Origin of the sequence: Ochrobactrum teleogrylli (assembly GCF_037482325.1) — a bacterium.
Taxonomy (GTDB): domain Bacteria; phylum Pseudomonadota; class Alphaproteobacteria; order Rhizobiales; family Rhizobiaceae; genus Brucella; species Brucella teleogrylli.
Map to the genome: position 1 here is coordinate 1 of NZ_JBBHKQ010000003.1, position 57,089 is coordinate 57,089.

Genomic DNA, 57,089 nt, shown 5'->3' on the forward strand with positions numbered 1-57,089 from the left:
GGTGTAGGGCCCAAAGTTCTTTTGAACGCCTGGGCGAACGCGCTATGTGAATGGTATCCGACAGCTTCGGCCACCGCCGCCACTCTCTCGCCCGTCCCGAGCATGCGCTGTGCGAGGATCATACGCCATGTGGTCAGGTGGTCGAGCGGAGGTTGGCCCACGCGGCCGCCGCCGACAATCGACACCTCGTCTCCCTGGCCGAGTTGTACCAGATCCCCGCCCGGCGGCGCGTAGAGCGCTATGCCATCTGCGGGCTCGACAGCGGGATCGCTCGCCACCGTGTAGCGCGTGTCGCTCACTAGGGCGACGTCGCCCTGGGGCAGCGCTAATGGTGTCATGGCCGGAACAATCAGCCAGCCTTGTCCAAGGATGACCGCGACGACTTTCAACCGCGCCCGACCGTCGAACGAGAGCGCCCAGTTACCGGAGGCATCAAGGCCGTGGCGCGGATGTCCCGCGCGCTTAGCGCGCTCAAGACGCTGGAGAAGGGATCGGACATTGTTTCGGCGGATCGCGATATAAACATGGCTTTCCTAGCATAGATCATCCGCTGATCCGCACATAGCAACAAGCTCGGAACATCATGGAGAATGCACATGCCTCTGGAGAACCAGGTCGTCGCAGTGACGGGTGCCTGACGCGGCATAGGTGGTGCGACTGCCATCCATCTTGCTGCTCGCGGGGCAAAGCTCGTGCTTGGCGCTCGCAGCGCGGAGGAAATTGCGGCGGTCGTGGGCGAAATCGCTGCCACCGGGGATAAGGCCATTTACCGACCCACGGACGTGACCCGGCGGGCGGACATGGAGGGGCTGGGTCACTTGCCTGCGAGCGTTTCGGAAGGCTCGACGTCATCGTTCACAATGCGGGTATAGTCCCCATCTCCCGTTTCGATGCGTTGCGCGTCGACGACTGGGACACGATAATCGACATTAATCTGAGGGGTGCCCTTTTCGGCATCGCCGCCGCGCTACCCGTCTTCCAGCGGCAGGGCGCTGGACATATCGTCAACATCATCTCGACCGCCGGGCTCAAGATCGTGCCGACCAAGCAGTTCCTCCGCTTTCGGCTGGGGCTTCGGAGCATCTTCATAGATCAGCACTTCGGGTCCGCCGAATGCGTGCAGGCGTATGGCTTGCATCATGTCGTTCATGGGGCTGTTTCCTCGGTCTATCTCGTTCCTTTCACATCTATTACGAAGATATGCAGTTGATTATAGGGGAAGCTGTCGGTTCAATAGTGCCATGAAGGAACAAATGGCATTGGAGCGGTTGACCGGGCTCATCGCGTTCGCTGACGCTGACGCGAGAGGGACGCAGCCTGCATGAGCGCGCGCTTCGGCTGCTGCGCGATGCTGAAGAAATCGAGCAGATAGCGGCGAGCGCACGTTCAGAGCCCTCCGGCACGCTCCGAGTTACCGCGTCCTTGCCGATAGGCATTCACGTGATCGTGCCGGCACTGGCGGCATTCCGCAGGCGGACCTGCGCCTCAGCGACCGGATTGTCGATCTGGTGGAGGGGGGAATCGATGTCGCCATTCGCATCGGCGATCTTGCGGACTCGAAGCTGCTGTCGCGCCGGCTTGCTCCATACCAGCTATGCTGTTTTGCATCGCCCGACTATCTGGCGCTATGCGGGACGCCGGATAAGCCTGATCAACTCACCGACCATGATACGGTCACGCTTCGCTATCAGAGTTCCGGGCAGATCATGCGCTGGCCCTTTCTGATCGGAGGCCGCCTTCTGGAGATCACGCCAGCTTCGGGCATGACGGTCGATGCAAGCGATGCACTGATTGCCGCTCTGGCCGCGGGCGCGGGCATAGGAATGTGCCCAACATTCGTCACGGCACCTTATGTGACCCGCGGCGAACTGGTGCCGGTGCTCTCGGACTTTGCTGTCGAGCGCCATAATATTACGGCGCTGTGGCCAGAAAGCCGACGCGCAAATCCTGCTGTCCGCGCGTTTCACTCAATGCTTCAAGAGGCATTTGAGAAAAATGATTGAAGCGGGAAAAGGCAGTCATTGGCGGCGGCAGATCTCGGACACGGATTGGCCCGACCAAGATGGCTGGGAAAAAACGGATAGCCATGAGAACTATATCTACTCCATATCCCTCCATGGCACTTCAAATTAGTGCAATTGTCGCATTGCAAATTGGGATGGTTGTTTTGCCTGTCTGCTTTTGGCCGACGAAGCCATGAAGGCGGCCATGTCCAAGCGCGCCATGCTTCGGTGGTAGACCAGATTATCCGGCTCCTCCGGCTTTAGAGCACCTTCAGCACATTCCGACGCCTTGGGGCCGGTGGACATTCAGCCAGTAGACCGAGTTTGCCGCAAGCCCCTCTTCAAGCCCGATCTGCGGCATCAGACAGCGGCACTCGTGACTGATTCCTCGGGCTTGCCGACAAGCTCTTGTATTTCCAACCCGTCCAGGGTCTCCTTCTCCAGCAGGCGGCGGGCGGTGCGCTCGAGCTCGTCCCGGCGTTCCGCCAGCAGGCCGACGGTCCGCTCGAACGTCTCGTCGACGATCCGGCGCACCTCCTTGTCGACGGCGGCGGCCGTCTCGTCGGAATAGGTGCGTTCCTGCGGGCCATAGTAGGGCTGGTCGGTGGCGAGGAACGAGCGCCGGTCCTTCTCCAGTGCGATATGGCCGAGCCTCTCCGACATGCCGTAGCGTGTGACGATGGCACGGGCGATGTCGGTAACCTTGGCGAGGTCGTCCGCGGCGCCGGTGGACAGATGGCCGAACACGATCTTTTCCGCCGCGCGGCCGCCGAGGAGCACCGCCATCTTGTTCCCTAGTTCCTCCAGCGTCATCAGGAAACGGTCCTCCGTCGGCCGCTGGATGGTGTAGCCCAGCGCGCCGATACCGCGCGGGATGATCGAGACCTTGTGGACCGGATCGACGCCCGGCAGCGCCATGGCCACGAGCGCGTGGCCCATCTCGTGATAGGCGACGATCTCGCGCTCCTTCGGGTTGAGCAGCCGGTTGCGCTTTTCGAGACCCGCCACGATGCGCTCCACCGCATTGTTGAAATCCTCCATCGTCACCGCGCCGGCCTTGCGGCGGGTGGCAAGCAGCGTCGCCTCGTTGACGAGATTGGCGAGGTCCGCGCCGGTGAAGCCGGGGGTCAGCGCCGCGATCTTTTCCGGCTCGACGTCCGGCGCGAGCTTCGCCTTCTTCAGGTGCACGTTCAGGATCTGCACGCGGCCTTTTCTGTCCGGGCGGTCGACGAGAACCTGCCGGTCGAAGCGGCCGGCGCGCAGGAGCGCCGGGTCGAGGATTTCCGGCCGGTTCGTGGCGGCGAGCAGCACGAGGCCGGTCGAGGGATCGAAGCCGTCCAGCTCGACAAGGAGCTGGTTGAGCGTCTGCTCCTTCTCGTCGTGGCCGCCGGCCATGGGGCCGATGCCGCGGGCGCGACCGAGCGCGTCCAGCTCGTCGATGAAGATGATGGCCGGTGCCTTGGCCCGGGCCTGCTCGAAGAGGTCGCGCACGCGCGCTGCGCCGACGCCGACGAACATTTCCACGAACTCGGAGCCCGAGATGGAGAAGAACGGCACGCCGGCCTCGCCCGCCACGGCCCTTGCCAGCAGCGTCTTGCCGGTGCCCGGCGGGCCGACCAGCAGCACGCCCTTTGGCATGCGCCCGCCCAGCCGGCCGTAGCCCTGCGGATCCTTGAGGAAGTCGACGATCTCCTTCAACTCGTCCTTGGCCTCGTCGACGCCGGCCACGTCCTTGAAGGTGACGCCGGTGTCGGACTGGACGTAGACCTTCGCCTTCGACTTGCCGATCTGCATGAGCCCGCCGCCGATGCCGCCGCCCATGCGCTTCAGCGCGAACATCCAGATGCCGACGATAAGGAGGACGGGCACGATCCAGGACAGCAGGTCGCGCAGGAAGGTGCTTTCGATCTGCCCGGTGACCACCACGCCGCGCTCCTGAAGCTGACGTGCGAGGTCGGGCTCGACGCGGGTGGTGATGAACATTGGCCGGCCGTCGACCGGCTGTTTGAAGGTTCCCTGAATGAAGCGGTCCGATACTGCCACTTCCGCGATCCGGCCTTGGCCGAGATAGGTCTCGAACTGGCTGTATGGGATATGCGCCACCTGAGTGGCGGTCGTGAACAGGTATTGGAATGCCATCAGGAGGAAGAAGGCGGCGATCCAGTACCAGATGTTGAACTGCGTTTTCTTGTTCATTTCCATTGTGGCCGCTCCTGGTTATCTCACAACCAGCAGAAGGCGACCGCCATCGCGAAACAGTTCCAGCGCCAGGATGGCACGCTGGCGCGCGATCGCGCTGCGCAAATCAGCCAAGGAAGAAACAGGCGACCGGTTGACCGCAACGATCAAGTCGCCCGCTCGAAGGCCAGCACGCGCAGCCGGACTGCTCGGCGTGATGCTTTCAATCAAAATGCCTGGCGCGCCGGCTTGCCGCGCCTCGTTAACGGAAGCGGCGCGCATGTGCGCGCCATCGAGCGGGGTGCCGGATAGATCGGCGGATGCACCAGTTTCTGAAGCGATCTTGGCGCTGACGACCCGCTCGCTACTACCACGCTTGATTGTAAAGCTGATCGTGCTGCCGACTGGCGTGAGGCCGATGCGGTTTCTCAGGTCTGTCGCGCCCTGAACAGCACGCCCGCAGATCGCGGTGACCACATCGCCCACCTGCAAGCCGGCGCGCTGTGCCGGCGAGCCGGGCTCGATGCTGGCGATCACAGCTCCGCGCAGTTCGCCAAGCTTGAGCGCCTCCGCGATATCCGGCGTAAGGTCCTGGATACCGACGCCCAGCCTGCCGCGCCGCACTTCACCGTGTTCGATCAACTGCTTCATGACGGTTACGGCCATGTTACTAGGCACCGCGAAGCCGATGCCGATGTTGCCACCCGCAGGCGTAAGGATCGCCGTATTGATGCCGACTAGCGTGCCGTCTAGGGTCACCAGGGCACCGCCGGAATTGCCCGGATTGATTGAGGCGTCAGTCTGAATGAAGTCCTCGTAGCCGTCATTGCTGATGCCGCTGCGACCGAGCGCGCTGACAATACCGGAGGTTACCGTTTGTCCCAGGCCGAAGGGGTTCCCGATCACGACCACATAGTCGCCGACCTTGAGGCGATCCGAATCGCCGACCTCCAACGCGACGAGATTTCTGCTCTTGACCTTGAGCAGCGCGATGTCCGTTGCTTGATCGGAGCCGACAAGCTCGGCACGCAGGCGTTGCCCGTCCTTCAGTGTGACCGTGATCGTGCGAGCATTGGCCACCACGTGATGATTGGTCAGCACATGACCTTTGGCCGCGTCGACGATCACCCCGGAACCGGCGCTCATGCGCTGTTGCGGAGGCGGCGCATGCGGAAGATCAAAGAAGCGTCGGAAGTAAGGATCGTTGTAGAGTGGATTTGATGCCCCAGGTGTTTCTGAGACAACCGAGATGTTGACGACAGCCGGCGTCACCCGTTCCAGCACGGGGGCAAGGGTGGGAAGCTCTCCCGCAACGCCCGGCACGGCCTGCCCGATTGTCGCGCACGGTAGCCCCGCGAAGGCGAGGATGGCGCATAATGTGATGATGGGCGGACGCAGGGCTATGAGATTCCTGAACATGAGCGATCTCCGTTTGGCCAGTCTGTTGGCTCCTCTGTTCCGCCTGAGGTTAGACGGAGAGTGCAAGAAAATGGCCCGGCGCGTGCCGGGCCACGTTGCAAAATCATGCTGTCGAAAGAGGTCGGTTTGTCGTGGACCACAGGCTGACCGCAGCGAGCACGGCGACGACGAGGCCGGCGACCACATGCACCCACATCGCGGCTGGGAGGGCAGAGAAGCCCAGTGCCCAAGGCGCGATTACGGACCAAAGGCCGAGCGCCACGTTGGTCCATTCCTCGACCTGATGGAATGTGTAGAGCGCAGCGACCGCGATCAGCGTCACGGCAGCACCGACGATCCAGGCATTCCATGCGGCATAGGTTTCAGCCGCATAGCCGAGATACCAGGGCGAGAGCAGAAGACCGAGACCGGCAATGATGTTGACGACATCGAAAGCCGCCCGGTTATCGGAAGACAAAGACTTCAGCATCGTTCATTCCTCCGTGTCGGTTTGCTTGCATCTTCAATGAACGGTCTTTCGCGAACGGGAGGCGGGTGCGGCGGCGCTTCCGCCACCGCCATCGCGAAGCCTGGAAGCCGGATCGGGCGGAGGCAAAAGCTGCCTTTCATCTGCTCCAGGCAGAAACGGTGCGAGTTCATCCCGCGTGAACGCGCCCGCCGCGATCTCGTGCAGGGCAAGATCGCCCACGCTGCGATCGACTGCGTCGAGCCTCGGTTCCGCGCCCCGGGCGAGCGCCCGGATGCGGGAGGCAGCGGCAAGCGTCAGCGCGAACCGGTTCGGCAGAACCTTCTGGCAATCGAAAACGACATGCGTATCCATCGCTGCACCTCATGCTGCCTTTCGTGTGCCTGAATCATCCCGATCATCCGCGAACTCGCGTTCAAGCGCGAGCAGCGCCTGCTCGACCTCGTAGAGGCGCGACGGCCGGCCGTTCTCGGGCATGCCTTCGTTGGTGGCCTGGTCGATCAGGTACTCGGTCCAGGCCCAGTTCATCAGGATCGCGCGCTTCGCTTCCAGCGTCAGCGTCGGATCGCTGACCACCTTCATGGGCGTCGTCCAGCTTTCAGGATCGGGCGGGTCGTTGCGGTTCGCCGCGCCGTCGAGCGCAAGCCCGTAGGTCTCCCGAAGGGCGGCGAGCCCGAGCCGGTCGAGCGTCGCATCCGAGAAGGCGTGCGTTGATTTTCCTACACACGCCTGCTTCTCATCGGCGCGCTGGCTGCGGCCACTGCCTGTCGTCTGCCGGGGCGGTGTTTGGACCATATAGGTCAGACCCTGTCGCTCGGCGTAGCGGATGGCCGATTGCAATGTCGGGAAGCTCAGCTCGACCTGGGTCAGCGTATCGTCGCCGCCCGTGTAGCCCATCAGCGGCTCGATGAAGGGCGCGGTGCGCCGCTCGAACACAAGTCGCCAACCCTTCGTGCCGGCCTTGCCGGAGGTCGTCACCGCGCGGGACGGCTTGTAGATGCGCGCAACCGCGCCATCCGGGAAGACCGAGCGCCCCATCGAAAGGGGCTTGTGCCGGTTGTCGTTCGACGGCCACTCTTGCGGAATTGAATTTCCAGTTGATCTGTTGATCTGTCTCGTCATCTCCATTGTTCATCCCTCCCTCTCTGGCGAAGGATGCAGCCGACGGCGGCCAGATGGCCCGCCGCCGGCGCCTGCCATGCGTCAACTCTTGATGGCGATGCGCTTGACCTGCGACTGCGCCTTTTCGCTCTTGGGCAAGGTCACGGTCAGCACGCCGTTTTTGAACCGCGCGTCGACCTGGTCGTCCTTGACCTCGTAGCCAAGCGGAATGCGACGCTCGAAGCGGCCATAGAAGCGCTCCGAGAACCGTCGGTCCTTGTCCTCCGTCTCGGAGCGCTTCTCGCCCCGCAGCGTCAGCACGCCGTCGTCGAGCAGGACCTCAATGTCCTTCTCTTCGAGGCCCGGTACCTCAGCTGTCACCTTGATTTCCTTCTCCCCGTCCGAGACCTCCACGCTCGGCCAGCCGCCGCTGAAGGCGGAAGCTCCCACGAGAGAGGGCAGGTTCGAGCCGAAGCCGCGAAAGACGTCGTCGAACAGCCTGTTCACCTCGCGATGCAGCGAAAGGAATGGATCGCGATCGCCATCGCGCAAGACACTGGGAACCTGATTGCCGTTGCTGCGGCCCCAGGGAATCAGATCACGGACACTCATTATTCTTCTCCTTTCTGTTCGTTCGATTGACAATGCTTTACCGTCGGCGCCGGGAAGTGCCCGGCGCCTTGCGCGAATTACGCTGAGAGAGCTACCTCAGGCGGCCTGCTTGTCGGCCTCGATCTGCCTGGTCTCGACCTTGGGCAGCGCCTCGCCGGCCGCGATCTGGATCTTGCGCGGCTTCATCTCTTCGGGAATCTCACGCTTGAGATCAATCGTTAGCAGACCGTTGACGAGGCTAGCGCCCACAACCTTCACGTGGTCGGCCAGTTCAAAGCGACGCTGGAATGTGCGCGCGGCAATTCCGCGATGCAGATACTGGCTGTTGTCCTCGCCAGCCTTCTGACCGGACACCACGAGCATGTTCTGCTCCTGGGTGATGGTCAGTTCGTCCTGCGTGAAGCCGGCCACCGCCATTGTGATGCGGTAGTCGTCCTCGCCGGTCTTGGCTATGTCATAAGGGGGCCAGCTGTCGATGGTCTCTACGCGGCTCGCAGCTTCGAGCGCGTTCAGCATTCGGTCGAAGCCGACGCTCGACCGGAACAGGGGAGTAAAATCGAAAGTGGTTCTCATAGCCACATCCTCCTTGTGAAGCAATATGGGTACAAGTTTCTATTTCCGTCAGCGATGACATTCATCGTTTGACGGGCCAGACCCCAATGGGCGTCCGGCGACTGCGATTTAGGTTTGGCAATTTGCCTGTTCAAGAGGTTGCCGAGCGCACCGTGACACTTTTTTCTGTGATCGCGCCGCTTATCTAATAGCCAGATGGATGATCGGAATAGCACCCGAAATGCAGGAGGTAACTAAATGACGCTGGATGAAATTACTTCTGTCCTCGGCCCGGTAGACTCCAGTCTTGTTGCGGAAATCAACCGAACCGGCGCGTCAGCGGCTGAACTCGCCGAAGCTTGGGCCTGGTTTAATGCTGACGAAGCGTTGGTCAACGAGGGACGATCACTGCCGTCAGGAAAAGTCGCAGAGCTTGTTGGAATACTGGAAGTGGCAGAATTGACCGAGGATACTTAAGGAGGGAAGGGCGCCGGAAGTTGAAAATCTCCTTCGCGATCAGCGCTCGCTGTTTAACTGGGCTACGAGGTTTTTATTCGGCGCCTTTGAATCCGGGAATCTCAAAACCAAATCAGTTGCCGCCAGTTGCTGAAGACAGGGCTGGTCTTGCCTGAGGCGCCGTCGAGCAGCGCGGCAGATACATCCATGTTGCTTCAAGGAGAATATGGCTATGGCGACATCTTACAATTTCTCTCCTCTGTGCCGGTCGAGCGTCGGCTTCGACCGGGTCTTCAATCTGCTGGAAAACGTTCAGCGCGCGCGATCCGTGAGCGACTGGCCGCCCTATGGCGCGTGAAGACGGGAGACGACAGTTATCGTATCTCGGTCTCGAGGCTGGCTTTGCGCAGGACGATCTCGGGGTCACTTTCCAGTCGAATCTACTCACCATAACCGGCAAGACGCAGGAGGCACCTGACGACAGCTACTTGCACCGCGGCCATTCCGCGTGAACTTTCGCATGCGCAGGGCATCCAACTTGCCCGCGATTTCGTCCAGACCGAATTTGTCGATCAGGGCATGATTGCCGACCTGAACGTGCATTGGGATTTTGCCGAGGACGGGAGCCCCAAGCCACACGCCCATGTCATGCTCACCATGCGCTCGGTTGACGAGAACGGTTTCGGCCAGAAGGTGCGGGACTGGAACCGCACGGAGATGGTCGAGCGGTGGCGCGAACGCTGGGCCGAGCATGTAAATGAACGGCTGGCAGAACTCGACATAGACGCCCGCATCGACCATCGCAGTCTTGAGGCGCAGGGCATCGAACTGGAACCGCAAAGCCAGATTGGTGCACCGGCGCAAAGGATTGAACGGGAGGGGATCGAGACACGTAGTGCCGGCGACGGGATAGAAGCCGCCGACACCGTTGCGGATCGGGCAGAGATGCACGGGGAGATCGCCCGCAACACGGCGAGCGGATCATAGCCGATCCTTCCGGCTTGCCCGCATCCCCGGCCTCAAACCGGATGATGTGAATGCGAAATCGCGAGCATTGCAGCGTACTCCGTCATAGAGCGCCGTCCCTTGTCGTACCGTTTCGTAGTCAATCGCAGATCATGCGGCGGGAATAGGGGACAATGGCGTAAGAATACTTGAAATTTGCGGCGGGCGAATCCCCCTAAATTGGAATAGTGTCGCATCCTCAGTCTAGTGATCGCTCCAGCGCCGACATGACGACGGATTTCTGGATGAACAATCGGTTTGGCCGATGCGGAAAGCGCTGGAAACCGTAGCTGGCATAAAACTCCGCCGCCTTGTCATTCTTGGCGTCCACGATGATGACGAACAACTGCAAGGTCTTGCTTGCATCAAGAATGCGGCTAAGCGCATCTGTCAGAAGCACTTCACTAACACCCTTGCCGCGCACCTGTTCATCCCGCGCCAACCGACCGATCAGCGCAACTGCGGTATCGCAGTTCACTTAACGATCCGACGCACCATTGTTAGTTCCATAATGTAAATTATGCGATTTACATCTATAACAGCAATATACAGATGCGACAGATGGGCAAGATAGAGATGCGACATTTTTAGGTCGCGTGCCCTGTTCAGATCGAACGAGGAAAGGAAGACTGGGCGGCTCTTCACACGTATCCGTTTAGAGAGTTGCCATGTCTTGTTTGATTACGATGTCGCAGAAAGAACTCAATAGATTGGAAGTCATTCAGAAGATTCGAGATCGTCGTCTGACGGTTATCCAGGCGACTGCATTGCTGGATCTCAGCCGCAGCCAGATCCATCGTCTTTTACAGGCTTACGACAAGCTTGGGCATTCGGGTCTGATGTCGGGACGACGCGGACGCCCGAGCAATCGTCGTTACAGCGAGGATTTCCGGAATGCGGTGCTTGATTTGATCCGGGCTTATTATCGGGATTTTGGGCCGACACTGGCCTGTGAGAAGCTTGTCGAACGCCACCAGCTTTCGGTCAGCAAGGAGACGCTGCGGCAATGGATGACGGCGGCGGGTTTGTGGACGTTACGGCGCGAACGCAAGCGACAACTGCATCAGCCGCGCGGTCGGCGTGATTGCTTTGGTGAGCTGGTACAGATCGATGGTTCGCATCATTGGTGGTTTGAGGAGCGGGGTCCCAAATGCGCCCTCCTCGTTTATATTGACGATGCCACGGGCAAGCTCCTGCATTTGCGCTTCGCTGGATCAGAGAACACGTTTGATTATTTTCATGCGACGAAGGCCTACCTGCAGCAATGGGGCAAGCCGCTGGCCTTTTACAGTGACAAGCATGGTGTGTTTCGCACGACCCATGGTTCGCAGCAGGATCGCACGAGCGGTCTGACCCAGTTTGGCCGGGCGCTTTATGAACTCAACATCGACATTATCTGCGCCAATACCCCGCAGGCCAAAGGCCGTGTCGAGCGGGCAAACAGAACTTTGCAGGATCGTTTGGTCAAGGAATTGCGACTGCGCGGCATTGATACGATCGAAGCAGCCAATGCTTATGCGCCGGAATATATTGCAGACTTCAATGCTCGTTTTGGCAAGGAGCCGCGCAATCCTAAGGATATGCATCGACCGCTGGCCGCGCATGAGAACATCGATGGTGCGATGTGCCGGAAGGAAGTACGGACACTGTCGCAAACACTGACACTGCGTTACGACAAGGTGCTGTTCATCCTGGAGCCGACGGAGTTTGCAAAGCGGCTGGCTCGACAAAAGGTGATTGTCTGCGACTATCCGGATGGCCGTCTGGAGATCATGTATGGTACGGACACCCTGCCCTACAGAACATTCGACAAGCTTCGTTCTGTTCATCGCTCGCCTGTTGTCGAGAACAAGCGACTGGATGACATGCTTTCGATTGTGGCCGAGATGCAGGCAGGCCGGGAACTGCAACGCAGCCAGAGCGGTCCCCGTCGCACAGGTCAGACGAACCATTTGTTTGGCGTGCCTGATGGCAGTGTCGGGAACGGGTATCAGAAGCGCGAGCGCAAATCGCGCGCCGCTTACATGAACGATCCTGACGTTATCGCGCGCCGGGAGAAGGCACTGATGAGGCGGACAGCAGCCGAATAATGATCGTCAATGCACCTCAATGTCGCTTTGGGTATCCGATTCCAGCTGCAGGCAAGCTGCCCAGAGCGGCGAAGAAGCTTCAGCTGGCGGGTGATGTCGTGCATGACCCAAAGCGACGGAATGATTGTTACTAAGAAAGCTAAAGCCGAAGGGCACCTATCGACCCGCCCCCATTCCTCGCTTGCAACCCTGACCAGCCTCTCGGAATGGGGGCTGAACGTCAGCACCTGTCGCATCTCTATCTTGCTGGAGATAGCGCATCCCTATCTTGCCAAAACAACATCTATAACAGGGGTGGGTTCCAGCGTAAAGTGCGACTTGCGATAGATACCAATGGGTTATCACTGGCAAGGAATGCTCAAGAGACGCACCTCCCAGATCGATATGGATGAACGGCGCAGGATCGCACGCTGGCGAGCGTGCCGGCCTGAGCGCCACGGTTATCACCGAGAAACTCGGCCGGCATCGTTCGACGATTTTCCGCTTGTACGGCATACCCACAAATGAACGGGCTCTTTAACTGTTGGTTCCGTAAAACGCGTCTACTTTCTGCATTTGTGGTAGTGGGTGCAGCACTTTGTTTTTATTATATTTTCGCCGCCCAAAGAATTGAGTACACCACGGTTAATGCTGAAACAAAGCGTTGGGGACCGACAAAAAATTAATCTTTGATGCCCCCGCGGGCGGGATCGAACTTATTCCGGATCCCCGGCCGTCGCTTTTCACGGTAGGCCGTTCGAGTGGCGCCGTCGTGCCGTTCCTGGCAAGCGAGCGGCGCATCTTTTACTATGACATGTTGGGGTGAGTTCTAGTCTGGAGTGCGACGGCTTATGTCACCTTCAGCTATTTTGCTCGTGGTGCGTAAAATGTACCTTCAACTTCTACAATGTCGTCCTGATTCAGTCGATCTACTTCGATGATCGTCCTTGGCGGGTATGGCTTATTGGACCACAGCTCGGCTTGAACTTTGTTGACGATCGGTCGATATCGAAACATATCGCTGACATATACGACCAGCCGAACAGCATCCTGCAGGTTTGCACCGCCTGATTGGGCTACGGATTGCATGTTGAGAAATGCTTGTCTGATACGGGCTTCATCGCCTTCCACCAGAGCGTTGGTTTTTGGATCAATGCCACGCATGCCAGCAACAAAAATATAGTCGCCTGCACGGCTCGCCAAGCTCCATGTACCAGTCGATTTAATGCTCCCAACCGGAGCAAGTGTCTCGACACCGTCGGCCAGACTTGGCTGGTGTTCGGCAATCAGCGCAGAGATTCCAACAACTAATCTCCCAAGTATTTTCATCACTTTCAGTACCCCATCTCGGTTATGTCAGGTCGAAACGTTTTTAGCCCCAGAACGGCCGTGGCAAGACCACGGCTGACTTCACTTATCGTATTGATCGAGGCTGCGCCGCTCATAATGGGTAAGAGTTTCAGCGCGAGCTCCTTACCGAGTTCGACGCCCCACTGATCAAACGGATTGATTTCAAAGAGTTGCGCCTCCACGAAAACACGGTGTTCGAACAGCGCTATGAGCTGCCCGAGCGTGTGAGGATCGAGCTTTCGATAGAGAAGCGTGATTGACGGACGATCCCCGGAGAATTGACGATGCGGTGCGATGGCCTTAGCCTCAGATTCCGAACGCCCCTCAATATGAAGTCGTTCAAAAGCCTCCTGCAACATCCGCCCCTGCACAAGCGCCTCACCCTGAGCGAGACAGTTTGCGAGCAACAGGTCCTGGTGCTGCTGAAGGTCTGGTTCGTGCGATTGAGCCCCGATCAGGAATTCGACCGGAATAGTGTCAGTACCCTGGTGCAGGAGCTGAAAAAAGGCATGCTGGCCATTGGTGCCCGGCTCGCCCCATACGACGGGACCGGTCGGGGTGCGCGCTGGCTGTCCATCAAGTCTGGTTGCCTTGCCGTTGGATTCCATGTCGAGTTGCTGCACATAGGCTGGAAACCGGGCGAGGCGCTGATCATAGGGTATCAGTGCGCGTGAACCATAGCCCTGCGCTACTCGATGCCACCAGCCGACAAGTCCAAAGAGCACCGGCATGTTTTGCTCGATCGGCGCATGCCTAAAGTGCTGATCCATGCTGCGCGCGCCAGCGAGGAACTCTCGAAACGCGGCGGGACCGATCGCGATCATCAAAGGCAGTCCGATGGCCGACCAGATCGAGTATCGTCCACCGACCCAGTCCCAGAAGCCGAAACTTCGGTCGCGAGTTATACCGAACCGCTCGATCTTGTCCAAGGCGGTGGAGACAGCGCAGAAGTGGTGTGCAACGGCTTCCTCGCCCTGTGCGGCGACAACAAACCTGCGGGCAGTCTCGGCGTTGGTCATCGTTTCGATCGTGGTGAAAGTCTTCGATGCGATGATGAACAGCGTTGTTGCAGGATTGACCTTAGAGAGAACGCCGGTGATATCGGCGCTGTCGACGTTCGAGACGAAATGAATGCGCGGCCCGTCGTGATAGGGTGCGAGCGCCAATGTTGCCATTGCCGGGCCGAGATCGGATCCTCCTATTCCGATATTGACGATGTCGGTGAACCGATCGCCAGTGCTGGAGACGATCGCTCCTTCCCGGACGCCCTCGGCGAAATCCGACATCCGGGTAAGCACACTATCGACCTCATGGGCGACTGGAAACCCATCGGCTTTATAATCGTCAACGATGCTTCCGCGCAGCGCGACATGCAGCGCCGGCCTATCCTCTGTTATGTTTATCCGTTCTCCCGCGAACATACGATCACGGCGAGCCTCAATCCGTTTGGCATTGGCGAAGCGCACCAAACACTTCAGATCATCCCGCGACAGAGCGGTCTTCGAATAATCGAGGACAAGATCTTCATGGATCAACGAAAAATCGTCGAAGCGCGCGCTGTCACCATCGAAAAGCGTGCGTATGCCACGCGCAACCGCCGCTGTACCTCGATCATACAATTCCTCTTCAATCGATTTCAGACCGGGCGCAGTTGCTGACATCACCCCTCTCCTTTGAACAATCAATTTGGCGCGCCGAGTACCTCACGGCCACCGATCAACAATGGGAATCCGCGCGCCGTGCATTCGTCAAACGTCAGCGCGTTGGAACTGGTTTACTATCTACCTGCGAGTTTCAATGCCTCGGCGACGACTCGATCGGCTGTGATTCCAAAATGGGAATAGAGTTCCGGCGCCGGGCCGGATGCACCAAACGTTTCCATTCCGATGAAGATATCTGTCGGAGTGAGGAAGCGGTACCAGGACATTCCCACAGCCGCCTCGATCGCCACGCGCGGTGCGTTTCCAAGAACTTCGTTGCGGTAAGCTTCGTCCTGCTCCAGGAAAAGCTCGTGACTCGGCATGGAGACAACCGCTGCTGCAATACCTCTTGCGCGCAACGTTTCGGCAGCCTGCACCGCGATTTCAAGCTCGGAACCGCTAGCGAGCAAGGTGACATCCCGGTCACCTGCCACATCCTTCAAGATATAGCCTCCTTTGCGGGAGAGGTTTTTCTCCACGGAACCGGTACGCAGAAGGGGCAAATTCTGGCGCGAGAGCGAAAGAACAGATGGACGGGACTGATTGATTGCTATCTCCCAGGCTTCGACCGTCTCTATCGCATCGGCCGGACGAAACACCAGTAGACCCGGCGTCGCGCGAAGCATGGTCAGATGTTCTATCGGCTGATGTGTCGGACCGTCCTCGCCAAGGCCGATCGAGTCGTGTGTGAGCACGTAGATCACGCGCAATCCCATCAACGCCGAAAGCCGCATGGCGCCGCGCATATAATCGGAGAAGACGAGGAACGTGCCGCCGTAAGGAATGAAGCCGCCATGCAGCGCCAGTCCGTTCATCACCGCAGCCATGCCGTGTTCGCGAATGCCATAGCGGATGTACCGCCCCTCGTAGCTGTCGGCCTGCACGTCGCTGATACCCTTGGTCAGCGTGAAGACGGAGTGCGTCAGATCGGCCGAACCGCCTACGGTGAGCTCAGTCGCCTCGTTGATCACTCCGAGAACATCTTCCGAAGCCTTGCGGGTGGCAATCTTCGGCGCGTCGGCGAAAACCTTTTGCCGATATCGCTCCATCGAACCGGCAAAATCGCCCGGGAGGTCACCGCGGATCGATGCGTCGAATGCCGCTCGCTTCTCCGACCCCTCATGGCGCAACGTCCATTCCCTGCGCTTCGTCTTGCCGCGCTCTGCAGCGGTAAGCCAATTACTGCGCACGTCGTCAGGGATGACGAAAGGCTCAGTGCGCCAGTCAAGGTTCTCACGGGTCGCGGAGATTTCCTGTTCGCCGAGAGGCGCGCCGTGCGACTTCTCAGAACCGGCAAGCTTTGGCGAACCGTAACCGATCACCGTTTTGCACGCGATCAATGTCGGCTTGTCGGACGACCGCGCTGCCGCGATCGCCTGACGAATCGCTTCCTGATCGTGGCCATCGACACGCGTGGCATTCCAGCCGGAGGCCTGCACACGCTTGACCTGATCGGTGGACGTCGCCAGCGAGGTCGGGCCGTCGATCGATATGCCATTGTCGTCGAACAGGACGATCAGTTTGCCGAGCTTGAGATGACCGGCGAGATCGATGGCTTCCTGGCTGACACCCTCCATGAGGCAACCGTCGCCACAGAAAACATAGGTGTAGTGGTCAACGAGCTCGTCGCCAAAGCGGGCATTTTGTATGCGCTCTGCAAGCGCCATGCCGACGGCTGTGGTCAGGCCCTGTCCAAGCGGACCCGTCGTCGTCTCGATCCCGAGCGCATGGCCATATTCAGGGTGACCTGCCGTCTTGGAACCCAGGCGCCGGAACGACTGTAACTGCTCCATAGTCATATCTTCGTAGCCTAGCAGGTGATGCAGGGCGTAAAGCAGCATCGATCCATGTCCGTTCGAAAGAACGAACCTGTCGCGATCCGGCCAATCAGGGGCTGCGGGGTCAATGTTGATGAAGTCTGAAAACAGCACGGTCGCGACATCCGCCATGCCCATCGGCATCCCCGGATGACCGGAGTTCGCTTTCTGGACGGCGTCAATGGCGAGAAAGCGCAGGGCATTCGCCATGTCTGTGCCGCGATCGTCACGTGTTGTTGTCGAGAGCACGTTGAGCGAAGAGAGATTTTTCATTCCGTGGATCCTGTTTTGTCGGGCCCAAAGCGGGTGTTGCTACGGGCATGCCGGTATCGTTGAGGCTGCGCAGGCAGACGCACGCCCGACATCGCACCGCTCTCAAGCGATCAATGAATGGAGCGATGACCTGCAGTGAGTGATGCCAAGAGCCACCAGCAAGCAGATCAACTCGCTTGCTGGGCGAAGAGGCGGGCGGCAGAGAGCCAGCCCAGTCCTGCTTCGGTCGTGGCAGCCGGGATGTATTCGCACCCCAGCCGCCCTAGGTAGCCTGCTTTTGTCAGCGAGCGACAAATTGCAGGGAAATCGAGTGTCCCCGAGCCAGGCTCATGGCGACCCGGGAAATCGGCAATATGAACATGGGCAATCAGTGCTGCGTGCTTCATGATCTGCTGATGGACATCAAGTCCGGCACTGACGGTGTGAAACACGTCGAGGAGAAGGCCGAGATTATCGCCGCCCGCTTCAGCGATCGCATGGGCGGCCTGGTCCGGTGTAGAGATAAAATAGTCCGGCACGGCGCCTGCGCTCATCGGCTCGACGATAACACGAATGCCCCGCTTCTTTGCCTCCTGAGCCGCATAGGCGAGATTCTCGACATAGCAGTCCCAGTGGATATGGCTGCGTCTATCCGGAGGCAGCACACCAGCCATGGCATGGACCATCGAAACATTGATGGCCTCTGCATAGTCGAGCGCGTCTGCTACGCTGCGGCGGAACTGATCACGCTGATCGGGAAAGATGCCGATACCCTTTTCGCCCTTGTTCGCATCGCCGGAATACAGACCGAATTGTGTGTAGGATAGCCCTGCGGATTTCAGCCATTTCGCCATCTCTTCCGCCGGAACTGCATATGGCGCCGGGTATTCCACGGCATCAAAACCAGCACGCGCGGCAGCCGCGGCACGCTCGGAGAGCGGCAATTCGGAAAAGAGATAACCGATATGGGCGCTATAGAGAAAGGTCGACATCGTTTTCTGCACTTCTTCCTGATCGATCCCGGCAAAAAGCGGTCCTTGGCCAGGCGCCGGTATTATGGGCGCGCCTGGCCTTTGCCTGTTCGCGTCATCGGCCGGCGATGTTCCATCCTCGGCCGTGATCACCGAAACCTTCGCAGCCAGTGGCCGTGATGGCGACCGTGTCCTCAAGCTTGATAAAGCCGCGCTCTGTATGGTGGAGTTCCGTCTCGATGGAGATCACCATACCGGCCTCGAGAGGCTTTTCGCGATTATGAGCGGTGTATTGCGGGAAGGCCGTGCTCATGAGCCACGGCGCTTCATGGCTGACGATGCCCATGCCATGTGCTGAGAAGAACATCTTATTGCTGGCCGAGCATTGCGCCAGCGCCGCGTTGGCGTTCTCGAATATCTCTGCCCCGATCGTGCCGGCCTTGAGGTTCTTGCGCGCCGTCTGCTGGACGAGTTCGACCTGACCAAGCAAATCGACGAGTTCCGAGTCTGGTTCTTTCGTGTAGGCCATACGGCATACGTCACCGATATAGCCCTTGTAGTTGCCGCCGGAGTCGAGAGCCAGTGTCTCGCCGTCTTCCCAAATCTTGTCGTAAGGAGCACGGTTAAAGGCCGTGCCGACGTTGGTCAGCGCATACTCGAACTTCAGGCCGCGGGCCGTTTCTTCCTGGCGCAGTGCCTCGAAGAGAGTGAGCTTGCTAGTGCCGGGCCCGTGTTTCGAGATCACGGCGAGCATTGAATCGACGACCTTTTCGGACGCTTCTTTCAGAATCTTAAGTTCGGCCGGCGACTTCAGTGCACGCAGATACTCTAGCGTGTAGGTCGCATCTACCAGCTCTACCTCGTGAAGTTCTTCTTCCAAAACCCGGAATGCGTCGATCGGCAGGAAGCCTACTTCGATGCCGACCCGGCCCTTGGCGCCCTTGACCTGTTTCAGGAGATCAGCTGCGGCCTTTGCATAACCGGTGCTGACCTGGTTCTTGAGGTTGAGATTATGGACCCAGAAACTGCCGAGCTGCTTCTCATAGCGCTCCATGGGCGCGCCGACATAGCCCGAATCCAGCGGCCTTCCCTTCACATACACGAAGAACGGCAGATAACGACTGAGGCCATGCGCATCCATATAATCGTAGAAAAAGAAGCGATAGCCGCCGAGCAGATACTGAATGCTGTGCTTTGTGTTGACGAGAAGCGCGTCTAGTTTCGCTTCCTCCATCAGCCGATCCAGGCGGTCTGTATCAAACGGCGGCTTGCCTAGCCTGGAAGTATCCTCGACCGGATTTCCTTCGGAATATGCGAAACTCATGACGATGTCCTTTCAGTTCGATCAAAGCTTGGCTGTCGCGCCCGAACACCGGTCGGGCGTTCAATTTTTGTTGGATGGTGCTGTGGAGAGGGCTCAGTAGGTTCCGGCGCGCTGTGGCGTTCCTATCGGCACCGTTTCCGCACGCTGTTTCTCGTCGGGCATCTCGCCGCAGTCGAGGATCGACTGCGCTCGTTCATTGTCAATGGCACCGACCCAGCGACCGACGACAAGCGTAGCAATGATGTTGCTGGTCAGGTTTGTCGCTGCGCGGATTTCTGCCATGAACCGGTCGACGCCGACGAGCAGGGCAAGACCGGCCACCGGGAGCACTCCAATCGATGGCAGAGTTGCAGCCAAGGCGATGAACCCGCCACCGGTCACACCTGCCGCACCCTTCGAGGTAAACAACATGATCAGCAGGATCGTCAGCTGGTGCCACAAGGTAAGCTCAGTGTTCGTCGCATGTGCAATGAACAGAGTGGCCATGGTCATGTAGATGGCCGTGCCATCCATGTTGAAGGAGAAACCGGTCGGCATCACCAGGCCGATTACTTCCTTGCGCACGCCGAGATGCTCAAGCTTCGCCATCGATCGCGGAATCATCGTCTCTGCTGATGTCGCAGCGAACACGACCAGGATTTCGTCCTTGAAGTAAGACAGGACCTTCCACAGACTGAACCCGGCAATGCGCAAGAATGCCCCGAGCACGATAACGACAAACAGGATGCTGACGACATATACCGCAAGCACGAGCTGTCCTAGTTCGAGCAGCGAACCGAGGCCGTATTTGCCAATGGTGAAGGCCATTGCACCTGCCGCACCGAGCGGCGCGAAGCGCATGATAATGTTGACCATACCAAAGAGCGCATAGGATGCGGTCTCAAGCAGACTGATGAGTGGCTTTGCCTTGTCACCAATCTTGCACAGTGCAAGGCCGAAGAGCACGGCGACAAACAGGACCGGCAGGATCTCTCCGCTGACGAATGGCGACAGAAATGTCTGCGGTATGATGTTGATGAAGAAATCAACGAGCGTAACATCATGGGACTTTTGGACGAAGGTCGAAACGGCACCCGCGTCGAGCGTTGCGGGATCGGCGTTGATGCCGCGGCCGACAGGCCAGATGTTGCCGACCGCTAATCCGATCAAAAGCGCAATCGTGGAGGCCACCTCGAAATAGATAATCGCCTTGACGCCGATGCTGGCAACTTTGCGCATGTCTCCGATCGTGGCGATGCCGACGACGATCGTCAGGAAAATGATCGGGGTCACGATTGCTTTAATCGCGCGGATGAACACGTCGCCGAGCGGCTTCATCGCCACCGCAATCTGCGGCTCGAAGTAACCGATCGTCGTGCCAATCAAAACGCCTATAATGACCTGGACATAAAGTTTGCTCAGCCAGTGCAGGACAATACTCTTCCGCGCTTCACCGTCTGAGTTTGTTGAATGCAGTTCACGTGCCATGTTCTCCTCCCAGGAATCGATAGCCTCTATTTGGAGTGCACGGGGCCGGCTTCCCTCATCCCAACCGGCCCCGTACTTTTCTTCTGGTCCGATTATTCGGCGGCCTGCGCGACAGCCTCCGATCGCTTGTTTTTCACCACCACCTTGATCGCATCCTCAACACGATCCTTGGCGTAGCGAAGCGCCTCGGGAAGGTTCTCCATGTCGAAAGTGTGGGTGTGGATGATCCGTGCATCGAAACGCTTCTGCCGCATGAAGGCCTCGGCCCGGTGGGTCGCTGACTTGCCTTCTCCACGAATGCCGTAGAGGTAGATGTTGTTGCGGACCAGATATGCGACGTCGATCGGAACCTCTTCGCTGGGGAAGGCGGCAAGGCAGATCTTGCCGCCCCGGTTCAGCATGCGTGCCGCCTCATTAACGGCGTTGGGCGCCCCAGAGCATTCGACAACATAATCGACGCCCTTGCCGTCAGTGAGACGGCGAACCGCCTCGACGGCATCTTCCTTGCGAACGTTGATGACGTGGTCTGCTCCGAGCTGCTTGCCGATCTCCAAACGGTTGTCGCGGGTACCGGTCAGGATCACCGGCTGCGCGCCGAGCGCCTTGGCCACCGCCGCGCCGAGAAGTCCGATCGGACCCGGCCCACTGACGACGACCGATTCGCCGGCAACAAGGCCGCCAAGTTCGGTCAGACCATACATCGATGTGCCGGCGGTGACGACCAACGTCGCCTCCTCATCGCTCATGGAATCATCGACGTGGATCAGTGTGTTGACGTTGTTGACTTGATACTCGCAGAAGCCGCCGTCCGTGGTGAAACCATTGGCGCGATGCCCCTTGTCGACGTCACCATAATTCTTGCCGTAGTTGTGGCAGGAGGTGTACATTCCCTGGCGGCAGCGCTTGCATTGGCCGCACCCGGCATGGATCTCGACCGTCACGCGATCCCCGATATTGAATTCATCGACGCCTGGGCCGAGGGCAACGACCGTACCCATATATTCATGACCAGGCGTGAAGTTCTTGTTGAACGGCAGGCCGCCCTGGATCTGAGCCGGCGGTCCGTGAGCGATGATCTCAAGATCGGTCGCACAGATGGCAACAGCGTCGATCCGCACCAGGACCTCGGCCTTCTTCGGCGCGGGGACAGTCTTCTCGACCAACGTCAACTCCCCGGGATCGCCCAAAACCCATGCTTTCATTGTTTCCGGAACCGGAAAGTCGGGGTGCGTTTTCACGTTTGCTGCTTGCGACATACTTCTCCTCCTTTGGGAAATATTACTGAACAGACCAGTATAATTCTGTTCATTCAGATGAATAGCTACGAGATACCGTTGATAAACCCGCTTTATCCTTATTGCTGAAGCGATGTCTTCGTTAGTACCCGGTTTGTTTCTAGCAGAATCCTCCTGCGGCCTGTCATCGTCAATCAAACAGACCGCTCTTTCCCTATGTGAAAATCACGCTGCGGACGCGTCCGCTTGTTCAGCGCCGGCATAGGCAAGGATGGCGTCGACCTCATTGCGGGAACCGAAGACAAACGGCGCCCGCACATGTAGTCCCTCGGGATCGATTTCGAGCATTCGTCGGCGACCATCGGTGGCCGCCCCGCCTGCTTGTTCGATGCAGAACGCAATCGGATTCGTTTCGTAGATCTGACGCAGGCGGCCGTCCCTGTAACCTTCGCGTCGATCACCGGGATAAAGAAACACCCCGCCGCGCTGCAGGATCCGGTAGGTATCGGCAACGAGCGATCCTGCATAACGCATGCCGAAATCCCGTCCGCGTGGCCCATCCTTGCCGGCCTCGGCGTCCTCGATGTAGCGCCGGATCCCCTCGGCCCAGTGACGACGGTTAGACGCGTTGATCGAGTACTCGCGTGTCTCTGGCGGAATCTCATGTCCTTTAACCATCAAGGCAAAACCCCTGCCCTCCCCGACATGAATAAAGGTTTGGGTCCCCAACCCGATGGTGAGCACGAGCAGCAATTGCGCGCCATAGATGAAGAAGCCGGCGGCGAGCTGGTTAACGCCTGGCTGCTCGAATGCCGAGCGGGGGCCCGTATTGCCGTCTGCTTTCAAGGGCAGCAACGAAAAGATCGTGCCGACGGCAGTGTTCGTTTCGATGTTGGAAGAACCGTCCAGTGGATCGATGGCCAGCGCCAGCTTTCCAACGCCGCCAAGGTCGATGGGCTCCCGCCGCTCTTCGGATCCGTACACACGCACTGGCGATTGACTAGCCGCAGCGCGAAAAGCCTCGTCGGCGAAGACATCGAGAGGCTTTTGCACCTCGCCGCTAGGGTTGGATGTGTGATCATCTGCAGGCCGCAATTCCGGAACCCGGCCAGTAGCGATCGCTCGATGGACCGCTACCGCAGCGGTCGATAGGCGCAACACGGTTTGCCCGACTTCGCGCGATAGAGCCGACGAAGCATGCTCGTCGAGGTAGTCTGCGAGAGAATGGGTCATATGAAACTCCCTTGCGTTGAGGTCACGAAATGGCTCACTCCGGCTCGTGCCAGGTGCGACCATCACGTTCGATCAGCGCGATGGCGCTGGATGGCCCCCAGGTACCGGAAGCATAGCCCTGGACCTTCTGTTCGGTTTCCTGCCAGGCGGCGAGGATCGGATCGACCCATTCCCAGGCGGCCTCCACTTCATCGCGGCGCATGAACAGGGACTGGTCGCGGCGGATCACGTCCATCAGCAGGCGTTCGTAAGCATCCGGCTGGCGCACGCTGAACTGTTCGGCGAAGCTCATGTCGAGCGACACTTGCCTCAGCCGCATGCCGCCCGGACCGGGGTCCTTGATCATTAGCCATTGTTTGACGCCCTCGCCCGGCTGCAGACGCAAGACCAGGCGGTTTTGCGAGATATGCCCGCTCGACGCATCGAAAATCGACAGCGGAATGGGTTTGAAGGTGACGACGATTTCGGAAGCGCGGGTCGGCATGCGCTTTCCCGTGCGAAGATAGAAGGGCACGCCCGCCCATCGCCAGTTGTTGACCTCGGCCTTCAGCGCGACGAAAGTTTCCGTATCGCTCGCGGGTCCGCCAAGGTCATCGAGATAAGCTTGAACCGCGCCACCGTCGCCTGCCCCAGCCCGGTACTGACCGCGAACCGTCATTTGTCCGACATTCGCCGCGGTGATCGGCTTCAGAGCCCGCAGCACCTTCAGCTTCTCGTCACGGATTGCGTCGGCCTTGAATGTCGATGGCGGTTCGAGCGCCACGAGCGCAAGAAGCTGCAGGAGATGGTTCTGCACCATGTCGCGCAGCGCGCCCGCGGTGTCGTAGTATCCGGCCCGGCTGCCGAGACCGACGCTTTCGGCAACGGTGATCTGGACATGGTCGATGAAGGATGAGTTCCATACCGGATCGTAGAGCGTGTTGGCAAAGCGCAGCGCCATCAGGTTTTGCACTGTCTCCTTACCGAGATAGTGGTCGATCCGGAAAACCTGATCTTCATTGAAGTGGCGGGCAATCTCGGCGTTCAGGTCGCGCGCCGAAATCAGGTCGCGGCCTATCGGCTTCTCGATCACCAACCGCGTTCTGGTGTTGATGAGGCCGAAGGACTTGAGCTTGGCGGCAATGGCCCCGAAAATAGACGGCGCTACCGCGAGGTAGAAGGCACGGATCCGATCAGAGCCCCCTTTCTCGAGAAATGCTTTCAGTTCCTTCCAGCCATTCGCGCCGGTCGCATCGACGCTGATGTAAGACAGGCGTGAAAGAAAGCGTTCGAGCACATTGCTGCTGAGGTCGGCGGGCGTCACATGCGTCTGTAAAGCTTTGCGCGCGAATTCGCGGTAGTCGTCATCCGTGCGTGCAGTGCGGGAGACTCCGACGATTCGCGCGGCGTCCGGCAGGTTGTTGTCGCGATCGCGATGAAAAAGTGCCGGCAGCAGCTTGCGTTCGGCAAGATCTCCGCCCCCTCCGAATATGACATAGTCGAAAAGGTCGACTGTCGTGGTGAGACTGCTCATCCTTCCGCTCCCTCACACTGCCGGCCACTGATGATGGTAAACACCTTCGGCATCGAGGCGTCGGAACGTATGGGCGCCAAAAAGATCACGCTGCCCCTGGATGAGGTTTGCCGATCCCCGCGCCCGACGATAATCATCGAAATAGGCGAGCGATGCCGAAAGCGCCGGTATGGGGATGCCCGCTTTCACGGCCTTTGCGACCACACTGCGCAGCGCTTGCTGGCCTTCGCTCACCCGCTTCGTGAAGGATGGTTGCTGGAGAAGATTGGCAACTTCGTTGCCTGCCTCATAGGCTTCGGTGATATCCTTGAGGAAGACCGATCGAATGATGCAGCCAGCGCGCCAGATTCGGGCGATCTCGCCCAGCGGCAGATTCCACGCGTACTCACGTGATGCGGCCGACATGATCGCATAGCCCTGCGCGTAAGCGATGATCTTTGCCGTTTCCAGTGCCGCTTCAAGCTCATCGAGGCTCGTTTCATCAACAACGAAGGCGTCAGTGGCAAGGGCCATGTTCGAATAAATTTTGCTGGTCGAGAGCCTCTGCGAGCGCAGGGACGACAGGCTTCGTGCCGAAACCGCGGCTTCAAGCGTCGTCGCGCCAATGCCCAGCTTCTGCGCCTCTATAACCGACCAACGACCTGTTCCCTTCTGGCCGGCCTCATCAACTATGACATCGACCAACGGCTTGCCGGTCTGGGAATCCTGCTCAGCGAGAACCGTCGCGCTGATCTCGATCAGATAGGACGACAAACCCCGCTTGTTCCAATCGCGGAAAACGGTCGACATTTGCGAGGCGGGAAGGCCCATGCCGTCACGCATGATGCTGTAGATCTCGGCAATCATTTGCATGTCGGCATATTCAATGCCGTTATGGATCGTCTTGACGAAATGGCCGGCGCCATCGGGACCAAGCCAGGCAACGCAAGGGCTGCCTTCATACTTTGCAGAAATCGGCTCGAGCAGAGGCTTCAGTCTGGACCAGACACGCTGATCGCCACCGACCATGATCGATGGGCCATGGCGGGCACCGAGCTCGCCGCCAGAGACACCCATCCCAACGAAATGGAAACCACGATCATCCCATTTGCGATTGCGGGAGACCGTATCATTGAAATCGGTATTGCCAGCATCGATGACGATATCGCCTTCTTCCAGCAATGGCGCCAGCACCTCAAGTTGCTCGTCTACTGCGGCGCCTGCGTTAACCATCAGCACGATCACGCGCGGAGAACGCAGAGAGGCGACGAAAGCTTCAAGGGAGCTTTGAGGATAGAGGCGATCGGCAAGATCCGGATTATCCGCGCGCAGTTTTTCCGCCTTACCGGCCGTTCGATTGAAGAGCGCGACCTCGGACCCTTTCTCGGCAAAATTGAGCGCGAGCATGGCGCCCATCGTTCCGAGACCAACAACACCCAAGTCTGCTATTTTTTTAATCATCACTTCCTCATAATCGATAGATGGTGTTCCATCATCAATACATCGGAAGTTTTTTTGCGTCTCTTTTCGGTTTTCTTATTTTACATTGTGAAAATAAACCACAGAGCAAATTAGTATACACGTAATTTGTTGCTATATTTACATAACGATGCTTAAAGGCGGGGCAGGATTGAACACTGTCAATCCTGCCCCGCCAACAAGCAGCGGCTCCAACCATGGCGGGATAGGCCGCAAATCAGTCACGACTGACCGAGATCAGGCAGCTGCGAGCCGCAGCTCCTTTTGGACCATGTGGCGCAACGTGCCGAGATCCCTGGCGAAAGCACGGATGCCTTCCGCGAGCTTTTCCGTCGCCATCGCATCTTCGTTCATCATCCAGCGGAAGGTCCTCTCATCGACACTAATTCTGGCCATCGGCTTGATTGTCTCCGGCGAAAGCTTGCGCTCCAGCTTGCTTTGATCGTTCGACAGTTCGTCGAGCAGGTTCGGAGCGATCGTCAGACGATCGCAACCGGCCAGCGCCTCGATTTCGCCAGCGCTGCGGAAGGAGGCGCCCATGACAATCGTCCTGATGTCGTTGGCCTTGTAGTAGTTGTAGATATCGCGGACGGACTGCACACCCGGATCTTCATCAGGGGTGTATTCCTTGCCGGTCGATTTCTTGTACCAGTCGAGAATGCGGCCAACGAAAGGCGAAATCAGGAAGACCTTTGCATCGGCGCAGGCAACGGCCTGGACCTTCGAGAAGAGAAGGGTCAGGTTGCAGTCAATACCTTCTTTTTGCAGCACTTCGGCGGCTCGTATTCCCTCCCACGTCGAGGCAAGCTTGATTAGGATCCGATCCCTGTCGATACCGCGCTCCTTGTATGCGGCGATGATCGACCGCGCCTTGGCAAGCGAAGCTTCGGTATCGAAAGACAGGTCGGCGTCGACTTCCGTCGAGACGCGACCTGGCACGAGCTCCACGAGCGCAGCGCCGACAGAAATTGCCAGGCGGTCGGCAACGGCTGCCGAAACGGCTTCGTGGCTGCCGCCCTGTTTCCTTCCCCAGGCAACGCCTTCCTTGATGGCCTCAGCAAACATAGGCGTGCCGAGAGCCTTAAGGACGATACTCGGGTTAGTGGTGCAATCGACCGGCTTCAGCCGTGCAACCGCCTCGATATCGCCGGTATCGGCAACCACCGTGGTGATGTCTCGGAGTTGGTCGAGTTTGGATTTCATGGCGATACCCTTTCTAGTGCGGATCGATTATGGCCTCGATCGCCTGAGCTTTGAAATATTGAAATCATAGCCGAGCGCGCACGCCGGATTGCGCCCGCCCAGGCGAATTACAAACGTCGTGGCGGCACTATACGAAACAGCCGGCCGGCATCCGCCCCGACAAGTCTCGAGCACATTCGACGACCGTGCGAGCGATATGCTTGCGATATTCGTCGCTGGCGCGTTTTCGCGGTATTGTAGCACCAATGGAGCAGACAACTGCGCCGGACTTGTCGCGAACGACAGCCCCATAGCCGACAAGATCAGTGCGAAACTCGCCGTCATCCATTGCGAAACCGGACCGGCGAACAAGTCGGAGCTCTTCTATCAGGCTTCCCAAGGACGTGATCGTCTTGTCGGTAAATGCCGTCAAACCATTGTCAGCGACAACTCGAGCAAGTTCTGCCTCAGGGAGCCAGGCGAGGATAGCCTTGCCGGGAGCCGACGCGTGGACCGTATGAAGTTTGGTGTACTCCCTGAGATCCAGCTGAGGCGTGATATGCGAAGGCAGCTGGATGTGCGTGACCAGTGCAGCCCCCCGCAGTACCGCCATCTGGACCGCCTCGCGAAGATTGACGTTCAGTTCCTGAAGGTTCGCCCGAACAAATTCGGCCAGATTGTAGTCCCGCGACGATTGTCGCGAGATCGTCTCAAGACGCGAACTCAGGGAATATCCGCCACTCCTTCCGCCATAGACGACATATCCCCGCTTAACCAAGGTTTTCACCAGATGATGGCATGTCGAAAGGTTTATTTCGGCAACCTTGGCAATTTCGTTGAGCATCAACGGAGCGTCACGCAACGACAATGCTTCGAGAATGGAAAGGGCTCGATCAACCGATTGTATGCTTTTTGCGTCGCTCTTTTCTGAATCTGCTGTCGCTATCTGATATTGGCCCTGACGAGTCTGCGCCTCTCGCCATACCCTGTGACTAACGGCTCCCATTATGCTCCTCCAGCATAAGTTCCATGACAGAGAGTATGAAGCTTGGTGGTCCAACGTCAACACAGCGAATAGGGCAATTTCATAATGTGAAATCCGCGTCTGCTTACGCAAAAGGAACCCAGCGTCCCCGTTTCAACGTCCGGTAGATGAGATAACCGGACAAAATATTCGATTTCATTTTCACCTGATGAAATCCGGATTTTCAACATTGACCCGGTCATGGCCGACATCTGTAATTCAGGAAAAGGGATGATTGGGATGATGACGGACGAGAACCGCTACCCCGCCGTCCGAGCAGGAGGAGTTAGTACATGAGGGATGGGCTGAAGGTCATGAGTACGCTCGCTGTCGAGCTGGCGCTGAAATCGGTGCTCCTGCCCTCGTGGCAGACCGAAAGTAGACGAGTTGCGGTCGACTGGAACCCAACGGGCGTGCTGATCGATCGCGTTCGCAATGGAGAACGAGGAGATGTCCTGATCGCGATTGATGAACCGATCTCGAACCTCGTCGAAGCCGGCATATTGCGTGCCGGATCGGTTCGGCCGATTGCCCGGGCGAGTTTTGGTCTTGGTGCGCGGAGTGGTGCGGCCGTGCCTGACATATCGACACCAGAGCGATTCAGGCAGGCGCTGCTATCAGCACGATCCGTTGCATACTCGCAAACGGGCGCCAGTGGTATCCATTTCAGACACGTCCTCGAACGTCTGGGCATCACGGACGCTATCAACGCGAAGGCTACCATCATCCATGCCGGCTTCACAGCCGACAAGGTCATTTCGGGCGAGGCGGACCTGGCCGTGCAGCAGATCAGTGAGCTGATGTCGATTGTCGGTATCCACTTGGTTGGGCCATTTCCGGATCCCTATCAAAAGCATACCGATTTCTCGGCCGCGATCTTCGCCGAAGCCCGCAATCCCGAAGCAGCCGAAGCCTTCGTCGATCATCTGAGCAATAGCAAGGCGGCCGCGATCTACGCGCGGTCAGGCCTTCTGCCGCGGCTACAGGTAGCGTCGTAGGATTGGAGGGTAACATGACGAAAGTTCCGCCACGCATCGTTCTCTTCCATGCAACGCCGGTCGCCATGGAGCCTATCGCCGCTGCCATGGCAAGGCATTGGCCGGAAGCAGAGGCCGTCAACCTGCTCGACGACGGCTTGACGATCGATCGCGCAAAGGAAGGAGCGGAGATTTCTGAAGAGCTGATCGATCGCTTTGTTGACTTTGGCCGCTACGCGCAAAGGATCGGGGCCGATGGCATCCTGATCACATGCTCCGCTTTCGGGCCTGCGATCGACCGCATGGTCAAGGAACTGCCCCTCCCAATCCTGCGCCCCAACGAGGCCATGTTCCGTGAGGCCATCGCATCCGGCAGCCGCATCGGCATGCTGGCGACCTTCGCGCCGGCCGTCTCGACCATGGAAGAAGAGTTCCAGCAATTTGTTGCAGAGACCGGCGCGGCGAGCACTCTGGACACGATTGTCGTTCCTGATGCGATTGATCTTCTGCGGCGCGGCGATGCGACAACTCACAATCGCCTCGTCGCGGACATGGCACCGCTTTTTGCCGATCGGGACGCGATCATGCTGGCTCATTTCTCTACCTCCCGGGCGGCAGAAGAGGTGCGACGCAAGGTTGACAGGCCCGTCCTTACCGCGCCCGACGCCGCGGTCATGCGCATGAAAACACTGGTCATGGAGTAAGCGATGCTGCTCGGCGTAATTGCAGACGATTTCACCGGAGCGAGCGATATTGCCAACACGCTCGCCAAGGGCCTTCCCGGACAGGGTGGCCTTGCTACGTCACAGTTCATGGGGGTGCCGGCCAGCGATGCGGCGCCCGATATCGAAGCCGGCGTGATTTCGCTGAAGTCGCGCTCCGTACCCGTTAAGGAAGCCGTCGAACGGTCCCTTGAAGCGTTTCACTGGCTCAAGGCACAGGGCTGCCACCAGTTCGTCTTCAAGTATTGCTCGACGTTCGATTCCACCCCGGAGGGCAATATCGGACCCGTTGCCGAAGCACTTGCCGACGCACTTGGGGTGAAAGGGGTCGTCGCCTGCCCTGCTTTTCCAGCAATGGGCCGCACAGTCTATCAGGGGCATCTTTTTGTTAATGACAAGCTCCTGAACGAATCCGGAATGCAGAACCATCCGCTGACGCCTATGACGGATGCGAACATCCGCCGATGGCTGCGGCAGCAGACGCGGTCCGAGGTGGGACTGGTCCCGACCGCTATCCTTCGTCAGGGCGCCGAGGCTGTAGGCCACGCTCTGCGGACCGCCGCCGATGGCGGCGAAACGCTCGTGATCGTGGATGCCGTCGATGACGAGGATCTGGTGACCATCGGCCGCGCCTGTGCGGACGCCCCTCTTCTGACGGGCGGCTCGGGGATCGCGCTCGGGCTCGCCGCAAATTTCATCGCAAAGGGACTCGCAGTCGGCAGACGCGGCAGCTTCAAAGGGGTCAGCGGTCCGGAGGCAATCCTTGCCGGGAGCTGCTCTGGCGCGACGCGCGGCCAGGTCGACGTTCACACCCGTAATCATCCAGCCATGACGGTGTCGGTCGACGACGTAATGAATGGGCGGACGAAGCCGAGCGACCTCGTCAACTTTATTCAAGCCAATCATGGCAAGGCTCCACTGGTCTATTCATCGAGCGGTCCCGAGGATGTAGCGGCCGCACAGGCTCGTTATGGTCGGCATCAAGTCTCCGAACGGCTCGAAGGTCTCTTTGCGTCTGCCGCGCGTCAACTAGTGGACAGCGGCGTAAGCCGCCTTGTCGTCGCCGGTGGCGAGACCTCTGGCGCAGTCGCCCAGGCCCTTGATCTCGGCGATCTGGCGATCGGACCGGAGGTAAGCCCCGGCGTCCCGGTGCTTGTCAGCCGCCGCAAAAACCTGGCGTTGGCATTGAAATCCGGCAATTTTGGCGGACCCAATTTCTTCGAGGAAGCCCTGTCCGCTCTTTCTGGAGGAACACGGCAATGAACGAGGAAGCGGAACTGCGCAGAAAGCTCGTGCGCATGGGAGAGCTACTGTATACGCGCCAGCTTGCCCATGGCAGCGCTGGCAATCTTTCGGTCAAGCTCGACGATGGTTGCATCCTTGTCACGCCAACGAATTCGAGTCTCGGCTTCCTGGAAGAGGATCGCATCTCGAAACTCTCGCCGGACGGAAAGCTGATCGGCGGCGACCAACCGTCGAAGGAATATTTCTTCCACCTGGCGGTTTATGAAGAAAGACCGGCTGCGCGGGCCGTCGTGCATTTACATTCGACCTATTCTGTTGCCGTCTCCTGCCTCTGCCATGAACGGACGGACGATGTCTTGCCGCCGCTCACCGCTTATCATGTCATGCGCGTCGGACGGCTGCCGCTTGTACGCTATTTCCGGCCGGGCGACCGGGCCTTGGCAAACGAAGTGAAGAAAGTATCACGAGATCACCGGTCCATGCTGCTTGCCAATCACGGGCCGATCGTCTCCGGGGCAAGCTTGGAAGAAGCAGTCTACGCCTACGAGGAACTTGAGGAGACGGCAAAGCTCTTCTTCATCCTTGGGGACAGAAAGACTTCGCCGCTGCGCGCCGAGGAAATTGCCGAGATCAACAGGACCTTTCCCAACTGAAGCCCCCGACGAACTCGGAGGCAATGGACCTGCGGTCTTATCGTTACATTTACGGGAGGATATCATGACACTCGCAACTATGCGTCAAATACTCGATCACGCTGCTGAACGCGGCTATGGCGTACCTGCCTTCAACATTACCAATCTGGAAACACTTCTTGCGGTGCTCAAAGCTGCCGAACGCACGGACAGCCCGGTCATCGTCCAGGCGAGCCAGAGCGCGCGAAAATACGCGGACGACATCCTGTTGAGCGGTCTTGTCAAGGCGGCGGCGCAGCGGTTTCCCAACGTGCCAGTCTGTTTTCATCAGGATCACGGCTCGACGCCGGAAGTCTGCGAAAGCGCTATCGCGCTGGGTTTTACCAGTGTGATGATGGATGGCTCCTTGGAGGGCGATGGCAAGACACCGGCAAGCTACAGCTACAATGTTGACGTCACCGCCAGGACGGTAGCTTACGCGCATGCCCACGGTGTCTCCGTCGAAGGCGAGATAGGTGTACTCGGCTCGCTCGAAACTGGCGGCGGCGAACAGGAAGATGGTCACGGCCTCGTTGGGACCCTTGACCGTGAGGCCTTGTTGACCGATCCGCAGCAGGCCGCGGATTTTGTTGCCGCAACCGGTGTTGACGCACTGGCGGTGGCAATCGGCACATCACACGGAGCCTACAAATTCTCACGCAAGCCGACTGGTGATATCCTGGCAATGGATGTCATCGCTGCGATCCATCAGCGCCTGCCCTATACTCACCTCGTCATGCATGGGGCTTCCACAGTACCGGACGATCTGCAGGCACTAATTAACGACAACGGCGGCCACATGCCCAAAACGTTTGGAGTGCCGCTTGAGGAAGTAGAGAGTGCTATTCGAATGGGCGTCCGCAAGATCAATATCGATACCGATCTGCGGATGGCGTTAACGGGATCGGCTCGGGAATATCTGAAGGCCAATCCCGGCTCATTTGATATTCGTGGCATGTTCAAGTCCGGTATCAGCCGTATGGAAGCCGTCTGCGTGGAGCGGTTCGAACGATTCAGAGCCGCAGGAAATGGATCGCAGATCAAGGTTCTGCCATTGGAATCGATGGTGCGATTTTATGCTTAATGCACGACTGATAGTGAACTTGTCGGCGAGACCGAAAATCCCGTCGAAGGTTTTGCAATGATTACTCTAAAAACGGCGAAACTAACGCCTTAGTCCCAGTAACACGCGCTCCAGAGGTGTTGCGCTTACTATCGTCGCCTTAATGAACTGCAATTCCGGTGTTTAAGAGGAAGAAAGGGCTCTGCCCTCTCTCCCCACAAGCACCGCCTCGACCTTTCGATGCAGCAAGTCGGTCGCACCGTTTCAGGTGCAACCGCGTTGCGCACCATCAGGCAGGGCGGGCTTTGCCCGCTCTTCGCCGCTGCTTGCCCCCTCTCTCCCGGTCCTCGCCGGACAGGCAGAAGGGCAGGATGGAACCTGCCCTTCGCCTTCAACTGGAAGGCGGGGCGCTATCGAAAGGTGAGAGCGAAATGGTGAAATGTGGCGAGGAAATGCCTGTCAGGCTCGTGGTGGCTACGGATGCCCACATGCGGACCTTTGGAAAGAGAAAGGATCAGCGGGGCGCTGGCGAGAACAGGGTTGACCTTTTCGATGCCGAGCATGCAAGACGGCTTCTGGAGCTGGCGGCCGCCGAAACGAACGCGCGGAGCGTGGTCATAGACTACAGGCCGGGAAATGTCGCTGACGCGATCGATAAGCTGGTCTATATCGCCGCTTTTCTGATTTCCGGTCGAACGACGCTGGCAAAGGACGAGATGAAAAGGGTGTTGAAGAGCGTCGAGAACTTGGATTGAGAATTACAAAAAAGCCCGCTCGCGGCGGGCCTTGTATCACCGATATTTTTACCTTCAATGAGACGGTCAATGCAGAAACGATATCATCATCAAAATCGTACGATGCATCCAGATACGGTCGGCCTGTGGCGGGGTTGACGATCTCATTAGAAACTTCGCCTCCTGTCAGCACCCCTATCAAGCCCCCAAATCGAAGTTCTACGCGTTCATTTGGCGTGTAGGATGCTCCGCCAGCGAGCGTCCAGGTATCGGTCTGGTTGCCGATCGTGGTAGACGCGCCGCGATCCCACGAGATCTGGACCGCACCGCTCCACTCGTCGTTGAATTTATGGCCTATGCCTGCCGATACCGTCCAGCCGTCGCGATAGAGCAAGTCCAGTGACGTTGCCCGCACGCCCTTATAATAAAACGGTATATCCTGCAGTACGTTCCAATCGGTCCATTTAAGCGAGCCAAAGGCGAGCCACCCCGGCGCAATTCCCGACTGCATTTTCAATTCAACGGACTGTGGAAGTTTGGCGGACCCGTTCACGTCCCATGATCCGCCTGCGAGCGGATTGCCGCCAGCTCCTGGCGGAAGACCCTTGTGATTGAGCGTTCCGGTGATCTCATCAAGCTTGACCTCGGAATTATAAACGAGGCTGGCCCTGAATGAGTATTCCGGGATTTCATATGCAACGCCGCTGCGCCATCCCCATCCGTCGGCTTCGAGGGTTAACCGACCGATTCCGTTCCAGCCAAACGGATTAGTAGGAATTGGGGCTACCAGTTGCTCATTGAAACCGTCCATTGCTTGGTAAAACACGCCGCCGATAAGCCGAAGCTGGGCCTTCTCGCTGACGTCGAATTTATAAGAACAGGTTCCGGAATAGCCATCGCTGTTCATTTTTGTTTCGGTGTTATCGTTGGCGCCAGCCCAGTTTCGACCGGGATTTGTATGTGCGCCCCATGGCTGCGAATAGTCGAGAAGGCAATCAAGGGAATCGGTGATACCGACCTTGAGACCGATACGAGGAACCCAATAAGCCTCAGATTCCTTAACACCGTCGGTTCGTCCCCCACCGACAGGACCATCCCATGGGCTGCTATCCTTGACATTGTTCAATTTTCGGTTTGGCATGACGTAGATGGTGGTCGCTTCGGTAGCGAACCGATCCGGATTAAACAGCAGATCGATATTATAACCGCCACGTTCCAATCCACCGGCGTAGACCCGTCCAGCGGATGCGATAACAGCGCAGCTGACGCAAAATAGGGCCTTCAAAGGCAGTTTGACCATTAATTCCCCTCCGAGAATGGTGAAAGTTATCCCCTTTGAATAGGACAAGCCCCCTGCCCTTGATAATGAATATTATCAAAGTCTAGGTCACGTCCGACGATCTAGACTGCCAGACTGCGACAAAAACCGTTTTAGATTTACTCCGGCGACTAAAATGTACGGCGGAATGGCAAGTGAATAGTGACCACAGTTTAATTGCAGAACATTCGGATTCACGCCAGCATTATTCAGACTTTCCAACAGAGCAATTGACAATTCTGGCAGTACAACCTTGTCTCTTTTGGCCAAAACAATCTGAATATCCAATGCCGGTCGGGCGAGACTGTAGGCGTAATTTCCCAGATCGAGCGGTGCCCAAGCCCTGTGCAGATGAGACAGGTCTATTGTAGGCTCAAAGCTCTCGCGTATGGCTCGCGTTGCGCGCCCGGTCCAAACCATACCGGCAAGACTACCGGCTGTGAGAAACAGCGAGGCTTTCTTAATGTTGGCGTCATGGGCTGCTACCAATCCTGCGACCCACGAACCGAGGCTCATTCCGAGTACGGAGATTTCTTGATACCCTTCGCTTTTGAGCCAGCGGATGAGCTTCTGTCCATCCCACACGGCCTGCCGTAGCGACTGAACCGTTCGACCGAGATTCGCGCTAAGCATATAATCAGCATAGTGGGACCCCGGACGGCTGCGTTCGAAGTGATAGGGCATAGCAATCTCAACGACCGTGATGCCCCTTTTGGACAAGTAACCCGCTATTTGTCGGTTGCGGGATCGTGCGTTCCAATGATGAAATATCACCAGTGCCTTGTCCGGCGAGCCGCTATCGGTGATCTTCGACCAGACCAGGTTATTTTCCTCAACGTCTGTCAAAATGTCAGATGGAAATTTGAGAAAATCGCCTGCCCGCTCGAAATCGTTATCGTTGCCGAGCGGCGCTCTGAAGAACGATGGCGTAGCGGCGGCCTGCACCCCGAGCTGGCAGAATTCCTCGAGATTGGTGACATTTTCAGAGCCCGGAAACGCACGTTCTGCGTCCAGAGTAACGGCTGTTGCTTTTTTAGCATCTTCTCCGCGTCGTGCCCGTTTCTCATCCCATTGATCAAGCCAACTATGAAACACTTTGATTACTTACCTCATTCGCACGCCGGGGCCCAAAAGCCGGATCAAATAAGCCATAAATAGCGATTAAGAGCCCGGCAAACATCAGCACCGTAAAGCCGGAAAACGCGTCGATAGATAAATAGCTTGCGAATAGAAGCGCCACAACCGCGGTCATTTTCCACAATGACACTTTGAAAAGATTTCCGGCCCCTGCGCGGATCACTCCATATATAAAGACAAAACTGGTCGATATGGCGATAAGCAGGCTGCTGTAGTGCGTAGGCATTCTATAGCTAATGCGGCTTTGCGCCTCTGGACGCTCGTATAAGATCGATGAAAGATCGCTAATAACCCAGGCAACGATACTCGTGCCATTTGAGGCCAGATAAGAGCTCTGCAGCTTCATAACGGTAGCGATAAGCAAGCCTAAGACCGTGCAGCGGAATACCCACCGCATGACCCAAAAGCCAGTCTCGCTTGGATTGTTCCAGCCGGAGTTGGTCTGCAATTTTGCAGCCTCGCGGATTTTCGATAAGTCATTGATGACCGAATAAATCAGGATGAGACCGGCGAAAAAGAGATAAAAGGATAGGCACATATACAAGTAGGCGAGCGCTGTAAAAATGATCGCAACAGGTCTCGTTACGATTTCAGGACGAACTATCGCGATAGTGCCCCAATCCGTTGCGTAATTACCTCCTCCGTAGAGGAGAGGCATCAAACAGACACCGATCCACTGAAAAACACCTGCAAACAACAAGCAAATTAGGAAAACAGCCCAGAATGAACCCAATGACGCGTCAATAATTCGCGGCCATCCTCGGTCGCTGTCCGCGAGTGCGCCATCGATGAGCGTTCTCCGTTTTTCGTGCTTCCATGAATTCACCAGTTCGAACACGAAAGCGAGGAAGAGCGGTAGGAAAACCATGAACACAAGCGTCCAGTTAGCCGCCCAAAGGAATCCAACCTGCTTGATAACGCCATCGGTACGAGTGAATTTTACGTTGTGAATGCCTATGATGAACGACAGGAATCCGAGCGCCGACATTCCAGCAAAAACCGAAGCAGACAGATTCAGCGGAGATCCTTCGCTGAATAACTCCTCCGTGCGCCTGGCAAGAGTTCGTCGCTCGCCTTGCTTATGGCCCACGTCTAGCGGTTTTACATACGCGGGTCCAATTTCGGCGGCGTCCTCGGTCGGCTGCGACGATGTAACACGATCGGCCTTCTTCAGTTCGCGTCGTTTGGCGACTAAGCGGGATTGAGAAGCACTGAGCTCTATAACCCATTCGCTTGTGGCCGCCATATCACCGCAACTCAAAACTCTGGCCAGCAAACCGATGTTAGTAGCACTAATTCCTTTCTCGTTCTCCTGAAACCAGAGCTGCACCGTTCGAAGATCCACGCCGGTTCGCTTGGGATCGACGAGAGTTATGGCTTGCGCGAGAAGTTCGGGCGTCCATGGGCCTGCAGGAAAGTTATCCTTGCCGAGCGGGCGACCAGCTCCGGCAGCGACGATGCGCTTGAACAATTCCTTGAAATCGCTCCCGTCATTCGGTGGGGGGAGAAAAAACTTTCCGTTCTTAATCAATCGCTTATCGGCTCAGATTTCATTTCGCTTCGCAGTGTTTCGTATCCTATCGTGCGATATACCTTAATCAACGTTTTTATCATTTGGATTTTGGAATGACTGTTTCGTCAGAAAACTGGTGCATGGAGGAGAGAAACTAAGCGTCGGCTAGTAAGATTCATCTAGAAATGCAGTTCTACTGAAGAACCTGCTTTCTACGATCGTACGCCGGGGATTGGTATAGGGATTTGCACTTATAATTCTCACCCATGTTCTGAAAATGACTTTCGGAGGCCATCATGGATGCAATTGGAAATGCGTTGGACTGGCGGGATGAAAGCAGCGTCGTGGACCTAAGCGATGCTGGCCCGACTAAACGCCTGCTGGAACTGTCATCACTGGCAGCGGACCCGCGCCGGATCGTTGATTATGAGCCGCAAGATGTGGATGACGCTATAGGAAAACTGGTCTATCTCGCCGCGTCTCTTATCTCCGGGCGGGTTACGCTCGCACAGGGCGAAATGGCGTCAGTTTTGAAAAGCGTCGATAAGAATATTTAATTGCTTTGGAAGCCCGCTAGCGGGCTTCATCTATTTGCGGTCTGTCGCAATCCATTCGCCGGATGATTGATCTTTGGCAAATCCAACCGTCCTCGCAATAGTTTGCGCTGACGGATTTTTTTTGACGTTAGTAACGCACTCGACCATGCCGTTGGCACCGTCAACAGGCCAACAATTCGCTAGTGAGACGGATAGCTTTTCAAGTTCACTCCTATCCCACAATAGCGGATTTTTTTCTTCCAGCTTCCTCACGGCAAGCAATGCTTCAGCTTGAGTTGGCACATCGAGCTTGGCGCTCGCCGCTGGCTCATCGGGAACGGGACAAAGTGTAGGGTCGGCGTTGATCGCTGCAACGATATCAGCTTTTGCAATGGCTGTTGCGTTGCTCGAAGCGTTGGAGACTACAAACCAAGTACCGCCCGCGCCAACAGCCATGCCGGCGCTTGCTGCCAGTGCGAGAAGTGCGTTCTGATTCATTAGAGCTTCTTAAAGTTTCAAATTGAACCAATAGCGCCCCTTCAAACCTTGATAATCGGGAATGTCGAAAAAGTAAGGGTCTTTTCGCATTGGACGAGCAATGGAGACGACCTTTCGACAACTATTTCCGCGATCCGAGTTGCCAATGTCTCGATATTGAACATCCTTGTACTGCTGAAGCTCTTTGTTCTGTTCCCTGATCTTGTTGGTGCAGGTGTTGATTGTCTTTTCGCAGCGGTTGGACAGCATTGCGCCGCGATCGCTCATATTGCTGGCTTCCTTGAATCCAGATGGGCAATCCTCGTAAAGCTGATATCCGGGTTTGCCAGACTTAGCTTCATGGCAAATGGGCCATGAGAAACCCGGTTTTGCCATGGCCTTGATCAACTTTGTCATTGGCGGGACGCAATAAGGGACACCATGCCACGAAGGGTTTGATGATGCTGCGCACAAAAGGACCTGGCAGCCCCAAGATGGCGTCCCTCCCGTGTCCTGCGCTATTGCAGCGGATGGCATCACGGCGATAGTGCCAAGGCCAGCGAGTGCAAACAGAAACTGCTTCATTTCAGGTCATCCTCATACTGTAGCGGTTGAATTGTGCCGAGTGGGCAATATGGCTTGATCGTGTAAGGGCGACCCTGTGACGAGATCTCCGGCCGCATAACTGCACAGGGCGATAAGTGTGAATGCGCAGAACCAGTAGATTCCAACGCGATAGACCAGGAGCTGATTTGGAATGTCGCGGCATACCGCGGGATAAGCAAAAACGCCGATCAAGAATGCGTCGAACGACATTTGCCGCTGCTCGTGGAAAAAGAGCGACGTCGTCAGTAACAGCGCCGCGATTATGCCGTGGACCCACCAGATTTTGGACGACGGGATGATAAGCAAAAACGATAACAGGATGGCCAGCAACAGACAGGCCATGGGATCGCGCGCGAAATTGAGCGCAATATGAGCGATTTCCGACAACTATCGGTCTGTCCTTTTTGGCTTTCTGCGTGCATCGGCGAAAGGGGGGGAAATCTCGCTTTTGCGCTCGGCGAGCAAATTGAAATCCGCAATTGGTTGACGATCGAGCGTCCTATCGACGGCCTTTCGCCGCCATTCGTTCATATCCAGAACATAAGTCGCCCACATGCCATATCGCGCCGACATAGCGGCACGCTGATAGCCCATATATTGAGGATGAGTGAGGTAGGGCGAATCCACCCGTGCCCAACCGACGCGGAGCATTTCAAGAGCCAGATCATGTCCCCGTGACGTGCACCTGGCTCTCGGCATGGCTTCATCATCATAACCGACGACGGCACATGTGACGGCGGAAGATCCGATCGTTCTTTTGAGCCAGGCTTTTGCAAAGGGACCACATGGTACAGGCGGCGGTGCCTTCGTGACCTCCCTGTTCGTCCATTTGGGATCGAGCGCCCATTGCGGCAGTTCACACGCATCAATATCAGCAAGGCGAACTCGTTGTGCATAAGTCGGGAACCAAAGAGTCCGACCGTCCATAACTGCGACACGACCTTTGAAGATTGGAAGCGTGACCGGCTGGCTAGGGTGCACCGGGAGGCTGACCGCTGGCGTGCGTTTAATAACGTCGGCTGCGAATGCTGACGTGGATGCGAGTGCAATTGATGCTGCTAAGATAAGATGTTTCATTGTTGGGCATTCCTCGTCCGTTCGTTCGCCGATTTGCTCAACATGATGGCAGGGTGCTGAACGTCTTCGAATTGCCAGAGGCCTGCCCGCTTCTCGCGCGCATCCTGTTCGGCAACCGCGTATGCGGGATAGTAGGGAAGCCCGTCAGCCTTCAGCGCTGCGAAGGCATAGCCGCTCGTAATCAATATGGTAGCAAGATCGAGACGATTTCCGCCGATTGTGGCGTAGCAAATGACATAGGATGTCTCGGCAGTTTGCGCGACGGGAGCGCACACCGGTTTGGTGTCCTTGATGTATGCAGCGAACACGGCAAGCGATGCCTCGCCGCAGTCCTTCTTATACCCAGTCCTGTCGGTGAAAGAAGTTCCCCGAAGGCATGACTGAACACCGTAGAGACGATAGCGCTGACCTTCTGCCACCTATGTATCGCCAGATTCTAATGTAACGCCCGGTTGGAGGTCGAAATATCCCTCTGGCGCAGCAATTGCCGTTGGCGAGAATAGGGTCAGACCTAGCGTTATAAGCGCGTGCTTCATTGGCCTTTCACCCGCGGATCGGCCCACATTCCATAAGAGCCGTCTTCTCCGATCTTCTGCGCCTTCACCAGATCCGGACGCTCCAGCTTCCCATCTTTCGTTTTTGCGATGCGGAGCGCGCCGAGAGAAAGCATCTGCTCCTCAAGCATATCAACCGTGTCTAGGCTTCCGGGATAATTGTAATATCCGTAGCACGTGACGTTTTGCTTCGGCGCACGCTCCTCGCTTACGAAGGCCCGACAAAAGAGGACCTTCGGCGATTGCAACATGATCTGCAGTTGCTGCTGTGCATAGTCAGCGCAAGAACCAGCATAGTCATCCTTACGGTTGACCATTTCGCCCTTGCAGGATTCCAGGCCGTAGAGATTTAGAACGGTCTTGTCATCAACACGGAATTCCGTTGGCGAAGTCGCCTTGTAGCCGGAAGCTGATGCAAATCCCTTTCGAGCTGTGACCTTCCCGTCCCCGTCATAATATTCAATGACAAGCACGGTCTTACCCGGCGACGCCAACGACTTGATGTAATCCTTGTTGATGGCTGGCGCTGCGATTGCGGCTGTTGCCAGCATACAACTGCTCATTGCGATTGCGATGGTTCTCTTCATTTTCTAGCCCTTACCGTCTTGCTTATTCGTTTTCCCTGCTCATAGGGGGTTTATGATTTGCAAAAAAGCATGTATCACTTAGCCAAATCGGTATCATGCTATTATGAACTTAATCGGTTTTCGCCGCAATCTCAACAGCGCACGTGAGGTCGGCGACAAGAGCTAAAAGGGCTAGAATGGAAGGGCTATCAATCAAAGCGCTACTACTAAGCGCCGCACTGTACGCTCCGCTCGGGATTGCCGCCGCTTGCGCAGAAGAAACCGGCGGAATTGCGCCATTTGTGCAAGATAATGGCGACAAGCCGTCCACCCAGAAGGCATCCGGATCGCCATCTGTTTTGACAGTTTTCAATCGCCGCTGGCCAAGCGAAAGCAAAGAATTTGTTGTGGGCGCCGATGGCGTCGTCGCCATCGAGGATAAAAGCGGAAACGAGCCCAAAACGAGTAACCATATTGGCAATATACAGAGCGCCTATGTTTCCACTGGCTCTCTATCAGAGATTACCAATACGGATATTTCTAATTCGAATGAATCGTCCCGTTTGGGTAATTTATCCCTCGATAAACAGGCCGCAATATCCGTACCGGAATGCGGCCCCTCCCCCCTAACGCCTGACGAAATCAAATCACTCGTCGAACAGGCTGCTCGTCGACATCAAGTTGACGTTCTGTTTGCGACGGCAATCACTTGGGCGGAAAGCCAATTCGACCGTTCTCGCAATTCAGACAAGGGCGCTCGCGGTCCGATGCAGCTCATGCCGAAAACCGCTGAGCGTTTCGGCGTCCGCGACGTCTGCGATCCGGCGTCGAATATTGAAGGCGGCGTTAGGTACCTACGTGTACTTTTGGACGAGTTCCAAAACCCGCTTCTTGTTGCCGCCGCTTATAACGCAGGCGAAGGCCGCATCTATGAGTATGGCGGCGTTCCACCCTTCAAGGAAACAGTTGGCTACGTGGCCAAGGTCGTCAATTACCAACTCGGCGTGGCTATGCCAGCGCCGAAAAAGAAGCCCGTGGGCGGCGGTCGGAGATCCTCGCCGGTCATAGCGAGCGAATCTGAATCCGGGGTCATTGCAGTCAAGAAAACCGGCACCTTCGTTGGTGGCGTGATGCATTTTTAAAGGAGAGAAGGATGATCAACGAACAAAATATGGTTTGGCATATCAGCGCTTCAAAGCTGGCTATTTGCCTTGGTTTGCTGGCCGCGGCGCAAATTGCCGGGGCAGATTTGGCGATGGCACAATCAGGTGGCGTTGGCGGTGCCTTCGCGCCGGTTCAGACCGTGTTCCAAGCTATCGTTGATTTCATTAGCGGCCCTATCGGACGCCTGTTTGCAATCATAGCCGTCATGGCGCTCGGTTTCCTCGCCTTTGCAGGCCGACTGTCTTGGTTTCTTGCAGGCGGTGTCATCCTCGGCATTGGCTTGGTTTTCGGCGCTCCGTCAATCGTCGACGAGCTGATCAGCACGGTCGGAAACTAGCGATGGCCGAATACGAGGATGTAAAGCCGCAACTGACCCCGTTGGTGATCGGACTTACCCGATCTCCTACCATGTGGGGTGTTCCGTATATGGCGGTCGTCGTTGTTATCGGGATCACAATCATAGCATGGCTGGTCAGCAAGTCCTTCTGGACGCTGCTGCTGGCCCCGATCAGCTATGTGGTCCTGTTCTCCCTTTGCGCCTGGGACAACAAAATCCTCGATGTTCTCGAAGTCACCGCGCGCAAAACGCCCCGCACACGCAACAAGTCCTTCTGGGGAACTGATTCGTACGGACCATAGCAAATGTTGAAAGTCGTCAGGGAAGAACTCGGATTTGGCAAGGTCGCTCACAATGAGCGGCCTATGGCAACACATATCCCGTATCTGCGGCATCTGTCCGATACTGTGATTGGCTTGGAAAACGGCGCTCTAATGTCAGTCATTAAGCTAGATGGCCTCTTTTTCCAAACGGAAGATCAAGCCGAACTCAATATGCGCTCGAATGTTCAGAATACGATCATTCGAGCGCTTGGATCGAGCCGTTTTTCTGTCTGGTCGACTGTAATTCGCCGACAGGTCGATTCCGAAATTGGTGGCGCTTTCGATGACCCGTTTTGCGATCAACTAAACAGCCGGTATATGAGCCAGTTGCGCCATAAACGCATGTTCGCCAACGAAATTTACCTCTCCATCGTGCGAACCAATATGCGCGGCGCCCTCGGCCTCAGCGACGTGGTAAGCCGTGCTTTCACGCGATCCGGCGGGGCTGAGGTTCGAGATCAGCAAACGCGGGAAATAGTGACCGAGCTCGAAGAGCTCGTCGCCAATATGACCCGTGAGCTGCAAAAGTATGGCGCACGTGAGCTTGGTATCACCTATCGCGATGGGGAGCCATATTCTGAACCGTGCGAATTCATCAACACAATCCTTACCTGCGGTGTACCGCGCAAAATGCGACTGCCGCGGATGGGGATTCGAAATTACGTCGGAACATCACGCCTGCATTTCGGCAAGCGAGCAATGCAAACACAAGCTGCTGTCGATGAAGACAATCGCTTTGGCGCAATGCTCTCCATAAAGGAATATCCGCCGTACACCGGTCCGGGAATGCTGGACGGTCTGCTACAGGTAAATCACGAGTTTATACTGACGCAAAGCTTCACAATCTCGGACAAGCCGATTGCGCAAGAGCGTATTACCCGGCTTCAGCGCCAGATTGCCGCGTCGGATGAATCCGGTAGCGCGGTCGAAAGCGATATCGACTTTGCTCTGAACAGTCTCATGAACCAAGAGGCTGTTTTTGGCATTCACCATTTCTCTTTGCTTTGCCTGTCTCGCGACCTTGACGGTTTGAGCAAGGCAGTTTCCGAGCTCGGTAGCTGCCTGACAGATATGAACATCAACTGGCTGCGGGAGGATATGAATCTTGAAGCGTCCTTCTGGGCGCAATTGCCAGGCAACCACAGCTATCGTGCGCGTAAGGCCATGCTGTCATCGGCTAATTTCTCCGGCCTGTCATCGATGCATAATTTCGCGACCGGGCAATCGGACAATCTTCATTGGGGCTTGCCGATCACGATTCTCGAAACCACCTCGCAAACACCATACTGGTTCAATTTTCACCGTCGCGATATTGGCCATTTTTTGGTCACTGGGCCAACTGGCTCCGGCAAGACCGTCGCTCTGACATTCTTGCTGGCCCAGGCAATGCGTGTCAGTCCAACGCCGAAAGCTGTCTTTTTTGACAAAGATAGAGGTGCCGAGATCTTCGTGCGGGCGATGGGAGGAGCTTACGAAGTCCTCTCACCGGGAGCACCTACTGGTTTCAACCCGCTTCAGCTGGAAAACTCCGGCCCTAATCGTGATTTTCTGCTTCGCCTTTTGAAATCAATGTTGCGTTCAAGCGATCATCGCGACTTCAGCCAGGAGGACGCAGATACGCTGGAACGGGCGATTGCCCGTATCATGGAAGAGCCTGCAGCGCAGCGCAACTTGCCAAACCTGTCGGGCCTGCTGGTTGGACGTTCGCGTGCGGACGCGAACGACTTGGCGTCAAGGCTACGTCCTTGGATCGACGGCGAAAAAGCATGGCTCTTCAACGCGCAGCATGATGTGCTGTCGTTTTCGGGACGCAATGTTTTCGGCTTCGATATGACGAGCATTCTCGGCAACGAGGATATTCGGACGCCCGCGCTGATGTACCTCTATCACCGTCTCGATGAGCTCCTGAACGGCGATCCAGTCATGTTCTTCATGGATGAGGGCTGGCAGCTGCTTATGGACGAAACATTCAGTCATTTCATCCTCGACAAGATGAAAACCATTCGTAAGCTCAACGGCATTGTCGGCTTCGGAACGCAGTCAGCCGCCGATATTGCCAAAGCCAAAGCGTCTCACACCCTTATCGAGCAGTCGGCCACGAATATTCATTTCCCGAACCCGCGGGCGGATGAAGAGAGCTACATCAAGCGCTTTGGCCTGATGGTTAAAGAATTCAATTTCATCAAAAACACCCCGCCTGAAAAGCGCACCTTCCTCGTCAAACACGGGAATGACTCGGTCATTGCCCGTCTCGATCTCTCAAACATGCCGGACCTCGTCAAAGTGCTGTCTGGTCGAAAAGAGACCGTCGAGGAATGCGCAGCCCTGCGGGAACGATATGGCGATGAGCCTGAAAACTGGTTGGCTGACTTCTGCGGATGGGAGAGGAATGATGCATAAGAAGTCTGCATTATGCATATTTTTGGCGTCAGCAACCATGCCATTGTCGGCGTGGGCTGGTGACGTTCCGGTCATTGACGGATCTAATTTGTCCGAACGAACGGTCCGGGATCAAAAAACATCGGAAATCGAGAAAACGGATAAAGACCGGTTTTCGCTCAACAAAAGTGTGACCTGCGCTGTCTATCGTCCGGGGCGCAAGGATGATCCCGTTGCAGCCGCCAAAGCCAATCCGGAAATTTCCGGGTTGGTCAAACGAGTGGCACGCGAAGAGGGTGTAGACGAAAATCTATTTCTAGGGCTCGTTTATCAGGAAAGCCGCTTTAATCCATGCGCGAAATCGGGCGTGGGGGCTATCGGTTTGGCACAGTTGATGCCTGATACCGCAAAAGAGTTGGGCGTAGATCCGCATAATATTGAACAGAACCTGCGCGGTGGCGCTCGTTATCTTAAACAGCAGCTCAAGCGTTTCAACGGCAACGCCAACCTCGCCCTTGCAGCGTACAATGCTGGCGCTGGCAACGTTAAAAAATATGGCGGCATTCCACCGTTCAAAGAAACGCAGGGGTACGTCCGGAATATCACGCAGAAATGGACACCGGCGTTCGGTGGGTCAAAGGACCTGCCCATGAACTACGGCGGCGGTGATACAGCATATTCCGGTATGCGGGATTCGACCATCATTTCTATGGCAACGACGCAGTCAACACAGGAAAGTACCGCCAACGTCGCTTCGTGGCTTCAGCAGCTTGGCGGCATGCAGTCCGGCACAATTCAAGACAGTTGGGATCACAACGCCGGCGCTCGAAATGCGAATCTCGAAATGGTCAACCAGGTGATTGTCCTCAGCAATTCGTTTGCCCACCTGCTCAACAGCCGCAATGCAGTTTCAGCCAGTGGCATTTCGGGCGCATCTCAATCGGCTTCGTTCAAGAAGAAAGACGACAAGCCGAGAGAAACGACCGGCGTCTGCGATCCCCGTACCGGTCTCGAATGGAATGCTGAAGAAAAAGCCTGCGTTCAAAAGCGTGAACGCGAGGCGAACACCAAACTGAACCTTGATCCTCAATAAGGGAGACTAACAATGAAACGACTGATCATTTCGGCGTCAGCGATTGCCGTGGCTCTAGCATCGTTCGCTCCCATGGCGGCTTTTGCAGGTGGCGTCCCTGTCATCGACGCTGCCAATTATGAAGTGGCCAAGCAAACCTCGGCTACGACCGACAAGATCCTCGGGACAAACAAGGAAATCCTGACGACGGTCGAGGAGACATTGAAGGCCGTTACCGGTGATCGCGGCGGCGATGCGAACCAGATGCAAAACCTGGCCGTCGGGAATGGCTTTAGCGTATCATCAATGCCCTCTTTCAACAGCCTTATGTCCGGCGGAGTGCCAAATTTTGGCAGCATGGGCGGTGACATTGCCAAGGTGGCGTCCACTTTCATCAATGGGCTTCAGCTCGTTAAGAACTTGTCGGGGCAAGCAAATAGCAGCTTCAGCGGAGACAAGTCCTATGAACAGATGGTCAACACTGTGCTTGGTGTCGCCGCACTCGTAAATGGTTCGCAACAGGCAGTAACGACGCGCCGAAGCGCTTTTGAACAGGCCGGGCAGAGTATCGGTCAGGCAAAGGACATTAAAGGTTCCATCGACCAAAACACGCAGCTGCAAGTCCAAGCAGGACTGACCATCAATGAACTGATCGGCGTGATGAACGGAGCCGTGTCGTCATTACAGGCCGATAATCAGCGCCGCCTCACCGACATTTCCAATTCCAAGAAGGTGTTGACGTACAGTGCAAACTAACATCGCTAACAACTTCCTGAAGTGTTTTATCTTTGCTGCCATCGCAGCCGGCGTTGCCGGCTGCGGAACGGTCAAGGAAAAGACTGCTCCTTGCAAACGTCCCGCAAATCTCACGTCATTTGCCGAAGACATTCGGCAAGACTGTGGACCTATGGCCTTTGTTAATGGCGATCCAGCGACTGCCATTGCTGCGATCAATTCAATAGCAACGGAATAATCGGGGGCCGCTATGCATGATTTCTTGAGCGATCTTTTGGAGAGAATTGATAGTTCCGGCGAGAATTTTTCATCGCAGGCTTACAATATTATTGGCTCTGAAATCACGCCGCTGCTCAAGGTGATGTTTATCGCCTATGTTGGATATTACGGTATCCAGGTAATAATGGGGACTTCGCGGATTAGCGTGGCCGAAATTGTTACACGCGTATTCCGCATGGTCTTCATTCTGGCATTGATCAGCAATTGGGGATACTTCAACGATTTTTTCTATAAGTGGCTGAACAATACCCCTGAAGATGTAGGTCGTGCCATCCTGACCGCCACCGGGACGGGAATTACCGAACCGACAAATGGTCTTTCCATGATCTGGAAAACCGCGAATGAGGCGGCTTCCGCGTTTGCCGAGCAATCGGGCTATTTTTCCGTTTTGCCTTCTATGGTTGGCTTTCTCATCATGGTCTGCGTGGCAATCTTCATCGCAGTTGCCCTCGCAATTCTCGTATTAGCCAAGGTGATGTTATGGGTTCTGATCGGAACCGCACCGATTTTTATCGCCTGCATGTTGTTTGAACAATCGCGCAGCCTTGGACAGGCGTGGTTCCAACAGGTTCTTCTATATGCACTGATCCCGTTATTCGTGTTTGTCGTCGCCGCCTTCCTAATCGCTGCAATGGACCCTGAACTGACGAAGGTATCCGCTGCCGCCACGGAGCGACGCCTTACGCTGAGTGATATTTCAGCTTTCCTCCTGCTTTGTTTCGCCGGGGCATTTGTCCTGTTGAACATCCAGGTCCTCGCTCAGGGCATTGCAGGAGGCTTGGCCGTCGGTATTGGCGCTGCCGCCACACGGATTGCTCGCATGACCGGTGTCACCGCTCCAATGCAGATTGCGCGTGCTGGCTTCAAGGGGATCGGTGCGAGCTATCGCGGCGGACGGTCGCTTTACAATCGTTTTGGAGGCGGCGGCGGTGGGGGTTCGATTTCCCCGACAAGCCAGGGCGCAAAAGAAGCAATGCAAAACCGAATAAGCAGCAACAGTCTGCCTCGCTGATGCTTGCAGGTTCATAAGAGGTAAAGGGCTAGATCATGACGGATGCCAAAGAAGCTGCATTGAGAAGTTATTTTCAGGACGGTGATCGTTGGGAGAACGAAATCGTCCGGAAAGCAAAACGTTCAAAGGCCGTGGCATGGTTCGTAACCATCATATTCGGGCTCGTCGCGCTTTTCGCATTGCTCGCGCTCGTTATGCTGGTTCCGCTAAAATCTTTCGAGCCTGTGATTGTCGTCGTAGACAAGGCTACCGGCTACATCGAAACCAAAAGCGGACTGACAAAAGCGCAAAATCTGACCGATTCACGCGCAATCACGCAAGCCAACGTCGTTCGGTATATCAGGACACGCGAAGGCTATGATCCTTACGCGATAGACACAAACTTTGGCACGGCGGCACTATTGTCGACAGGTGATGCCGCTCGCGAATTGCAAGAGCAATACAGCACTGCCAATCCGAACAATCCGGCCAAGGTCTACGGGAAAAACAAGCGTGTGCTTGTCGATGTGAAGTCTGTCACCTTCCCCAACGATTCAACCGCTCTTGTTCGTTTCTCAACCACTGAGAAGTCCGATACCGATGTCATCACCAAACACTACATAGCTGTCGTGCGCTATCGCTACACGGACGAACCCGCCACAAATGAATGGCGGTTTGAAAATCCCCTCGGCTTCCAGGTTTACAATTACCGGCGTGATCAGGAAACCGTCACGGAAGGGAGCAAGGGATGAAAAACCGCTTCCTACTTGCGGCGGCGTTCTCCGCCGCCATCCTTTCGCACGCCCACGCAGCACAGACGCCAAGGGCTGGATCGCTCGATTCACGTGTGACCAGTGTCGTCTACCAGCCAAACAATGTCGTCAAAATCTCCGCGACGTATGGCATATCGACAATGATCATCTTCGATGAAGATGAAAAGTTTGAGACGATTTCACTCGGCGATACAGAGAGCTGGCAGGTTGCTCCAACCGAAAAAGGCAACATTTTGTTTGTGAAGCCGACGGCTAAGAACGTCGTTACAAACATGAACGTTGTCACGACCAAGCGTATCTATTTTTTGGAACTGCACGATTATGCGCCCGATGCGGGCAGACAAGTCTTTGGCGTCCGTTTCATTTACCCCGAGAAGGATTTGAATGCAGCGATGCGCAAAGAGGCTGAATATCGCGCTGCCAACCCGAATATCTCTAAAATCGACAAGGCTAACGTCAATATCGACTATTCCTTTACGGGCGATACGAAACTGAAGCCGTCAATGGTTTTCGATGACGGCAAGAAAACCTTCTTCAAATTCACTGGTCGGACGCCAGCAATCTTTGCAGTAAACAGCGATTTTTCCGAAACATTGCGCAACTTCCGCAAGGAAGGCGAATATCTGGTCGTGGATGGAACGGCAACTCAATACACCCTCCGCGACGGTGATCAGTGGATCTGCATCTTCAACCTTAGAAAGCCGGATTTTGGCGCACCCGATCCCGACATCATGGGTCCTGCGCCTGATCAAGTGGCAACCAAGCGGAGAAGGAGCGGCAACTGATGAAACAGTCTCCCGAACTAGAAGCACTGGCGTCTGCCGATGACGCCGGAGTCAGCAACAAGAATGCAAAGCGGAATCAGACGGCTGCGATGGCGGTATTTCTGCTGGCCGGTGTAGCTATGGCTTATTTCGTTCTCAAACAGCCTTCCGAGAAGCCGCGCGATCTTGTGCGCGGTGACGAGGAGTTCAGCACCACGTCGTTCAGACCGCCGTCTTTCGTGCGCGACCAGGATCAGCCTACTGCTGCGCCCGAGCCCAACATCATAAATATCCCGCCGCCTCCACCGCCACCGGAGCCGGAGAAAGTCGACACCACGACGTTTAATGTCCCTCCCCCGCCTCCGCCGACGGTCGCAGTGAAGGAACCCGATCAGGCACCCACGCCGGAGATCGTTGAAGAATTTCCAGACCGGTTCAAATCCAAACTTATTCAGATGGATCAAGCGCGATCAGGCGGAGCAAATGGGGGACTTGGTGGCGATAGTGGCGAAGGAACACCGACTGTTGCTGGCGAAGACAGAAACAGCAAGTTTCTGGCAACGGCCTCGGCAATGGCCGACCGTAATGCCAAGGCTACGAAAATCAAGCGCATCGACGCGGTTGTGCCGGAAGGCACGATGATACCCGGTATTCTCGAAACCTCGATTGTAAGCGATCTACCAGGCCAGGTTCGCGCTATCACGTCAGAAGACGTCTACAGTTTTGATGGTCGTCGCATTCTGATTCCGACCGGCACCCGCCTCATTGGTGAATATCAAAGCGACGTCATGACAGGCCAGACCCGCGTTTTCGTCGTCTGGACACGCTTGCTTAGAGATGATGGTGTAAGCGTGCGCCTGAACTCCGTGGGAACCGACAGCCTTGGCCGTTCCGGCCTGACCGGCATCGTCGACAAAAAATGGCGTGAAAGGTTCGGCGCGTCCATCATGTTGTCTGTGGTGGGCGCGGGCGCTAGCTATCTGACTGGTTTCGGCAGCGGAGAAGCCTTCGGTCGTAACAACGATGATGCGAAACGGGGTGAAGAACTAGCCCGCGAAACAATCGCCGAAACATTCTCTCAAATGGCAAATACCGCTCTGAGCGAGAACTTGCGTATCAAACCAACAATCAGCGTCCATCAAGGCGAACGTATCTTCATATTCGTGCGTCAGGACCTCGATTTTTCGGCCATGTACGACGATCCCGTAACAGAAGCGATGAAGGAAATTCAACGTGTACGCAGGGGCAAATAGTGCGGCAGCAGCCACACAAAGCAGATATTACTTTTTAGATCGAGCACTTGAGCCGCTGCGGCCATTTCTCAACGATCCAAAAGTCGTGGAAATAGCTGTCAACAAACCAGGTCACGTCTATATCGAGCGACTTGGTGCCGATCACATGGAGTTCCACGAGGTTCATGTGCTTTCATCGGCGGAGATTCAGAATATCGGTGAGCGCGTTGCGGGTGCGACTGATCAGTTTATCAGTAAATCCGCGCCAATCCTGAGCGCAGCGCTTCCGACTGGCGAGCGCATTCAGGTGGTTCTTCCACCTGCTGCACCGGATGGCGGCTCGATATCGATCCGCAAGCAGGTCGTTAGCAATTTCAGCTTGGAAGAATACAGGGATAGCGGTTCGCTGGACAAGGTTTCCGTGGCTGTTGGTGGGCTTAGTGATATTAACCGACTGCTGATCGAGCATCTGAAGCAAAACAGAATTTTCGATTTCATCAACACGGCCATTACGCAACGGGTTTCGATCCTGATTAGCGGCGGTACATCATCGGGAAAGACTACCTTTCTGAATGCCTGCCTGAAATCTGTCCATCCAAAGGAACGAATTATCACGCTGGAAGACACCCGCGAGCTGTTACCGCCCCAGGAGAACCGCGTTCATCTGGTAGCCTCGAAAGGTGGACAGGGCACGGCTGACGTTACAATTCAGCACTTGCTTGAATCGTCCCTTCGTATGCGTCCTGATCGTCTGTTCGTTGGTGAGATCCGCGGCGCCGAAGCATTTTCATTTCTTCGTGCCATTAACACCGGTCATCCAGGTTCTATGTCGACTGTTCATGCTGATACTCCGCAAGGAGCCTATGAACAGCTTGCCATGATGATGCAACAAGCCGGGCTTTCAGGCGGATATTCGAAGCATGACCTCATGTCGTACATTCGAATGGTTATCCCCATTGTCATCCAGTTGCGCCGAGACGGCGGAAAACGAGGCGTATCGGAGATATTTTTTGCGCGAAACGAGGAGCCATGAGCAAAGGATACAAAGCGGTTTATCTAATATTCTGTGCTGGCATCGCATTCTTGGTCTGGACCTTGGCTTATGGAGTCGTACTCGGAGTCATTTATAAAGACAGCCGAATTTTGAATATTACCATCACCGAGAATCCTTTTGCTCCGCTTCAGCAAGTCTGGGCCTATGCGTCCAACTCAACTCTGCAGCGCGTTGCCATCGGGGCCCTATTGCCTGCCATCGCAGCCACGGTCTTTGCGGGCTATCTTGGTCTCAGAAGCTACGAAAACCCCTTGGGCGATGCAGCTTTTCAGGACGTCATGGGCCTTCGTCGCGGCAAGTGGTTCCGCAAGAAAGGGCATATATTCGGTCGGTTCGGCCGAAATGTGCTGCGAGCGGCCGACAGTCGCCATCATCTGATTATCGGCCCTACACGATCGGGAAAAGGAGCGGGTTATGTCATTCCAAACGCTCTCATGCATGAAGGGTCAATGATCGTATCCGACTTGAAGGGCGAAATTTTCAAAGCGACAGCAGGGTATCGCAAGAAGAACGGTAGCCAGGTTTTCCTCTTCGCCCCCGGCTCTGAAACGACAAATCGATATAACCCTCTCGATTTTGTGCGCCCCGAGCGGGGTAATCGCACCACGGATATACAAAATATCGCCAGCATTCTCGTCCCTGAGAATCTAGGCTCTGAAAATTCAGTCTGGCAGGGCTTAGCACAACAAGTCGTAGCCGGGATTATCAGCTATGTTCTGGAGAGCCCCTATTATCACGGACGGCGCAACCTCGGCGAAGTCGTTTCCTTCGTGAACAGTGGTGTTGATCTTCAGGCGCAGATCAAGTTCATCAAGGAAAGAGAGCCGAACCTTTCAAAATATACGGTCGAAAGCTTTAACGCATTTCTTGCATTGTCAGAGCGGGCGGCGGCATCCGCGCTACTGGATATCCAGAACGCGCTTAGACCCTTCCGAAATGAACGTATTGTAGCCGCGACAGAAGTGACCGACATGGATATCGCCGCCATGAAACGGCGGCCTATCTCCATTTATCTCGCACCCAATATTACCGATATTACGATCCTGCGCCCACTTCTCACTTTGTTCGTGCAGCAGGTCATGAACATTCTGACTCTGGAACACGATCCCAATTCTCTTCCCATCTATTTTTTGCTGGATGAATTTCGACAGCTTAAAAAGATGGATGAGATTATGACGAAGCTTCCCTATGTGGCTGGTTATAATATCAAGCTAGCTATCATTATTCAGGATCTCAAGAATCTCGACGAGATTTATGGCGAGACTTCCCGTCACTCCCTTCTCGGCAACTGTGGTTATCAGCTGGTGCTAGGTGCCAACGATCAGGCCACGGCGGAATATGCATCCCGTGCACTCGGAAAAAGAACCATCCGCTACAAGTCGGAATCCCGCACCATCGAGATTCTCGGTTTACCTCGGCGCACAAAAGTTGAGCAAATCCGAGAACGCGATTTGATGATGCCGCAAGAAGTGCGGCAAATGCCAGAAAACAAGATGATCTTGCTCGTTGAAGGACAACGACCGATCTATGGCGACAAGCTGCGATTTTTCAACACCCAACCCTTTAAATCCGCTGAAGCTTATTCGCAATCGCACGTTCCTGATGTGCCTACGATTGAATATCTACCTCATAGGCCAGTTCCAGCACTGACGAGCGAATACGCGAGTGACGGGCAACAGGCCATTGAGCACACAATTACGCCCCTGCCCTCTCGTCCTCAAAAGCATGAGGAACCTCCACATGAAGCGGACGCAAACAATTCTCCGTCAATTCCTAACGCTGATGACAGCAAAAAAACAAATAGCAGAACGGTCAATCTGAGCGTCAAATTACCTTCAACAGGCAGTGAAACGAAGTCGGCAATTCCTCCCGCTGATATCCATGATCGAATTGAAGAAGTCGAAGCGCAGCTTAAACCGAGCGCAGAACGATTATTGAAGGCTGTGAATGAAAAAGTCGAAGCCTCGGGCGCACCCCCTCGTAAGCGAAAAAGTTATCTGGACATATTCAATGCTACTGTGCCAGACCCGGAAGATATCGGCCTGATGACCAATTCTAACTAACTCTTACGAAAAAGCCGGGTCGCAAAAGCGCCCGGCTGATTTTTCATTCTCTTTACCGTCAAAACGGCAAAAATCCTCCAAGGAAACTGATCACATCACTTATCCATGCAACGGCTGCGTTGAACCAGTCTCTCACGACAGTAGCGATGTACACGATCGTAACCAGTCCCAGGACGAGCCAGAACAGAACCGCAAAGAATTTTGCAAAAGCATCGTCGGCCTTCGGGTCGGGAGGTGAATTATAGATGTAATCGTGCCGCATCGTCCTTTAACGCTCGTGTTCGTCGCGTTCCTTCTTTTGCTGCTGCTCTTGCTCTAGTTCCTGCAATCGTGGAACCTGTTGTTGCGGCGGATCTGTACGGGCGGTCTCTCCATCCCGCACGACGTCCTTTGTTTCCATACTAACCCGATTATCGAGTTGTCTGGAATCTTCAACTTTTCCATCTGTCCGATCCCGCTCTTCAAGCACATTCGCTTCCCATGCCCGGCGGTCGACCATTTGTTCGACACGATGTTTCTGTCCGTCGATCTCCTGTATAACGGTTTTCATGACGCGTTCCGTACCAGTGGACCGCAAATGAATTTCATCGCCGATATCGGCTCCGGCACGATGCAATGCATCGGGTAATCCGACACCCCAAACCGTGCGATTGCCGTTAGCGGTTTCAAGAACAACAAACGGCGATGGCTCGTTCTTTTCATTATCCTGATAGGGCTTCTCGCCTGTCTCGACGAGGATACCCTGAACACCCTCCTTATAGTCGACGGTTTTGGTGTGCGGCGTTCCGGAATTATCTGCATTCTGTTGCTCTTTATCGACCTTGCTCGACTGAACCGAACCTGCAGATTGCTCCTGATCCCGGTGAGCCGCATCCAGTGCCCTTCCCTCGATGGGAGTAATTTCATTACGCAAATAGGACTGCTCCCGGCGAGCCAGATCTTGCCAATCCAGTTCGGTCGGCTGATAGCCCTTGACCGAAATTCCGTGCGCCTGGCCCTCCAGCCAAGTTTCACGGCGGAACTGCTTGCTCCCCGTTATCTCGATGCTCGTCCAGCCTCGATGCGCTGCTGTTTCGATCATCAATCGAACGCCCTGAGCATCGAACGATTTTGCGCGCAGCTTCTCTCCATTGTCCTGGAACACTTCGCGCTCACCCTTTGAATCGGCAAAGACTCGCTGCGTCCCGCCGTGATCCTCACGAATATAATATCGGCTCGTGATTTCACTCGGGAATGAACGATCCATTTCGGCCTGATAAGATGCTGCCGCCGCTTTCTCCTCGTCATCCATGCTCGAACGAGGTTCGTTGGCATTATCTGCCGATGGCCGACCCTGCTCTGCTTCCGCGACAACATGCGCTGGCTTTGCAATTTCGGAATCGGGTTCCCGAGCAATCTGCATCGACGAGCTATCCTGCTCGCTTTCACGCGATGGGGTTTCGACGCTCAATCCACGCCGTTCCGTCAATTCCATATGCTCGCGCATTAGATTGACATGCTCGCGCGTATACTGCGCTACCTGATCCAGATCGGCTTTCTCCTCCGGTCCGAGATTGCGGCCAAGCCGGAACAAAGCTGTTTCAACTTCTTTCTCATATGCCTCAAAATCGCTTCTCGACATTTCGCGCACTTTTTCACCCTCCAATATGATGTTTTGCAACTTTACCAAATTGGTGCGGTAATGCGACCCGAAATCTGCATGAACGATGTTAGAAGTTTTCGCTTCTGGTTGGAGCGAACTGGTTGATACTACTATGTCTCTTTGTTGCATGGCGTACGTGGCAATCTGACGATCGCCGCTTGCCATTGCTATTTTCTCCCAACTCTGAGTTACCTTTACGGTATATTCACGGCTTCGGACGCTTCGCGCCATGCTCCGCCGACCTGAGCGCTTGGCGTCATAGCGCGACTGAGCCGCCTCGCTTGTCCCTTCATGTTGTGTTCGTCCATCCCGACTAACCGGCCGAACCTGATTGCGCGTGTAGGCTGGAGCATTTGCGAACTCGCGCCTGTCCGTCATTTCCATTGCGATTCCGTGTTCGCGCGCCTTTTCGGCCATAAGTTCGCGCCACTGGCGAAAAACCTGTGGCGAGGTTTCCACCCGATCACCAGCATCCGAACGCATGGCGATAATAGCATGAGCATGTATATGCGGTCGCTTTCCACCCTGCCCCATCTCCTTCGGGTCGCTGAACGGATCATGCATCGCAAATATGTAGCGATGCCCTTCGAACTGCGCGGCCAAAAAATCCCGAACAGCGCTTTCGAAAGCTTGAACGTTGGTGCCAGCTTTGGCAGACATGATGACATGCATCACATCCCTGCCCTTGCGGCTGTGCA

The 57,089-nt window shown here is 56.1% G+C and carries 52 protein-coding genes and 7 pseudogenes (1 of these 59 running past the window's edge); 27 read left to right on the forward strand and 32 right to left on the reverse strand.

Going from position 1 to position 57,089, the window contains the following annotated elements; all coding sequences use genetic code 11:
• Window positions 1-389: AraC family transcriptional regulator (locus WIX40_RS22560; protein ID WP_371834173.1), on the reverse strand; the 389-nt coding region annotated here is incomplete at its 3' end.
• Window positions 390-692: 303 nt separating this feature from the next.
• On the opposite strand from WIX40_RS22560, the gene WIX40_RS22565 reads away from it, so the two are divergent.
• Together WIX40_RS22565 and WIX40_RS22570 are read left to right on the forward strand one after the other, a co-directional pair.
• Window positions 693-872, forward strand: a complete 180-nt coding sequence (locus WIX40_RS22565; protein WP_318281710.1) for a hypothetical protein — start codon at window positions 693-695, stop codon at window positions 870-872.
• Window positions 873-877: 5 nt separating this feature from the next.
• A pseudogene (locus tag WIX40_RS22570) lies at window positions 878-991 on the forward strand (oxidoreductase); the annotation flags it as partial.
• A 48-nt stretch (window positions 992-1,039) separates the two neighbouring features.
• Here WIX40_RS22570 and WIX40_RS22575 read toward each other — a convergent pair.
• Window positions 1,040-1,150 (reverse strand): annotated as a pseudogene (locus tag WIX40_RS22575) (NADP-dependent oxidoreductase); the annotation flags it as partial.
• 128 nt (window positions 1,151-1,278) lie between these two features.
• On the opposite strand from WIX40_RS22575, the pseudogene WIX40_RS22580 reads away from it, so the two are divergent.
• Window positions 1,279-2,003: pseudogene (locus WIX40_RS22580) on the forward strand (substrate binding domain-containing protein); the annotation flags it as partial.
• A gap of 360 nt (window positions 2,004-2,363) precedes the next feature.
• Here WIX40_RS22580 and ftsH read toward each other — a convergent pair.
• The 7 genes from ftsH to WIX40_RS22615 all read right to left on the reverse strand — a co-directional run bounded on the left by ftsH (window position 2,364) and on the right by WIX40_RS22615 (window position 8,352).
• The gene (gene ftsH, locus WIX40_RS22585) at window positions 2,364-4,205 is read right to left on the reverse strand and encodes an ATP-dependent zinc metalloprotease FtsH (protein ID WP_182506668.1); all 1,842 of its coding nucleotides are present in this window, start codon (window positions 4,203-4,205) and stop codon (window positions 2,364-2,366) included.
• Between the two features lie 15 nt (window positions 4,206-4,220).
• On the reverse strand, window positions 4,221-5,600 hold the full coding sequence (locus WIX40_RS22590) for a Do family serine endopeptidase (protein WP_182506667.1): 1,380 nt from the start codon (window positions 5,598-5,600) through the stop codon (window positions 4,221-4,223).
• 103 nt (window positions 5,601-5,703) lie between these two features.
• Entirely contained in the window at window positions 5,704-6,069 is a 366-nt protein-coding gene (locus WIX40_RS22595; RefSeq protein WP_144897487.1) for an SPW repeat protein, read from the reverse strand.
• Window positions 6,070-6,102: 33 nt separating this feature from the next.
• The gene (locus WIX40_RS22600; RefSeq protein WP_122001562.1) at window positions 6,103-6,420 is read right to left on the reverse strand and encodes a DNA-directed RNA polymerase subunit omega; all 318 of its coding nucleotides are present in this window, start codon (window positions 6,418-6,420) and stop codon (window positions 6,103-6,105) included.
• 9 nt (window positions 6,421-6,429) lie between these two features.
• Window positions 6,430-7,194: an NADH dehydrogenase ubiquinone Fe-S protein 4 gene (locus WIX40_RS22605; protein WP_182506666.1), complete on the reverse strand. Its 765-nt coding sequence runs from the start codon at window positions 7,192-7,194 to the stop codon at window positions 6,430-6,432.
• Between the two features lie 75 nt (window positions 7,195-7,269).
• The gene (locus WIX40_RS22610) at window positions 7,270-7,779 is read right to left on the reverse strand and encodes an Hsp20/alpha crystallin family protein (RefSeq protein ID WP_182506665.1); all 510 of its coding nucleotides are present in this window, start codon (window positions 7,777-7,779) and stop codon (window positions 7,270-7,272) included.
• Between the two features lie 96 nt (window positions 7,780-7,875).
• Window positions 7,876-8,352 (reverse strand): Hsp20 family protein, encoded by a 477-nt coding sequence (locus WIX40_RS22615; RefSeq protein WP_182506664.1) that lies wholly within the window; start codon window positions 8,350-8,352, stop codon window positions 7,876-7,878.
• 237 nt (window positions 8,353-8,589) lie between these two features.
• On the opposite strand from WIX40_RS22615, the gene WIX40_RS22620 reads away from it, so the two are divergent.
• The 3 genes and pseudogenes from WIX40_RS22620 to WIX40_RS22630 all read left to right on the forward strand — a co-directional run.
• Window positions 8,590-8,808, forward strand: coding sequence for a hypothetical protein (locus WIX40_RS22620; RefSeq protein ID WP_182506663.1), 219 nt, complete (start codon window positions 8,590-8,592; stop codon window positions 8,806-8,808).
• A 211-nt stretch (window positions 8,809-9,019) separates the two neighbouring features.
• Window positions 9,020-9,287, forward strand: a pseudogene (locus tag WIX40_RS22625) (Hsp20 family protein); the annotation flags it as partial.
• A pseudogene (locus WIX40_RS22630) lies at window positions 9,286-9,785 on the forward strand (MobA/MobL family protein); the annotation flags it as partial. The pseudogenes WIX40_RS22625 and WIX40_RS22630, both read left to right, overlap by 2 nt.
• Before the next feature lie 206 nt (window positions 9,786-9,991).
• Here the strand turns inward: WIX40_RS22630 and WIX40_RS22635 are convergent.
• Window positions 9,992-10,270 carry a GNAT family N-acetyltransferase gene (locus WIX40_RS22635; protein WP_262077783.1) on the reverse strand — a complete coding sequence of 93 codons (279 nt, stop codon included), beginning with the start codon at window positions 10,268-10,270 and terminating at the stop codon, window positions 9,992-9,994.
• 190 nt (window positions 10,271-10,460) lie between these two features.
• On the opposite strand from WIX40_RS22635, the gene WIX40_RS22640 reads away from it, so the two are divergent.
• On the forward strand, window positions 10,461-11,882 hold the full coding sequence (locus WIX40_RS22640; RefSeq protein ID WP_339438206.1) for an ISNCY family transposase: 1,422 nt from the start codon (window positions 10,461-10,463) through the stop codon (window positions 11,880-11,882).
• 354 nt (window positions 11,883-12,236) lie between these two features.
• Window positions 12,237-12,366 (forward strand): annotated as a pseudogene (locus tag WIX40_RS23715) (helix-turn-helix domain-containing protein); the annotation flags it as partial.
• Between the two features lie 359 nt (window positions 12,367-12,725).
• Here WIX40_RS23715 and WIX40_RS22645 read toward each other — a convergent pair.
• The 12 genes from WIX40_RS22645 to WIX40_RS22700 all read right to left on the reverse strand — a co-directional run bounded on the left by WIX40_RS22645 (window position 12,726) and on the right by WIX40_RS22700 (window position 28,369).
• Complete coding sequence (locus WIX40_RS22645; RefSeq protein WP_182506692.1) at window positions 12,726-13,190, reverse strand: RidA family protein; 465 nt, start codon at window positions 13,188-13,190, stop codon at window positions 12,726-12,728.
• A gap of 5 nt (window positions 13,191-13,195) precedes the next feature.
• On the reverse strand, window positions 13,196-14,872 hold the full coding sequence (gene pgi, locus WIX40_RS22650; protein ID WP_182506662.1) for a glucose-6-phosphate isomerase: 1,677 nt from the start codon (window positions 14,870-14,872) through the stop codon (window positions 13,196-13,198).
• A gap of 116 nt (window positions 14,873-14,988) precedes the next feature.
• Window positions 14,989-17,001, reverse strand: coding sequence for a transketolase (gene tkt / locus WIX40_RS22655; RefSeq protein WP_182506661.1), 2,013 nt, complete (start codon window positions 16,999-17,001; stop codon window positions 14,989-14,991).
• A gap of 167 nt (window positions 17,002-17,168) precedes the next feature.
• Complete coding sequence (locus WIX40_RS22660; protein ID WP_339442434.1) at window positions 17,169-18,104, reverse strand: hydroxypyruvate isomerase family protein; 936 nt, start codon at window positions 18,102-18,104, stop codon at window positions 17,169-17,171.
• The gene (locus WIX40_RS22665) at window positions 18,067-19,275 is read right to left on the reverse strand and encodes a M24 family metallopeptidase (RefSeq protein WP_182506659.1); all 1,209 of its coding nucleotides are present in this window, start codon (window positions 19,273-19,275) and stop codon (window positions 18,067-18,069) included. Before WIX40_RS22665 ends, WIX40_RS22660 begins: the two co-directional genes overlap by 38 nt.
• A 93-nt stretch (window positions 19,276-19,368) precedes the next feature.
• On the reverse strand, window positions 19,369-20,742 hold the full coding sequence (dctA, locus tag WIX40_RS22670) for a C4-dicarboxylate transporter DctA (RefSeq protein ID WP_182506658.1): 1,374 nt from the start codon (window positions 20,740-20,742) through the stop codon (window positions 19,369-19,371).
• Window positions 20,743-20,834: 92 nt separating this feature from the next.
• A complete protein-coding gene (locus WIX40_RS22675; protein ID WP_182506657.1) occupies window positions 20,835-21,998 on the reverse strand; it encodes a zinc-dependent alcohol dehydrogenase in 1,164 nt (387 codons plus the stop codon).
• A gap of 204 nt (window positions 21,999-22,202) precedes the next feature.
• A complete protein-coding gene (locus tag WIX40_RS22680; RefSeq protein ID WP_182506656.1) occupies window positions 22,203-23,210 on the reverse strand; it encodes a class 1 fructose-bisphosphatase in 1,008 nt (335 codons plus the stop codon).
• A gap of 34 nt (window positions 23,211-23,244) precedes the next feature.
• Window positions 23,245-24,723 (reverse strand): glucose-6-phosphate dehydrogenase, encoded by a 1,479-nt coding sequence (zwf, locus tag WIX40_RS22685; protein WP_182506655.1) that lies wholly within the window; start codon window positions 24,721-24,723, stop codon window positions 23,245-23,247.
• Between the two features lie 12 nt (window positions 24,724-24,735).
• Complete coding sequence (gene gnd / locus WIX40_RS22690) at window positions 24,736-26,163, reverse strand: NADP-dependent phosphogluconate dehydrogenase (RefSeq protein WP_262077773.1); 1,428 nt, start codon at window positions 26,161-26,163, stop codon at window positions 24,736-24,738.
• 255 nt (window positions 26,164-26,418) lie between these two features.
• Window positions 26,419-27,384 (reverse strand): transaldolase, encoded by a 966-nt coding sequence (gene tal, locus WIX40_RS22695; protein WP_182506653.1) that lies wholly within the window; start codon window positions 27,382-27,384, stop codon window positions 26,419-26,421.
• 127 nt (window positions 27,385-27,511) lie between these two features.
• Window positions 27,512-28,369, reverse strand: coding sequence for an IclR family transcriptional regulator (locus WIX40_RS22700; protein ID WP_318281707.1), 858 nt, complete (start codon window positions 28,367-28,369; stop codon window positions 27,512-27,514).
• 332 nt (window positions 28,370-28,701) lie between these two features.
• On the opposite strand from WIX40_RS22700, the gene WIX40_RS22705 reads away from it, so the two are divergent.
• From WIX40_RS22705 to fba, 5 genes are all read left to right on the forward strand, one after another.
• On the forward strand, window positions 28,702-29,385 hold the full coding sequence (locus WIX40_RS22705; RefSeq protein WP_182506651.1) for a molybdate ABC transporter substrate-binding protein: 684 nt from the start codon (window positions 28,702-28,704) through the stop codon (window positions 29,383-29,385).
• A gap of 14 nt (window positions 29,386-29,399) precedes the next feature.
• A complete protein-coding gene (locus WIX40_RS22710) occupies window positions 29,400-30,068 on the forward strand; it encodes an aspartate/glutamate racemase family protein (protein ID WP_182506650.1) in 669 nt (222 codons plus the stop codon).
• Window positions 30,069-30,071: 3 nt separating this feature from the next.
• Window positions 30,072-31,349 (forward strand): 3-oxo-tetronate kinase, encoded by a 1,278-nt coding sequence (otnK, locus tag WIX40_RS22715; RefSeq protein ID WP_182506649.1) that lies wholly within the window; start codon window positions 30,072-30,074, stop codon window positions 31,347-31,349.
• Window positions 31,346-31,984, forward strand: a complete 639-nt coding sequence (otnC, locus tag WIX40_RS22720; protein WP_182506648.1) for a 3-oxo-tetronate 4-phosphate decarboxylase — start codon at window positions 31,346-31,348, stop codon at window positions 31,982-31,984. Before otnK ends, otnC begins: the two co-directional genes overlap by 4 nt.
• Window positions 31,985-32,048: 64 nt before the next feature.
• Entirely contained in the window at window positions 32,049-33,086 is a 1,038-nt protein-coding gene (gene fba / locus WIX40_RS22725; RefSeq protein ID WP_182506647.1) for a class II fructose-bisphosphate aldolase, read from the forward strand.
• A 594-nt stretch (window positions 33,087-33,680) separates the two neighbouring features.
• Here the strand turns inward: fba and WIX40_RS22730 are convergent.
• The 3 genes from WIX40_RS22730 to WIX40_RS22740 all read right to left on the reverse strand — a co-directional run bounded on the left by WIX40_RS22730 (window position 33,681) and on the right by WIX40_RS22740 (window position 37,785).
• Window positions 33,681-35,099 carry an OmpP1/FadL family transporter gene (locus WIX40_RS22730; protein WP_262077905.1) on the reverse strand — a complete coding sequence of 473 codons (1,419 nt, stop codon included), beginning with the start codon at window positions 35,097-35,099 and terminating at the stop codon, window positions 33,681-33,683.
• A gap of 87 nt (window positions 35,100-35,186) precedes the next feature.
• Window positions 35,187-36,212, reverse strand: coding sequence for an RcgR family putative quorum lactone hydrolase (locus WIX40_RS22735; protein ID WP_182506646.1), 1,026 nt, complete (start codon window positions 36,210-36,212; stop codon window positions 35,187-35,189).
• Window positions 36,202-37,785 (reverse strand): RcgA family putative transporter, encoded by a 1,584-nt coding sequence (locus WIX40_RS22740; protein ID WP_182506645.1) that lies wholly within the window; start codon window positions 37,783-37,785, stop codon window positions 36,202-36,204. The genes WIX40_RS22735 and WIX40_RS22740 overlap by 11 nt, the downstream gene beginning before the upstream one ends.
• A gap of 278 nt (window positions 37,786-38,063) precedes the next feature.
• Between WIX40_RS22740 and WIX40_RS22745 the strand changes: the two genes are divergently transcribed.
• Window positions 38,064-38,324: a hypothetical protein gene (locus tag WIX40_RS22745; protein ID WP_313533888.1), complete on the forward strand. Its 261-nt coding sequence runs from the start codon at window positions 38,064-38,066 to the stop codon at window positions 38,322-38,324.
• Between the two features lie 30 nt (window positions 38,325-38,354).
• Here the strand turns inward: WIX40_RS22745 and WIX40_RS22750 are convergent, their stop codons facing one another.
• The 6 genes and pseudogenes from WIX40_RS22750 to WIX40_RS22775 form a co-directional block, all read right to left on the reverse strand.
• The gene (locus WIX40_RS22750; protein WP_182506643.1) at window positions 38,355-38,801 is read right to left on the reverse strand and encodes a hypothetical protein; all 447 of its coding nucleotides are present in this window, start codon (window positions 38,799-38,801) and stop codon (window positions 38,355-38,357) included.
• A 9-nt stretch (window positions 38,802-38,810) separates the two neighbouring features.
• The gene (locus WIX40_RS22755) at window positions 38,811-39,365 is read right to left on the reverse strand and encodes a hypothetical protein (RefSeq protein WP_182506642.1); all 555 of its coding nucleotides are present in this window, start codon (window positions 39,363-39,365) and stop codon (window positions 38,811-38,813) included.
• 12 nt (window positions 39,366-39,377) lie between these two features.
• Window positions 39,378-39,773 (reverse strand): hypothetical protein, encoded by a 396-nt coding sequence (locus tag WIX40_RS22760; RefSeq protein WP_011982843.1) that lies wholly within the window; start codon window positions 39,771-39,773, stop codon window positions 39,378-39,380.
• Window positions 39,774-40,463, reverse strand: a complete 690-nt coding sequence (locus tag WIX40_RS22765; RefSeq protein ID WP_182506641.1) for a thermonuclease family protein — start codon at window positions 40,461-40,463, stop codon at window positions 39,774-39,776.
• Window positions 40,460-40,999, reverse strand: a pseudogene (locus WIX40_RS22770) (thermonuclease family protein). Before WIX40_RS22770 ends, WIX40_RS22765 begins: the two are co-directional and overlap by 4 nt.
• Complete coding sequence (locus WIX40_RS22775) at window positions 40,996-41,604, reverse strand: hypothetical protein (RefSeq protein ID WP_182506640.1); 609 nt, start codon at window positions 41,602-41,604, stop codon at window positions 40,996-40,998. Before WIX40_RS22775 ends, WIX40_RS22770 begins: the two are co-directional and overlap by 4 nt.
• Before the next feature lie 176 nt (window positions 41,605-41,780).
• Here WIX40_RS22775 and WIX40_RS22780 point away from each other — a divergent pair, with 176 nt between their 5' ends.
• From WIX40_RS22780 to WIX40_RS22840, 13 genes are read left to right on the forward strand one after another with little or no spacing between them, the layout of a single operon-like run.
• Window positions 41,781-42,725, forward strand: coding sequence for a lytic transglycosylase domain-containing protein (locus tag WIX40_RS22780; protein WP_182506639.1), 945 nt, complete (start codon window positions 41,781-41,783; stop codon window positions 42,723-42,725).
• 11 nt (window positions 42,726-42,736) lie between these two features.
• Window positions 42,737-43,084 carry a TrbC/VirB2 family type IV secretion system protein gene (locus WIX40_RS22785; RefSeq protein WP_182506638.1) on the forward strand — a complete coding sequence of 116 codons (348 nt, stop codon included), beginning with the start codon at window positions 42,737-42,739 and terminating at the stop codon, window positions 43,082-43,084.
• 2 nt (window positions 43,085-43,086) lie between these two features.
• The gene (locus WIX40_RS22790) at window positions 43,087-43,386 is read left to right on the forward strand and encodes a VirB3 family type IV secretion system protein (RefSeq protein ID WP_182506637.1); all 300 of its coding nucleotides are present in this window, start codon (window positions 43,087-43,089) and stop codon (window positions 43,384-43,386) included.
• 3 nt (window positions 43,387-43,389) lie between these two features.
• The gene (locus WIX40_RS22795) at window positions 43,390-45,807 is read left to right on the forward strand and encodes a VirB4 family type IV secretion/conjugal transfer ATPase (RefSeq protein ID WP_339442448.1); all 2,418 of its coding nucleotides are present in this window, start codon (window positions 43,390-43,392) and stop codon (window positions 45,805-45,807) included.
• Complete coding sequence (locus tag WIX40_RS22800; protein WP_371834176.1) at window positions 45,800-46,879, forward strand: lytic transglycosylase domain-containing protein; 1,080 nt, start codon at window positions 45,800-45,802, stop codon at window positions 46,877-46,879. The genes WIX40_RS22795 and WIX40_RS22800 overlap by 8 nt, the downstream gene beginning before the upstream one ends.
• Before the next feature lie 12 nt (window positions 46,880-46,891).
• Complete coding sequence (locus WIX40_RS22805; RefSeq protein ID WP_182506635.1) at window positions 46,892-47,614, forward strand: type IV secretion system protein; 723 nt, start codon at window positions 46,892-46,894, stop codon at window positions 47,612-47,614.
• Window positions 47,604-47,831 (forward strand): hypothetical protein, encoded by a 228-nt coding sequence (locus WIX40_RS22810; RefSeq protein WP_328825159.1) that lies wholly within the window; start codon window positions 47,604-47,606, stop codon window positions 47,829-47,831. The genes WIX40_RS22805 and WIX40_RS22810 overlap by 11 nt, the downstream gene beginning before the upstream one ends.
• Window positions 47,832-47,843: 12 nt before the next feature.
• A complete protein-coding gene (locus WIX40_RS22815; RefSeq protein ID WP_182506634.1) occupies window positions 47,844-48,884 on the forward strand; it encodes a TrbL/VirB6 family protein in 1,041 nt (346 codons plus the stop codon).
• Window positions 48,885-48,919: 35 nt separating this feature from the next.
• On the forward strand, window positions 48,920-49,615 hold the full coding sequence (locus WIX40_RS22820) for a VirB8 family type IV secretion system protein (RefSeq protein WP_182506633.1): 696 nt from the start codon (window positions 48,920-48,922) through the stop codon (window positions 49,613-49,615).
• On the forward strand, window positions 49,612-50,421 hold the full coding sequence (locus WIX40_RS22825) for a TrbG/VirB9 family P-type conjugative transfer protein (RefSeq protein ID WP_182506632.1): 810 nt from the start codon (window positions 49,612-49,614) through the stop codon (window positions 50,419-50,421). The genes WIX40_RS22820 and WIX40_RS22825 overlap by 4 nt, the downstream gene beginning before the upstream one ends.
• On the forward strand, window positions 50,421-51,653 hold the full coding sequence (gene virB10 / locus WIX40_RS22830; RefSeq protein WP_182506631.1) for a type IV secretion system protein VirB10: 1,233 nt from the start codon (window positions 50,421-50,423) through the stop codon (window positions 51,651-51,653). Before WIX40_RS22825 ends, virB10 begins: the two co-directional genes overlap by 1 nt.
• Complete coding sequence (gene virB11, locus WIX40_RS22835; protein ID WP_182506630.1) at window positions 51,634-52,665, forward strand: P-type DNA transfer ATPase VirB11; 1,032 nt, start codon at window positions 51,634-51,636, stop codon at window positions 52,663-52,665. Before virB10 ends, virB11 begins: the two co-directional genes overlap by 20 nt.
• Complete coding sequence (locus WIX40_RS22840; protein ID WP_182506629.1) at window positions 52,662-54,749, forward strand: type IV secretory system conjugative DNA transfer family protein; 2,088 nt, start codon at window positions 52,662-52,664, stop codon at window positions 54,747-54,749. Before virB11 ends, WIX40_RS22840 begins: the two co-directional genes overlap by 4 nt.
• A gap of 268 nt (window positions 54,750-55,017) precedes the next feature.
• On the opposite strand, the gene WIX40_RS22845 is transcribed toward WIX40_RS22840, so the two are convergent.
• On the reverse strand, window positions 55,018-57,089 hold the 3' portion of the coding sequence (locus WIX40_RS22845; RefSeq protein WP_182506628.1) for an LPD7 domain-containing protein. The gene runs 913 nt beyond the window's last position; only the last 2,072 of its 2,985 coding nucleotides appear in the window; its start codon lies beyond the right edge, outside the window; its stop codon occupies window positions 55,018-55,020.

What these genes read in the sequence shown, in the direction of transcription:
- WIX40_RS22775 (WP_182506640.1), bottom strand. Translation starts at nt 41,604, where the DNA reads ATGAAGAGAACCATCGCAATCGCAATGAGCAGTTGTATGCTGGCAACA.
- WIX40_RS22755 (WP_182506642.1), bottom strand. Translation starts at nt 39,365, where the DNA reads ATGAAGCAGTTTCTGTTTGCACTCGCTGGCCTTGGCACTATCGCCGTG.
- WIX40_RS22790 (WP_182506637.1), top strand. Translation starts at nt 43,087, where the DNA reads ATGGCCGAATACGAGGATGTAAAGCCGCAACTGACCCCGTTGGTGATC.
- dctA (WP_182506658.1), bottom strand. Translation starts at nt 20,742, where the DNA reads ATGGCACGTGAACTGCATTCAACAAACTCAGACGGTGAAGCGCGGAAG.
- WIX40_RS22750 (WP_182506643.1), bottom strand. Translation starts at nt 38,801, where the DNA reads ATGAATCAGAACGCACTTCTCGCACTGGCAGCAAGCGCCGGCATGGCT.
- WIX40_RS22730 (WP_262077905.1), bottom strand. Translation starts at nt 35,099, where the DNA reads ATGGTCAAACTGCCTTTGAAGGCCCTATTTTGCGTCAGCTGCGCTGTT.
- fba (WP_182506647.1), top strand. Translation starts at nt 32,049, where the DNA reads ATGACACTCGCAACTATGCGTCAAATACTCGATCACGCTGCTGAACGC.
- WIX40_RS22765 (WP_182506641.1), bottom strand. Translation starts at nt 40,463, where the DNA reads ATGAAACATCTTATCTTAGCAGCATCAATTGCACTCGCATCCACGTCA.
- tal (WP_182506653.1), bottom strand. Translation starts at nt 27,384, where the DNA reads ATGAAATCCAAACTCGACCAACTCCGAGACATCACCACGGTGGTTGCC.
- WIX40_RS22640 (WP_339438206.1), top strand. Translation starts at nt 10,461, where the DNA reads ATGTCTTGTTTGATTACGATGTCGCAGAAAGAACTCAATAGATTGGAA.
- WIX40_RS22605 (WP_182506666.1), bottom strand. Translation starts at nt 7,194, where the DNA reads ATGGAGATGACGAGACAGATCAACAGATCAACTGGAAATTCAATTCCG.
- otnC (WP_182506648.1), top strand. Translation starts at nt 31,346, where the DNA reads ATGAACGAGGAAGCGGAACTGCGCAGAAAGCTCGTGCGCATGGGAGAG.
- WIX40_RS22800 (WP_371834176.1), top strand. Translation starts at nt 45,800, where the DNA reads ATGCATAAGAAGTCTGCATTATGCATATTTTTGGCGTCAGCAACCATG.
- WIX40_RS22820 (WP_182506633.1), top strand. Translation starts at nt 48,920, where the DNA reads ATGACGGATGCCAAAGAAGCTGCATTGAGAAGTTATTTTCAGGACGGT.
- virB10 (WP_182506631.1), top strand. Translation starts at nt 50,421, where the DNA reads ATGAAACAGTCTCCCGAACTAGAAGCACTGGCGTCTGCCGATGACGCC.
- WIX40_RS22595 (WP_144897487.1), bottom strand. Translation starts at nt 6,069, where the DNA reads ATGCTGAAGTCTTTGTCTTCCGATAACCGGGCGGCTTTCGATGTCGTC.
- WIX40_RS22590 (WP_182506667.1), bottom strand. Translation starts at nt 5,600, where the DNA reads ATGTTCAGGAATCTCATAGCCCTGCGTCCGCCCATCATCACATTATGC.
- WIX40_RS22665 (WP_182506659.1), bottom strand. Translation starts at nt 19,275, where the DNA reads ATGAGTTTCGCATATTCCGAAGGAAATCCGGTCGAGGATACTTCCAGG.
- WIX40_RS22825 (WP_182506632.1), top strand. Translation starts at nt 49,612, where the DNA reads ATGAAAAACCGCTTCCTACTTGCGGCGGCGTTCTCCGCCGCCATCCTT.
- otnK (WP_182506649.1), top strand. Translation starts at nt 30,072, where the DNA reads ATGCTGCTCGGCGTAATTGCAGACGATTTCACCGGAGCGAGCGATATT.
- ftsH (WP_182506668.1), bottom strand. Translation starts at nt 4,205, where the DNA reads ATGGAAATGAACAAGAAAACGCAGTTCAACATCTGGTACTGGATCGCC.
- WIX40_RS22780 (WP_182506639.1), top strand. Translation starts at nt 41,781, where the DNA reads ATGGAAGGGCTATCAATCAAAGCGCTACTACTAAGCGCCGCACTGTAC.
- WIX40_RS22745 (WP_313533888.1), top strand. Translation starts at nt 38,064, where the DNA reads ATGGATGCAATTGGAAATGCGTTGGACTGGCGGGATGAAAGCAGCGTC.
- WIX40_RS22795 (WP_339442448.1), top strand. Translation starts at nt 43,390, where the DNA reads ATGTTGAAAGTCGTCAGGGAAGAACTCGGATTTGGCAAGGTCGCTCAC.
- WIX40_RS22785 (WP_182506638.1), top strand. Translation starts at nt 42,737, where the DNA reads ATGATCAACGAACAAAATATGGTTTGGCATATCAGCGCTTCAAAGCTG.
- zwf (WP_182506655.1), bottom strand. Translation starts at nt 24,723, where the DNA reads ATGAGCAGTCTCACCACGACAGTCGACCTTTTCGACTATGTCATATTC.
- gnd (WP_262077773.1), bottom strand. Translation starts at nt 26,163, where the DNA reads ATGATTAAAAAAATAGCAGACTTGGGTGTTGTTGGTCTCGGAACGATG.
- WIX40_RS22705 (WP_182506651.1), top strand. Translation starts at nt 28,702, where the DNA reads ATGAGTACGCTCGCTGTCGAGCTGGCGCTGAAATCGGTGCTCCTGCCC.
- WIX40_RS22675 (WP_182506657.1), bottom strand. Translation starts at nt 21,998, where the DNA reads ATGTCGCAAGCAGCAAACGTGAAAACGCACCCCGACTTTCCGGTTCCG.
- WIX40_RS22620 (WP_182506663.1), top strand. Translation starts at nt 8,590, where the DNA reads ATGACGCTGGATGAAATTACTTCTGTCCTCGGCCCGGTAGACTCCAGT.
- WIX40_RS22600 (WP_122001562.1), bottom strand. Translation starts at nt 6,420, where the DNA reads ATGGATACGCATGTCGTTTTCGATTGCCAGAAGGTTCTGCCGAACCGG.
- WIX40_RS22680 (WP_182506656.1), bottom strand. Translation starts at nt 23,210, where the DNA reads ATGACCCATTCTCTCGCAGACTACCTCGACGAGCATGCTTCGTCGGCT.
- WIX40_RS22840 (WP_182506629.1), top strand. Translation starts at nt 52,662, where the DNA reads ATGAGCAAAGGATACAAAGCGGTTTATCTAATATTCTGTGCTGGCATC.
- tkt (WP_182506661.1), bottom strand. Translation starts at nt 17,001, where the DNA reads ATGAAAAATCTCTCTTCGCTCAACGTGCTCTCGACAACAACACGTGAC.
- WIX40_RS22645 (WP_182506692.1), bottom strand. Translation starts at nt 13,190, where the DNA reads ATGAAAATACTTGGGAGATTAGTTGTTGGAATCTCTGCGCTGATTGCC.
- pgi (WP_182506662.1), bottom strand. Translation starts at nt 14,872, where the DNA reads ATGTCAGCAACTGCGCCCGGTCTGAAATCGATTGAAGAGGAATTGTAT.
- WIX40_RS22610 (WP_182506665.1), bottom strand. Translation starts at nt 7,779, where the DNA reads ATGAGTGTCCGTGATCTGATTCCCTGGGGCCGCAGCAACGGCAATCAG.
- WIX40_RS22815 (WP_182506634.1), top strand. Translation starts at nt 47,844, where the DNA reads ATGCATGATTTCTTGAGCGATCTTTTGGAGAGAATTGATAGTTCCGGC.
- WIX40_RS22805 (WP_182506635.1), top strand. Translation starts at nt 46,892, where the DNA reads ATGAAACGACTGATCATTTCGGCGTCAGCGATTGCCGTGGCTCTAGCA.
- WIX40_RS22700 (WP_318281707.1), bottom strand. Translation starts at nt 28,369, where the DNA reads ATGGGAGCCGTTAGTCACAGGGTATGGCGAGAGGCGCAGACTCGTCAG.
- WIX40_RS22615 (WP_182506664.1), bottom strand. Translation starts at nt 8,352, where the DNA reads ATGAGAACCACTTTCGATTTTACTCCCCTGTTCCGGTCGAGCGTCGGC.
- WIX40_RS22710 (WP_182506650.1), top strand. Translation starts at nt 29,400, where the DNA reads ATGACGAAAGTTCCGCCACGCATCGTTCTCTTCCATGCAACGCCGGTC.